Genomic DNA, 57,671 nt, shown 5'->3' with positions numbered 1-57,671 from the left:
TCTGTTTCTTTGGATTGATTTACAGCTATTATTTCATGCCAGAAACCAAAGGCCTCAGTTTGGAAACTATTGAAGATTATTTAATGAGCGGCAAACCGCTGAAAGCCCTGGGCCGAAGGGATTCGAGCGCTGAAGTCTATGACAAATACTGGGTTAAAGGTTGATTATTGGCTGCCCCACGCAGGGGCTGTTATAGGCCTTGGTAACATTTACTGGATCACCGTCAGATAGCAAAGCGGGGTTGTATTGCATCACCAAGATAAGGAGATTAGGAGGTCATGATGAGGAAACGCAGTATTTGCCTAATAATATTATCTTGTCTGCTATCAGATCCTTTGATAGCTCAAAATGCTGGGATCTGGGTAGTCTCTGTGGGTGGTGGAACTGTTTGGACAAAGGCTGGGAAAACACAGACTCTTTTTTTGGCGCCGGAAATTGAGAACACCTATGCAGCGAAAAAAAGCATCAGCTCAACGGGAGCTGGTGAATTATTTATTGGAATGGAGAAAGTATTAAGCAACATCTTGCGCGGTCAATTAGGTTTATCGGGAGCAGTGATGGGCACTGCGCGATTGGGTGGTGAAATTTGGGATGACGCAGACCCGCAGTTTAACAATCATAGATACCATTACCGTATTAACCACCAACATATTGCTGTTCAAGGTAAACTGCTGCTTAATAAAGAAACTGGGTTTATACCCTGGATAAGCAGCGGCATTGGGGTGAGTTTTAATCAGGCTCATGAGTTTAGCAATAAATCATTAAGCTGTGGTGTGTTCCCTGTTCCCGATTTCAACGCTAATCAACAAACCGCATTAGCGCTGACTCTTGGGGCTGGCCTACAGAAAATACTGAACAGGCATTGGCAAATCGGGGGAGGTTATACGCTGGCTGATTGGGGCAAAAGCCGTTTGGGTCGCGCTGAAGGGCAGAGCATGAATTCAGGGCTGAAGCTCAATCACCTTATCGCTCAGGGTATTTTATTTAATCTGACATACATTGGCTGAAGGAACGTTTATGGCTAACTTGTTTATTTCCAAAACTATTGCAACGCTGATTGGCACCTCGTTACTGACGGTAGCCTATGCAGGAATGCCTGTGTGGACATTTACACCATTAACTCAGACAAGCCTGACGGTAGCTGCGAATGACACAGCAACAGTCCAATATCAGATTACCAATCAATCTCTCAGGCCACATACTCTCATCATGAGGCCGATTCCAGGAGTTTCACAGGTTATTAGCAGTCCCTGGGATTGTCCAGGCACAATGTGGCTAGGATATCAGCAATCCTGCATTCTGAACTTAACGATTCATGGAGGCGCTTTGCAAGGGAGCATTAATAGTGGGCCTGTACTTTGCGACCTGGGTAACCCATTGCGTTGTAGTGAGCCCTGTGCAGGGGAGCAATTAAATATTTTACAGGGGCCTCCCTTGCCGACAACGAATTATTATACAGTGGGTGGGGTGACAAGCTGTCTAAAACAGGGGACCAGTGCAGTACTTCAAAATAATAATAGAAATTACCTGGCGATACCCTCAAATGGTCCTTTCGTTTTTTCAGAGGCCCTGGTGGTTGGTTCTCTGTATAATGTTACCGTATTAACTCAACCTGCAGGCCAACAATGTGAAGTTACAAACGGTTCGGGCATAATTGCATCCAATGTGACTAATATTGGACTTAGTTGTGAAGCAATATTGGCTCAGGATTCTTTCTCTAATGCATCGGCTGCTTTGTCATGGCAATCCTATGGTAATGCCTGTTTAACAGCAACAGGCGTGAATAATGGAAGTATACCGACTTGTCAGGCAGGTACTCCTGGTGGATTAAATGGGAATGTTCCTGATATAAATGGTCAAGGTACATTACGATTGACGCTAGCCAATTTCTTTGAAGAAGGCGGGGTTATAACAACCCAACCTGTTCTCACATCCCAGGGGATAGATGTAAAATTTACAACCTATTCCTTCGGTGGCGATGGTGCTGACGGATTTAGTTTTTTTCTATTGGATGCCTCTCAAGGACTTCCTGCCAATATCGGTGTTTTTGGCGGTGGGCTTGGATATGCAACTATTCCTGGAGGCTACGTAGGTATTGGATTAGATGAGTTTGGAAATTTTTCTAAACCTACCTGTGATCTTCTTATGCCTATCTGTACTGGAGGACCTGGAAAGCAGCCAAACTCTATTGCAATTAGAGGACCATCTCCTAATAATCCTTTCATCACAAGCGTTACTCCCGGGTTCAGTTTATGGCAGAATGTAGCATTACGGAATCAGTCAATCCCTCTGAATTATCACATCACCATCACTGGTTCCGGGATATTGAATTTGTATATTAATGGTACTCAATATATAACAAACTATAATTTATTTGCACAAGCAGGAGCAATTCCAGCAACATTATATTTTGGATTTTCAGCCAGTACTGGACTCTCCAGAAATATTCATGAAATCAGTAATTTCTCTGTTACCACTTTCACCGGAGGTGTTTGCTAGGACCTCTTTTCCCATTGAGGCAGCAGAGCTGCCTCATGTTATCGGTTCAATGCGCCTTTCGTGTTGTCAGATTAAGACGTTTTCTGGTATTGGTCGCTTAACGGAGCCAGGATTAAAAACTTGATGTGTGGTTGAGGCAAGTAACCTGTCCACTGACTCACTGGCTTCGATTGCTCTCAATACAGCGACATAACTCCAGGTTAGGGAATAGGCGCCTTGCTGTACTCCGGTTTCAAGATTGATTTGCTCACTCATTAATAAATCAGGGGCGTAGTCTTTGATTAGACGTAAATAAGCATCGCCAAGCTGGATGTATTGTTCGACAGTGCTCTTGTGATGCGTATTCTTAAGTTCGTTTGCTGCAAGGGTATAGTAGTATTCAGCGGCAGCGGCCGTTAGTATAAACCAGGGGTTTCCTTTACCGTCATTGCGATAGCCGTCATAGGTATCGCCGGGATAGCGTCCGAATAACAAGGCATTATTATAGGGTTCATTAATTGGATATAGGAATTTAAATTCGGCTTTAAGCGCGTCCACAGTATGTTTTACATAGCTTGCATCGGCTGAAAAAAAGCCGTCATGGGTGTTCCCCAGTAACACGCCGAGTATTATCGCACTGTCCAGTTCGAGAGTTTTTTGCGGGCCTGCGTGGGGGGGCAGGGTAGCCTGAATCAGGTTGTTTTTACAATCGATGTGTTTATAAAGGCGCTTTTCAATTAATCGGGCCTGTTGCAGGTAGAATTGGGCTGCAAGCCTGTCATTGAATTGTCTGGCGAAGACAGAACCCTCCAGTAAGGCTTTGCGCTGTACCATAGCAGTAAAGAAATGATCACCTAAAACTTCCTCCCAGAGATCAAAGTTTTTATCCTGCCAATGATGAGCGGTGTACTCGAGATCCATTTTGATGGCGCCCATCGTATCCGGATTTAAGCCTTCAAAGTATAAGTGCTCGCGTACATAATTGCTTTCACCGTCTGCCAGAAGGCTATTTGCAAATCGCATCAGGGTTATTGCTCTTATTGCTGGTCCATCATTCTGAGGACGACCCCAGGGACCTGTATACGGTTGACTGGCTAAGGGACTGTCGGGCATATAGAATTTGGGTTCCCCTAAAATATCCTGCCCTGGTAAAGGATCTTGCTGGTGTTGCAGACGTTCAACCCAACTGACATAATTAAATAATTTTTGTTTGCTATCCTGATCCCGGTATTGCTCATACCAGGACGCAATAAGATTCATCGATATTGCTGAGTCACGCGCCCAGTCGAAATAGTAGTCAGGATTACTCCGTGAGGGAGACGCCATAATCGCGCCTTCCGCGCTGATATTCGCTTTGAAATGTTCTTTAAGCGTATTCACATCTTCTGCAGTGAAGATTGATGCTATTGCGTTGCTGCAAATAGCACTTAGCCATAAGACAAATAAAATCCTTTTCATAATTTCCTCTATCAGAGCATTAATATAAAACGCTCACATACTACAGGAAACCGGTGCTGGTGGCTATAAACATGTTGCGGCCTTTGACACACCAAGATATTTTACCTATGTCCCTCGGCTTGTCCGAGGGATCCAGGAATCTCATGCCAGAATTAGATCTCTGGCTCCCTCGTACAGGCCAAGGGACGTAGGAGTAGGGGTTAAGGCCTTAAGATTAGCTAGGGACAGATTGCGATAATTTCGGCAAGTTCAACTGTTTCAATCACCGGAAGTTGTGATTCAATAGCAATATTACTCACTGCAGTATTGATTGTGGTGTTTTCAATAAGCGACGTGGTTAGGCCGATTGTCTCCGTAGCAATCTGGCTATTTTGCTCTATTGTACTGCTATTACTATCTCCTGTTGTTCCTGCGGAGCTATCTGTACTGGAGGTTTGTGTGCTGTCTGAATATTTCCAGGGAATAGGACCGGGCGTAAAATTTCCACTTCTATCGAATGAGCCGCTGGAAAACTGCTGACCAGGACCTACAAGCTGGTTTCCCCCTTGCACCAGTCCCTGTTTGACATCAAGATAGGTATTGCTGGGGGTTGCAATAGCTTGCAGCTGTGTGCCTAGAATGGCCAGTGCAACTACCGGTGTCTGAATACTTCCTTTTTTCTTTTTACTTGAAGTATATTCGATCGCACCTTTATTTAATTTGGTTTTGAACTCCACATTTTGCTGGCTGGAATAAGAGACAATCTGATAGCTTGTGTTTTCCTGTATACTGACCAGGGAACCATCCGTATATTTTATTTCGGCTTTCGCACCGGCGCCGGTGATAATGGTGTCGCCAGTAAACAGTTGCGATCCTCTACTTAATGCACGCTCTTTTCCTGCCTGCTGCGCGCTGACTTTATTGCTGACCAAAAGTACCAGAGCGGCAGGAGCGGTAAAAGCCGTTCCTGTAAATAATATAAAAATAACCAGTATTATTTTCTTCACTGTGATTCCCTCATCATTTGCTTACATGTGTGAATGTGCCATCCCAGTCCGAAGGAGGGGGTTGGCTGATAAATGCATCAATTCGCGCCAGATAGAGGCTATAGAGATAGCGTTCTGGATGAGAGGAGTTAAGGGTTTCAAATTGAGTTTTTGCAGCCTGCCAATTTTGCTTATAGTAGGCCTGCAAACCCGCTTCATAATCTCTGATCTCATCTTTTTTTTCCTGGGGAACCTCTGCATAATACCCTTGCGGCTCATAAATTGTTACTGCTTTATGGGAGCCTTTAACTATTACTTTATCTACGGGCATCCAAAGAATGTCGTCTTGATGATGACGGCTTGCTTCTGAAACTAAAATATCCACTCGATAATATTTGGTTAAATCCTGCAGACGAGAAGCCAGATTAACTGTCTCCCCAATCACTGTGTAGGAAAGCCGAAATTTGGAGCCCATATCGCCGACATTCATAATCCCGGTGCTTAGCCCCATTCCAATTTTCACAGAGGGGAGGTTAAGCTGGTTTAATTGCTGATTAATCTCGGGAAGTTTGCCTCTAATCGCCAAAGCAGCAGCTAAAGCATTATGACAGTGATTTGCGTCTTTTAGCGGCGCTCCCCAGAATGCCATGACCATATCGCCGACATATTTATCAATAGTGCCCTGATAATCAAAGATAATATTGGTCAAAGGAGTAAAAAAGCTATTGAGCAAATGTTTAAGTTCTGTTGCTTCAAGCGACTCACTTAAACTGGTGAAATCACGTATATCAGCGAAAAAAACGGTCATCTCACGGGATTCCCCTCCAAGATTCACCTGTTCCGGATGATCGGTAATTTCCTTCATATAGGAAGGAGGAATATATTGGCTGAACAATTGTTTAATACGATTTTTTTGCCGCCGTTCCTGAATAAATGAATAAGTAAAGTTAGCGAGAGCCTGTAAGCTAATTAAAGCCAGTAAAAGTCCTGGAGCTACGAAGATATTTTTAAAGTGAAAGAAGAAGTAGCTGGCTATTAAAATTACTGCGATGAAGAAAAGAAAAAGAATGGGAAGAAGAACAGGTCCCAGATAGGGAAATAAAAAGGTGAAGACAATACCTGATAACAATATTAAGATAATTCCTGTATTGGTATGCCAGTCAAATTGGCTGGTGATCTGTTTTTCCAGAATTCCGGTGATAATATTGGCATTCATTTCCACGCCGGGAAAGCTTTGAGATAAGGGGGCCTGGTGAAGATCACCCAGTAATACCATAGTAGAACCTAAAAGGGCTATACTGCCTGATAATTCCTGAGATGATACTTTATTGTGAAGGATATCAGTGGCGGAGTAGGTTGGAATAGTTGCAGGTCCGCCCCAGAAAGGAATCAGCAGCTGTCCTTTGGAATTAGTGGGTATGAAAAGACCGCCCACGTTAATCCCATACAACTCTTCTTTCCCCTGAATCCTGTGAGTCATCAACTCGACATTGTCTGTTAATAAATAGCGCATGACACTTGAGAGGGCGAGACTTGAATAGAGTTGGTTGTTATAAACTGCTAATAAAAGCCCATGACGAACCGAGCCATCGAGATCAGGAATATTGCTGACAAAGCCAGCATGACCTGACGCCTTTAGAAATAGGTTGAGTATACCGTTATATCCCGTGAAGCGCAGAAGATTGAGTGTTAGTGTATTGACTGATTGTGAGTTGTTAAACAGGAGCGGAGGGGGTAAAGAACCCTTTTTAATATCGGAATTGTCATGGAAAAGAAATCCCAGTACCACTTCATTCTCTGATAGAGTTTTCGCAAAGGCCTGGTCATTATCTATCAGTGGGGCAGCTTTTGTCAGTAAAGGCATTAGCTCTCGAGCAAGTGTCTGGTTATTTAGGCTCTGTAATTTGTTTTCCAGTCCTTGAGCATAATTAATTTCCGCCTCGGATAAAACAATATCAAAGGCAATTACCACAACTCCCGCTTTCTTTAGATTGTTTAGCAGGGTTACAAATTTGTCTCTTGGCCAGGGCCATCTTCCTTCAGCCTGAGTGGAATAATCATCAATATCGATAATCACCACACGAGGCGGCAGGTTTCGGCTGCCAACAGTCAGGTGAAGGATCTGGTCATAGATAAAGCTGTTGCTTCGGGTTATGAATTGATCGAGATAGGGAAAGGCATTTTTCTGCAGGGCAAAAATAAATGCCAGCAGCAAAAAACCAAAACTGAATTGAAGCAATTTTTTTTTAAATTGACCTATCAAACAGAACTCCATTTCAACAAGCGGTAACGAACACTTTTAAGCCATATTCATATGGAGTGAAAGCATTGTCAGATTACTATGGTACACACTGCCTCGCTGGCTATACTGATGTTCAATACGAAGGCTTAATTGCTTATATTTGAATGACAAACCGCCTCCTGCGCGATAACCATTCTGATCCAGATTAAATTCAGGCAAAGCACCCACAAATTCACCCGAAATGCCGGGACGATTATTGGAAAATTGCAACACCTGTATTAAGCCCACATTCACAAATGGCTGTACCCATTCTTTTAACTGGTATCCGATTTCTGCGTTTTCAAGCGAAAAGGCCGATTTATTTCGTAAAAATGGCACTCTGCTTACGAGCTGATTGGGAATAAATATATAATTAAAACTGTCCTGGTCGATCTGACTGTACAATAATCCAATGCTGCCGAGAAATTTCCAGTTAGAAAAGGAACGGCTGTAAATTCCGTTAATGCTGGTAAACCAGTTATTACTGTTACTGTGTGCACGCCCTAGCTGCTGGTTCTCAGTTTGGGCCCCAATGGTGGTTGAATAGGAGAGTGAGTTATAACCCAACCCCGCCGTGACATCTACAAGCACATTGGGTGTAATGGTTTGCAGCAGGTGGCCATAAATTGAATCATTTTTAACCTTTTGATCCGTTTCACTGGGTAAACCGGGATCAATTCGCATGGATGAATGTACATTGCTTTTGACTTCATAAATATAAAGACCTGCAGTTAATCCTTCGCGTAAACGAAAATTATTGCCTCCCGCCATATACAAATTCAAATGACCGCTAAAACGATTAAAGCTGGTCGGTTTTGTGGAATCAAATTTAAAGCTTTGATAGCCATAGAGTCCACTGAGATTATATCCCTGTTTTGGGGAGGAGGCCGGACTTTTCTCCACAGCAGCAGCCTCTGCCTGTGTATATAAAAAAGCCAGTAAACAAACCAATGAGCTGTTAATTCTTTTCTTATTCATTTTTTAATAATACTAATACTGATCACCATCAAGTATGGAATGAGATATCTCAAAATCCAACACATAACCTTACACATAGTCTTGTATTTCTAATTCATTAATCTGTCATTGAACTATCCTAATTAATTGCCAGGTAGAGGGGAGCAGTTATTAGTGTGGCCCCTGCATTAACACACGATCCCAGATTCCCGGTTAGCGAATCAATACTGCATTTGGTAATGGTGTCGTTTCCAGGATTGCTGATGTAAGCGAATTCATTGGCATCGTCCAGAACAATTCCAAATGCCGTACTAAGTGCGGTGGCTCCGGAGTTTGCACATGCCAGAAGCTGTCCGGTTACTCCATTGACAGTACACTGGCTGACACTAGGCGTATCCTGATTTGTTATGTAAGCAATTGTCTCAGTGGAATTGAAAGTCAGTGTTCTTACACCATTAAGCCCAGTTGCTCCGGAATTAACACAACCACTTAAAAGGCCTGTACCTGCGTTAATATTGCAGACACTAATAGTATCGGTACCTAAGCTGGTAATGTAGGCACGGGTACCCGCTGAATTGATAGCGATTCCACCGGGAGCAAACCCCACTACAGCTCCGGAGGGTACACATCCACTTAAATTGCCAGTAGGGGCATTAACAGTGCACTTAGTGGCTCCACCTGAGAAGTTAACAATATAAGCGAATGTTCCAGCAGGATTAAGCGTAATTTGCTGAGGAAGTGAAATTGCCGTGGCACCTGAATTTGCGCAATTGGTTAATACGCCCGTTACGGGTGTCACATCACATTGAGTTACCGAATTAGCAGGTTGACTGGCGATGTATGCGATGGTACCCACTGGATTAAATGCGATGCTGGTAAGTTGTGGCGGGAAGCCCAGGGTATTACTACAGCTTCCTAACTGACCTGTAACGGCATTGATAGTGCATTGGGTTATACCGCTTCCATCGGGTATATACGTATAAAATGACTGAATGCTAATATTGGCAGTGACAATAATGGTGTTATTTCCAAAAACAGGGAAATTGGTAGGAGCTACAGTAGTGGTTCCAGCAGTAAAACTGATTGTGCAACTTGCACCCGGATTAACTACTGCGCAGTTATTTGCCGTCTCGCTGACATTGCCCGCTAATGCAGTTCCTGTAAAATCCGAATGGATAGAAAACGCTGGGAAAAGAGCAGAATTATTGGTAATTGTTAGCGATTTTGTTTCACCGGCACGCATTACGACAGGAGAGCCTGTAACTGAAATATTCAGCTGTGTGGGTGCGACGACAGACATAGTAACCGCCGTCGTGGCAGCATTGACGCCAACAATTGAAACTGAGGCTGGCGGATGTACTGTGTTTCCAGGGAGAAAATAAAGGGTGCAGCTTGATTGAGGCGGTAAAACATTGCAACCTGAGGCATTTTGCACCACATCAGTCCAGTTTGAAGGTAAAATCGCATGAATCTGAGAAGCGGTTACTCGAGTTGAATTATTAAATAAGGTCAGTGTGGCAGGAACTCCGGAAGCGGCAGTCATTTGAATAGAGCAGGCGGTAAGATTTTTTTTACCATAGCAGTACTCCCCTTTGGGCGGTACTGATATTAAGGCTTTATCTTCTGAAACCACTTTCAGATTAAGCATCGTGTTTCTACTTAAAGGCTGGCTACAGTAACTTGGTTTTGTATTGTCCCTGGAATCAAATTCGCATAATACAGGACCTGAGTTAATCGATTCGGGCAATTGGGCGGCATCTATTTCCAGGCTTAAAACACAGGCCTCTCCTTCTGCGAGGGCAATTTGAGGATCGCAGCTTTTTTTTCCATGGATAAGTTGTGTTATGCCCTTAATGGGTATCATCCTTAGAAAACGCGGCGTATTGGAGTGATTCACAAGGCGATATTTGATTATAATCTGACTGTCTCTTGGTAACTCGCTGACAGTAGAATTAAGAGGGATAAATTCAATATAGTTTTTCGCATGGCCTGTGGCCATTCCCAGAGTAAGTAGTAAAAAACAAAAAAGACCCGAGAAGTTTTTTTTGAATAGGTTATTAATCATTAGTTGTAACGTCTTTCCTGAATGATCTTCATGATCTGCATAACCCATCTACTAAACCCTATCCGTTTTAAGCAATCTACTTATCTACCGCAATTCCAAAAGAGAGTCAATAAACGCTTGCTATGATTTGCTGAAAGAGATCAGTATTCATGCAGACTGCGTAAAAAGTCGATTGAAATCAATAGATATTATTTTTCAAGGGACTAGAAAAAATGATAGTCTTCGACTATATACTAATAAACCAGACTAAATTTAGTTAAGGTCATATCATGGACATAAAGCGATACGTATTATCCCTCTCATTACTAGCGGCTCTGAGTCATCCCGCTTTCGCTACTACCCAGGAAGGGGAAGAGGCCTACAATCAGCAACATTACGATAAAGCCTACATTCTTCTGTCAGAGGAAGCAGCAAAAGGCGATCCCAAGGCACAATACCTGCTGGGTAAGATGTATTACAATGCACAAGGTGTGACCTACAATCCACAAAAAACTGAAGAGCTCTTACTTGCTTCAGCGAATCAGGGAAATGTGGATGCACAAGTACTTCTGGCAGGATTTTACTGGTACCAGAAAACTCCGGAAGGTTACGCCAAAGCATTAACCTGGTATGAAAAAGCGGCATCACAGAATAACGCAGATGCTCAATACGCTTTAGGTTATATGTATAATTATGGCAATGGTGTTCCCCAAAATTATGAAACGGCGATGTACTGGTATAAAAAAGCCGCTGATCAGAATCATTCGGATGCTTTGTTATCGATTGGCTATATGTATGATACGGGCACAGGGGTCACAAAAGATTTGCCAGAGGCTATCAAGTGGTATGGCAAGGCCGCTGATCTCGGTAATGCCAGTGCACAATATAATTTAGGTTCGATCTATGAATATGGCGATGGCGTGCCTAAAGACGAGAAAAAGGCTTTTGAGTATTTTCAGAAAGCAGCTGATCAGGGACATGCCAAATCGCAGCTTGAACTAGGCAGTTTTTATGATACGGGCAAAACCGGCTCCGTGGATCTGCAAAAGGCAGCCTACTGGTATCAGAAAAGTGCTGATCAGGGGAATCCAACTGCCCAGTATAATATAGGGGATATGTATTTTTACGGAGATGGAGTCAGCAAAAACCTCGATACAGCTATGAGCTGGATCAGGAAGTCCGCAGAGCAGGGATTTGGCAAGGCTCAAAATCGTCTGGGTGTTTTTTATCGTGACGGTATTGGTATTACGGCAAACCCTGTGGAAGCCTATGCCTGGTTTAGCACGGCAGTAGCAAATAATTATGCGGATGCAAGCAAAAATCGTGATGATCTTGAGAAGAAATTAACTCCGGATCAATTGAAACAAGCCAAAGAGTTATCTGATAAGTACTCCGCTCAATATCAGGCACCTAAATAGCAGATCTTAAGAGGGTTTTACGGAGTGAGGGTTGATTTAAAACCCTCTCTCTAACTCTCTCCCTGGGGGAGAGAGAATTTAAGGAGCAAACTCCCTTGTATTTTTATCCCTCCGCAGTAAAGCGTTTCTCAACATGAATGGTGCTGGCGGCTGGTGCGATGGCATCTTCTGCTTCTATAAATCTTACAACATCACCAATTTCAAGTTTTTCAAAATCATAGGAAACGACGCTGGCACTGGTAAAGCGAATTCGGCGACCGTCAATGGTTTCGATGAATCCATAATCAGCAGGTGGATAGATTTCGGCAATTTTTCCCTGAGGTGCAGTCTGGTGATGCTTTACATGCCCTCGAACCTTTTTTATGTGGCTTTGAAGCTGCCGTTTCATCGCGTTAAAAGCATCGCGGATAGCCACATAGACATCTTCATGCGCATGTTCATCGCCCTGGCTTTTGCTTACCACCAATTCAGAGCCAGGTAGAGTCAGATCAATTCGTACATGATAGAGGTTGCCTTTATAATGATGCCGATGCTCAGATTCGATAACTACATCACAGCGGGTTATATTCTGATAAAATCGATTCAGCTTTTCTGCCAGGTGAATAGCTTTTTCTTCGGCGGTTAATGAGCGGTCCATATTTCTAAAAACAACATTGATAGGAAGTTTCATGGGGTCCTACCTCCATTGCAAGTTTATTATTAAGCGATATGAAAAATAGATTTTTTTCTCATCATTCATTATTAATTGTAGAGGAGTTTTTAAGATAGTAGTAATGTTTCTCTGTGATGGTGTTATTTTGAGGAGAGTAAAACTATGTCAGTATCCTGCTTGCACTGTTTTATATCAGGCAAAGTTCAAGGTGTATGGTTTCGTGCTTCTGCCAGAGAAGTGGCTGAACAATTAGGCATAAAGGGTTGGGCCCGTAATCTGGCCGATGGCCGGGTTGAAGTAATGGCCTGTGGCGACAATGAGAAACTCGAGTCTTTTTTTATTTGGTTAAAACAGGGCCCAAACCTTGCCCAGGTCACTGATTGTGTCAGGGAGGATTTACCCTGGAAAGAATATTCAGAATTTCGGTCTTTTTAGGCAGGGTCTATACTTAAAGTAAGGAAACAGCTTAAGGAGAATCTCATGGCCAACAAAAATCATGAAGAAAAAAAGAAAGTTATTCCAAAGTCTGATGATAACAAATCCGGACGGGCAGAAGATCCTATTCCTAAAACAGAAGAAGAACTGGATGAAACAATCGAAGATACATTTCCTGCCAGTGATGCAACAGCACAATACTAGAACAGAATAAAAAATAATAGCGGTTTATCACCGCTATTATTCAATTAGCTCTACTTATTTTGTAGTGAAATAAGTTTCATCATAGGCATAGCAGGTCCATTGGACTTGTTTTCCACCGACTTCAACATTGATCACTTCATTGTTAAGAGAAGCAAGAGTGGGTTGTTGTTGCAGGTAACAAACGCGATTCGTTCCGCCAATTGTCACATAGTTATAGTCAGTAGTAGCGCTGTAATTTTCAGGCACATAATACACATCACCTTTTTGCTCTAACACTACGGGGGAACCAGTAATAACCACTTTATCAGCAAAGGAAGCTGCACTGAATAACATAGCTAAAGCTGCAAAAGCTATAGTAATAATCTTCATTTGGTAAATCTCCTTATTTACATGAATTAAAGTTTAAACTGTAGAGAGATGAATGAGTACATGAAAGAGTAACTTACGTAATTTCCAAACAACTTACTCTACAGAAGATACATTTCGCAAACCTCTCCGGTTTACTTTTTAAGTATAGATTACAATTTATAAATTTAAACCCCCCACGATTTCAAATTGTTATCCTATATTGAACCTTACTGCGTCATGGTTAAATTAAATACATAAAGAATAAATTCAAATCTAAATTATACTTAAAATAGGAGAAAAGTTGAGAGGGAGCTGATTATGAAAATCATGGAAGTGTATGTAAGAAAAGATTGGATTAATACCAACACATCCCGCAGGCGCTATCGTCACTCAGATTTTCAGGACTCCTTCTCCATGCTGACTAAAAGCGCAAAGGCGGTACCCGCATTTTTACTGGCCGGTGCGGGAATGAGCAGAAATCTCCCCAATCAATCGATGTCTTTATCCAACTATGCTATGCACACACTAAAAGAAGTCCATAATGGCATTGGGAATGTCGGGAAAAATAAAGATTGTCGTTTTAATACCCTTGTCGAGGTATCCGGGCAAAATGAATTGCGAAAAGCAGTTGATTTGCATGGGGCTTTGCCTTATTCCAGGGTTTATATCGTAACAGATGACGATGTCACAGAGGATGATTTTGATAGAGGGGTGGTTTTTCATAGCAAAACAGAGGCAATTAAATTTAGTGAAATGTATAAGGATTTAGATGATTACATGCAGTCCAGTTTCTATAAAGAACCGCTTGGAATCTCGGTCACAATCAATAAAAAAGATATGGGTATTTTTTTAAAGGAAATGACTAACTTTATAGATAAAAGAAATAGAAGCTGGCGAGCCGATGTGACGGTTATCCCGGAGATCAATGTGGACAGCTTCGATTTATCCTCGGATGATGATAATTATACTATTGATTTTCCTGTTGATATTACTCAAAAAGAATTTAAAAAATATTTTAAAGGTACTTTCCAGGCCAGTACTCAATCAGAGCCAGAGCTTTCATCACAGAATATGGCAGGGGGGAGAAGAGGAAAATAGGACCGATTTTCGGAACAGGAAAAGGAAAAAGAATCCTATGATTCAAAAGAAAGCTCTTCTGAGGAAGAATTAGTATTAAAAAGAAAGCATTCGAGAAGTAATCCATTAGCCACTACAACTACCGCGACTACCTCAGTTCAGGTTCCTGCCAGTGGATTGTTAGCAAAGTCAATGAGTAAAGGGGTATTCCAATCCGCAGGCGAAAAAATTGTGGGTCCTCAAAGTAGCGATGAGGTTTCAGCTGAACTGCATAATAAAGGGGCAACGCCTTCTCAATGAGCGGATGAGACAGGCTCGGTGAAATAAAGAATAAGAATTGCAACCATAATAGGGATATTCTTTACAACGGAGCCAAAGGGCTCCAGCCAGTAATAAGGCAATTGAACGCTGATGATTAAGGTATAAATAACAATAATGAGCAGTTGGACCATACAATTGCTGCGCGTTCTGAAATTAAATAACAGGCCTATTCCAAGCATAAAATTAATAAAGGAAGCGCCAAACAGCAGTAGGGATTGCAATGTGTCCGGAACTCCGGCCTGCTTTAAAATTAGATAGGATGTTTCCTGGGCAAAGAATGCGCTGGTCAAGGCACTGGCGAACCACATAAAAGCCAAACTTAGACGAAGGAATGGTCTTAGCCATCCTAATAGTGCCTGCCACCGATCTCCATCGGTACTTGGTTTTTTTTCAAGCCCTTCTTTAAAGGATTCGGGGTTGACGCCTGTAAGCTGGTAAAAAACCGCAGTCTCTCCTGCACTCGCGGTTTTATTACTACTCAACATGTTGATAGCCGGAGAATTAATTTTTGAGGAGGAACTGAAATTACCGAACCAGGCCATTATCTTAATTAATATCATTGGAACTTGAACAAAAAAACTTTTTGGTAACTGAAGCCAGTGGCGTAAACTGCCTAGAACTGTTTTTAATGCTATTGCTGTAGGAGAAACTGCCGTTAAAACGTAAGAGGGGCCAGGAGGCAAAGAGGCCATGTTGGAAATGGCGGTGCATAATGTATCGATGTGAATAGGTTGTAGCAGCTGCTCGCCTTTTTCTGGCAGTGGGATAACCGGAAAAGAGGCCATTGTCATTAACAAGGCCATGCCTCCTTCTGAACCAGGCCCGTAAATGAATGAGGGTCTGAAAATCAGCGATTGAACAGGGAGTGTTAGTAAATAATTATCAAGCTCCAGTTTGCTTTTGGCATATTCTGACTCATAGTGTTCGACTGCCAGAGCAGAGAGCTGGATAATTTTTTTTACTCCGGCTTTTGAAGCCGCCTCGAAAATAACCCGGGGTGAATTAAAATGAATTTGCCAGACTATGGATGGGTTTCGATGATAAAATATGCCGATACAGTTAATGACTACATCCACATTTTTCATGCGTAACATCCACTCTTCGAGATTTTGTTGTGCTGTAAAGTCGCATTCTATCAGAGAGGCGGAGGGAAACAGCGCCTGACCTGTCTCAATCGTCCTGACAACTGCAAGGATCTCATGCCCTTGATCCAAGAGTTTTCTTGTCAAATGAGTTCCAACAAAACCGGTTGCGCCAAGGATCATGATTATCATTACTTAACCTGCTTTTGCTGTTTTTTCTGATTCCCCAGGTAGCCTCCGAGACCGCTGCTTAAGGCGCCGTAAAAAAAGGTCAGGAAGCTTGCTTTGGGTTCAAGCGTAACCATACTGATATAACCATGCGAGACTGAGAAACCATCATGTAATTCTAAAGAGCTATGGATTATTCGTATGCTGATTGCCCTGAAATGAGCATTTGAATATTGAATGCCATTATTGAGACTGATGATAAGTACTATCAATACTAAAGACCAGGCAAGAAAGCCAATCAAAAAACCGAAATACGGCTTTTGTATCCCTGAGGAGTAAAGCCGCCCGGTGATAAACCCGGTGAAAAACATGGCAACAGCATAGGAAAACGCCAAAAGAAAAAATAGAGAACTGGTATTGGTACTCGCCGGAGCTACCAGATGCATATTAATTAATATGGCAGCAAAGCCGAAAAGCGGAACAAGAAAGAGGCCGCTGCTTGCGCCGATAATCAAGGGAAACCATGATAAATAGAATTTATTCATACTAATGATTCAGCATTACTTATAAGCAAGTATATGCTGAATCGGTATTTTTGCGAATGACATTCAGGAAACTCAAGCAAAGTCATTCAAGATTATGAAAGAAATCGTATTCGGAATCGGAGCCTGCTTCATACTGGCTATCATCAACAGTGACAGGAGAGGTACACTCTCTATCAAAAAATCGCACACGGTAAAATTCCGAGCCTGATCGTGTCAGATTGACCGCAGGTTGTCCTGCCTCCTCTTTTTCCAGTTCTTCATTGAAGTTCATAGGTACCAGATCGTCCTCTGCCTGAAAAAAATCATCCATTCCTTCAGGAGACGGAGACTTTCTGACTTCTTCTTGTGCAAAAACAAAACCGGACAGACGTAGTGCATTCTCTTGCTTAACACGTAAACCAGTTGGGCTTATAAGCGATGGCAGGCTGCTGGTGCTGCCAGAATAGCTGGAGCTCGCAGAGGTTAATCCCTCTGAACCCATATCTGGGAATTGAATTTTTAATCTTGTTTGAAAGTCCTTTATGTCCGGAGCAAAATAGAAAACAATTTCTCCCACGGTGCAGGCCATTAGCTGGGTAAGAGGACTGAACATATTATAAAAAGAAGTGACGGAGCTCTCCACAAATGGGTCGGAATGCTCAAGCGCATTACGTAAAGAAATCAGATCTCCCAGTTTGTCATCTAGGGTCTGATTGATAAGCCTTAAATCACAAAGGCTGGATAATTTATTGATGCAAGAGATAATCTGACCAAGCAAATAGGCAATACTTTGTGAAAAGCGGATATCATCCTTAATCCTGGTATGTAATAATTCCTGAAATTCGCGAAGTGAATCATCATCAAGTTTTTCCTCTTCCAGCAAGGCAGCTAGCAGATCAAGACGATCGATCAATTTTTCCAGTATTTCAGAAACATCATTTGAATCAGCGGTCTGCGCTTTCCAGAATGTTTTCGCAACCTCAAGAATACCTGGATAAAGCTTGGTCATGGCTTCGGACTGTTTTTTTTCAATACGTTCATTATTAAGCGCATCTTCTTTCTTTCTATTACTTTCGTATTCCCTTTTATATTCCTTGTATTTTTTATCGGCTTTCGTTAATAGTTTCCTTATTTGTCGTATATCTGCATTCTGTTTTTTATCTTTAGAAGATAGATTGGCTGTAATCTCGTCAAGAAGATTAAGAGGTGTTTTTTTATTAATAAAGAAAAAACTCACGTCATTAGCAAGACAGTTCCCAAGCATTTCATGATGAGCAGGGAGTACCAGTCCCAATAGCGTATCGAGCACTTTTTCTTCCAAAAGCGGCTTGGTAAGAATGTGAGGGGAAGTTTTTTTATCCAGAGAGTAATGCTTTTTAATGGATTGCCAATACAAATCCATGGCATCTTTCCAATCATCATATCCTGAACTGGTATCCTTTACTTGCCAGTCCAACTCACTTTCGCGGGATACAATAAGTTCATAAACCGAGCCACTGAAAATCATTAATTCATCATGTAGCTGCTTAAGGAGTACAGGATCTTTTTCCAAATCCTTTATAACCGTCAAATACTGCCGTTCTTCAGGATGCGAAAGAGCGCTTCTGATTTTACCAACCATATCGATGTCGATAATATCCAGTGTTTTTTGCTTATTTCCCCAGTTTCTGGGCATAAAAAATTCACCGGTCATCTCCAGTACCCGCAAAAGCGATAAGCGATTTTTAATACTGTTAAAATTTTCAAAGCCAAGTATCTGGAAGCGCGTATGAGGAGCTAACTGATTACTATCTTTGATAGCGCATAATGTGAGTTGTTGTCCCCTGGTAACTTTTTGAGTCGATTCCAAAAGTGATTGGGACCAAATAGGATGCCCTTTTTCAGGTTCGGGTTCACTTTTTTTGTTATCAGCAGGGAAAAACTTATCGATGGGGGTAATCGGTTCTGATTTATTATCTAGCCATTCGAGTAATTTTTGCTTGTCAACCGACTCAATCGAATCAAGTGAGACGCCGGTTTCCTGGATAACTTCCAGGCTGTAAGTGGATTTAGCATAATTTCTCGGCAGCAAAGCGATAAGTTTAAGTAAAAGAAAACTATGCTTGCTAAATCGGAGCAGTGTTTCAAGATTCTCAGGTTTCGCCATTGGGGTAAGGGGAGTGCCGGATGAAAGATGATTTTTAACCTGCTCAAAAAAGACTGACAAGACTTCCAAATCTTTAGTAAGAATATCAGTGATGCTATGCTTAACCAGCGCACGAAATGTAAGCATTACAGAATGAAATTGAATCAACTGTTTTTGCTTTACAATGTCACCATCGAAATTAAAAGGTGCAATGGATAATCCATTTTCAAAACCGTCATTAATAAAGCAAAGATCAGTGGTTGCAAAAATGGCACTAAAAAAATCCAAGAGATACCAGGAGTGTTCCCCCCAGGGTAAATATTTTGTCAGAAGTCCGCGCTCATTGCGAGGAAAGCGATAAATCGTTTCAAAAAGCATACGTAATATATCGACTGAATCCTCGAGGTAATAATCGTTCGCTGCATTTCCAAACGCACGATCGCACATGCGTTGCATAAGGATTGACATCCCATTTCTATAACCCGAAAAATAAGGAAGTGTTATGTTACCCATAAATGAGAAGCGCTTTTGAGCCCCTGCTGCATTCTGCTGCAAGAACTCTTCCTTAATAAAGGGAAAATTTTCATTGACCTTCAGCATGTTTTCTTTAAGAAACTGAATCAGACGCAGGACCCAGGCAACACGTGCCGAAAAACTCTCTTTCATTTTGAGAGGATGCTGTGTAAATATTTCATTTTTTTCAGAAAGATAGCTGGCTTTACATAACACAGTTGAAGGTATTGTCTGATCAATTGTCTCTTTGGAGGTAAAAATGCCCTTGATTTTTAAATGCGCCTCAGCAATAGTTTCCTCCTGTAATTGCAGGATTTTTTGATAGCTATCAGGGCTTAAAACAGTGGTTTGGCTCAATTGTTCCAGGGATTGGATGGAATCAGCAAATCGTCCGATGTTGCGCATCACGATGGCTTTTTTAATTTCAAGGCTTATTGACTCTTCCTTGATCTTCGTTGCCGAAGTGGCTATTTTCGGAAAGGTTTTCAGCACTTTGGGATTGCTCAATATTGTGTCGCATAGCTGAGCTGCCTTGCTATATTGCATATCATTTTTCTGATTTTTTGCTTGTGTTAATAGTGACTTATAGTGCCGGCGAAGTTCTTGTTTGCTTTTCACAATATGTACCTGTTACAACAAAAGTGCAAAGTATACATTCTGTGAATAAATTAATCAAATGGATTTTTTGTTATCCATTAAAACTTTAAGCGCTCATTATCGTTGAGCATTACCTAATTAATTTGCCTATTTTTATTCAATACTGTATAAAGTGCGCCTTTTACTATGATTGGAGGTACGACATGTTTAAATTTAATTCTAAATCAATACAGTGCGAGGGAATAAACCCTAAGCTCAATAGAACAAATTGCAGAGATGATGCCAAGGCCTATGTTGAGTACAATGCTGGCACCAGAATGTTTCGTATAGTAGTTGAGGATGTTCAGTTCTTTACCTATGAAAGAAAACAGGATCATGGATTTACAGCTAAATTGGAAAATAAAGCAGTTCAAATTGAAATGAGTGTTTCAGAAGATTCCGCAAAAGCAGAAAATCAGTTCAAGGGTCTTAAGAATTTTATCGCCCGATTAGGCAATGACTCGCATAATAATAAATTTTATTTATCTCGCACAGATTTTTTTCAGAGACAATGTGATGCTTTTGAAAAATTACTTTTTAATCGCTCGCAGCTAAACGCTAACAGGGATACTCAAAGCAGCCATGCTCAGGATCCGGGAAGTTACTCTTGCTGAGCATGTGATATCTCAGGGTCAAAAAAGAAAAATTAAAAGCCCAGGCAGCTACAAGCCCATAGGGGCTTAATTATTAGCTAATGATTCTATGCCAGGGAGCTTGCTCATTAGCTAATTCATAGATAATATGGACTTATATTTTGAGCTTGGATAACAGGCTTATTTAGTTATAGGGATATTGTTGCTTCCATGTTCAAATATTGCTGTATATTTTTCTGCCTGGTACTTTGTTCATGCATGGTGGGTCCCGACTATAAAGAGCCGCCGAAGCCTGTAGCTGGCTATTGGATACAAAACAGCCCCGTAGTGAAAGCGACTCCTGCTCAAACTGCAAACTGGTGGAATATCTTCAAGGATCCTGTTTTAACGGAATTAATTCAGCGAGGCTATCAAAATAATCTCTCCGTACAAATTGCCGGCGTAAGGGTTCTGCAGGCAAGAGCGCAATTGGCGCAATCAGTTGGCGAATTGTATCCTCAACAGCAGGCCATGATTGGGGATTATACCTATTACCGTATTGGCGGCAGCCAACTACAGACCGTACTTCCTTCGAGTTTTGAAACCGCTTCGCTCGGCTTTACAGCCAGCTGGGAGCTTGATTTCTGGGGAAAATATCGCAGAGCAATTCAATCCAATGATGCCATTTTTCTGGCTTCACTGGCTGCCTACGACAATGCTTTAGTCACCTTAACTGCCGATATTGCGGACACCTATGTCAATATCCGCACTCTTGAAAGACAGGTTGCAGTTACAAAAGCCAATATTCAGCTGCAAGTAACCAGTTTGAAAATTGCAAAAGCCCGCTATAGAGGCGGCCAAACCAGTTTGCTTGATGTGGAACAGGCAGAAACTCAGCTGACTGAAACACAGGCCGGCTTGCCTAAACTACTGAGTGAATTACAGCATCAGAAAGATATCCTTGGATTACTTTTAGGTACTGTGCCGACCCAGGTGAATCCACTCATCAGCAAAAGCCGCGGCATTCCCCGGGCGCCATCGCAGGTATCTGTTGGGATCCCTCGAGAGGTGATTGTGAGAAGGCCCGATATTTATCAGTCTCGTATGGAGGCTATTGCCCAGTCAGAAGCAATTGGTGCAATTAAGGCGAATTTGTTTCCTGCCCTTACATTAACCGGAAATTTCGTGTTTTCATCAAATAGCATCGGCAGCAATTCTATAAGCGATCTGTTCAACTGGTCTAATCGCAGTATCACCGCAGGGCCTTCGCTGACCTGGCCTTTATTAAATTATGGTCAGATTACAAACGCTGTGCGTGTGCAAGATGCGGCTTTCCAACAAGCGCTTCTTAAGTATATTAATCTGGTCTTACAGGCTCAGCAGGAAGTACAGGATAATATTAGCCGTTATATCGAAAGCCGAAAATCAGTTTATTTTCTGCAGCAATCGGATCAGTCAGCAAGAACCTCTACCAAGTTAGCTTTGGTTCGCTACAAAGAAGGCGAAGCGATTTATACAACCGTTTTAGATGCTGAGCGTCAACAGCTAAGAGTTGAAACCTCGCTTACTAATGCTCAGGGCGAAGTTGCGAAATCATTAATTGCCCTCTATCGCTCTTTAGGCGGGGGCTGGCAAATCAGAGGATGCAATGACATTCTGCCCAATTATATCAAGCAACAAATGGCCGAAAGAACCGATTGGGGTAATTTGCTGAAACAGCCAAATCACGAAAGGCCAAATACGCAAATGGATGTTTTAAAACAACTTTATCTTCCAAATTGGTGATAACGATGAATTCTGAGAAGAGACAAAAGCTAAAGATAGCAGCCCTAATAATCGCTGTTCTACTAATTGTCTATTTATATAGTCATTTTAAGTCCAAAAATACCCCCCCGGCACTGCCCTCTCCGGTAGTTTATGTTGAACATCCAAAGCCTATGAAAATGGGGGATTACGTGTACCAGACAGGTAATACTGTCGCCTTTAACTCAGTAAACCTGGTAGCACGGGTTGAGGGATATCTCGATGCGATTAAATTCGTGGATGGCTCATTTGTTAAAAAAGGAACCGATTTATTTATTATTGAGCCCCAGCCTTATCTGGACAAGGTGGAAGAAGCCAAAGCAAGCCTTGCAGCACAGAAAGCCGCCTACGCATTTGCTGTAGCTGAGTATGAACGCCAACAGCAAATGTACAAAGAAAATGCCACCTCATTGAAAAATGTGGAAAAGTGGGGGGCCAGACGTGATGAAACCAAGGCAGAAGTTGCCAAAGCAGAGGCAAATCTTAATTCGGCAGAAATAAATTATAGCTACACGCATGTAACCGCCCCTTTTGATGGGCGAATTGGGCGACATCTGGTTGACGTAGGGAATCTGGTAGGGCATGGGCAGGCTACTCAACTCGCCACAATCGAGCAAATTGATCCAATTTACGTCTATATCAATTTGAACGAACTTGATTTAATCAAATTGAGAGAAGCAGGAAAAAGTAAAGGAGTCAATGCGAATAATCTTAATACGGTTCCGGTTTTTGTGCGAATGCAAAATGAAACAGGATTTCCACATGAGGGGAAGCTGGATTTCGTCAATACGGGTTTAAATGCCTCGACTGGAACAATGCAGTTCAGAGCATTGCTTCCGAATAAAAATTATCCTCTGGTTCCCGGCTTATTTGTACAAGTCAGAATTCCTGTTAAAAAACCATCCATGCAGCTGACAGTCCCCGATACAGCCATTCAATATGACCAGATCGGCGCTTACCTTCTTATTGTTGACAAAGAGAATCTGGTTCAAATGGCAAGAATTCAAATAGGCAGTATTGAAGAAGGGCAGCGAGCCATTCTTAAGGGAATAAGTCCTCAGGATAATATCATCGTTAACGGTACACAATTCGCAACTCCCGGAAGTAAAGTGGATCCCAGAACACAAAGTTCCACTGATAGTTCCTTTGTCGAAAGCGTTCATTAAACGTATATAATCTCAAATCAAGAAGTGAGAAAAAAACAGAAATGATTTCTAAATTTTTCATTGAACGTCCAGTACTGGCAAATGTTATTGCGCTTTTAATTGTTTTTATTGGGCTGGTTGCCATTGTTGTTTTACCAGTCGCTCAATATCCGGCGATTGTTCCGCCGACAATTCAGGTCACCACAACGTATCCTGGAGCCGATGCCAAGACACTGATTAACACCGTTGCTTTGCCGATTGAACAGCAGGTAAATGGCGTTGAAAATATGCTTTATATGCAATCTACAAGTACCAATAGCGGAAACTACAATCTGATTGTAACTTTCGCTATTGGAACGGATTTAAATTTCGCTCAGGTCCTTGTGCAAAACCGCGTACAGGCGGCAATGGCTCAATTACCTATCGATGTTCAAAAGCAGGGTGTTCTTGTTCAGCAAAAATCAACCGCTATTCTACAGTTTATTACGCTCACCTCTGAAAATAATGAATATGACGGCCTGTTTCTGGACAGTTATGCCACCATTAATATGCAAAATGAACTGGCTCGCCTGCCAGGAGTGGGTAATGTGATTATTTTCGGATCTGGTAGCTATGCGATGCGCGTCTGGCTGGATCCCCAGAAAATGATGGCCTATTCTTTAAACCCCAGTGACGTTTTAAATGCAATCAGCTATCAAAACAAGGATGTCTCGGCAGGTCAGGTCGCAGCGCCCCCGGTTGTTGGGAAAGAATCTTATCAGTTTACGGTGAATGTGCCTGGGCAACTTACTGATCCCGAAGAGTTTGCCAATATTATTATCAAAACTGTCGATACTAATCCCGATGAAGATGCCAACGCCAGTAGTTCGGCTCAGGTAGTAAGGATCCGTGATGTCGGCAGGGTCGAATTGGGTTCATCAACATACAGCCAGTTAGCTAAACTCAACGGAAAACCGGCTGCTGCCATTGGGATTTTTCAGCTACCTGGTGCGAATGCGCTCGATGTGGCTAAAGAAGTGCGTGCCACTGTAGCCAAAATGGCGAAGAAATTCCCGCCCGGTCTACAATACTCTATTCCTTTCGATACGACGGTGTTTGTTGAAGCCTCTATCGAAGAGGTGTACAAAACGCTTTTTGAAGCGGGTATTCTGGTATTGATAGTAATTGTGGTGTTCCTGCAGAATTTTCGCGCTTCCCTGGTTCCAGCGACGACTGTACCAGTAACGATAATCGGCACTTTTTTCGGCATGATGTTACTTGGTTACACTATTAATCTACTGACTTTGTTTGCAATTGTCCTGGCAATCGGTATTGTAGTGGACGATGCGATTGTTATTGTGGAGGGCGTATCACAGCATATTGAAAGAGGACTAAGCCCCAAAGAGGCCTCCATTATCGCCATGAAGGAATTATTTGGTCCCATTATTGGTATCACCCTCGTGCTGATGGCCGTTTTCGTTCCTGCTGGATTTATGCCTGGATTAACCGGGGCCATGTATGCACAGTTCGCCTTGGTTATTGCAGTAACCGCATTAATCAGTGCCATTAACGCCATGACTTTAAAGCCCACCCAGTGTGCTTTATGGCTAAGACCGATAGATCCCAACAAGAAGAAAAATGTTTTTTTCAGAGCCTTTGACCGCGTTTACAATCCCATCGAGGAACGCTATTGCCGTTTTATTGACCGGCTGGTCCATCATAGTAAAACTGTTTGCATGGTAGGCGCATTATTAGTGGCGGTTGCGATTTTTGGCTTGACGCGTATTCCTACCGGTTTTATCCCTATTGAAGATCAGGGCTATCTGGTGCTGAGTGTTTTACTACCGGATGGTGCGAGCCTGGGGCGAACGGATGAGGTATTAAACCGCTTAAGCAGTGAAATATCCAAAATTGGGGGCATCGACAATGTCATAGCTATTGACGGTATTTCTCTTCTGGATAACAACGCCAATCTTGCCAACGCTGGTGTGCTATATGTGATGTTTAAGGATTGGAGCCTCAGAGGAAAGGATGAGGATTTACTGGCTTTGTATACCAAGTTAAATGACATTGCAAAAAAGACTAAAGACGCAAAGCTCCTGGTAGTCGTACCTCCCCCTATTCAGGGTCTTGGTTTGTCTGGCGGCTTTCAAATGCAGGTAGAGTTACAGGACGGCAGCTTTGATTATCAGAAACTTCAAAGTGTGACCGATCATCTAATTGATAACGGCAATCATGATCCGGTATTGCAAAACCTGATGACCTCCTTCAGGGCGAATGTTCCCCAGGTAGCCGCTCCTATTAATCGAACGAAAGCGGAATCTTTAGGTGTTACAGTAGGAGATGCCTTTGGAACCTTGCAAACTTATCTGGGATCAAGTTACGTTAATTTATTCACTAAATTTGGACAAGTGTTCCCAGTTTATGTGCAGGCGGATGCGGGAGCAAGAGGGCAGATTGATGATTTGCGCAATTATTATGTCAGAAACAAGCAGGGGGATATGGTTCCTTTAGGCACTCTGACGGATATTGGCCGGGCTGTTGGGCCAGGCTTAATCTCGCTTTACAATTTATATCCTTCGAGCAGCATTAATGGCATGGCCTCACGTGGATTCAGCTCGGGGCAGGGTATTCAGGCAATGGAGGAAATGGCTAAAAACTTATTGCCCGCCGGGCTTTCCTACGAATGGACGAGTACTGCTTATCAGGAAAAAATTGCTGGTAATTTGAGCTATATTATTTTTGCCATGTCGCTGGTACTGGTTTATTTAATTCTTGCTGGTCAGTATGAAAACTGGCTGACGCCCTCTGCCATTATTTTCAGCGTTCCATTGACGCTGATTGGAACAGTCATTGCATTGACCGCTCTCGGATTGGCCAATAATATGTATACTCAAATTGGCCTTTTACTATTGATTGCGCTTGCAGCTAAAAATGCCATTCTGATTGTTGAAGTGGCGCATGAGCAGCGGCATATCCACGGAAAGTCCATTCTTGAATCGGCAGTTATCGGCGCAAGAGCACGATTCCGGCCTATTCTTATGACCTCATTTGCTTTCATCATGGGCGTTATGCCCTTAGTGTTCGCCAGTGGCGCAGGAGCCAATGCCAGACGTTCCATCGGTATTGCGGTTAGCAGCGGCATGCTGGCTTCTACTTGTCTTGCAGTGGTCTTTGTTCCCGTTTTTTATGTGCTGCTACAAACCTGGCAGGAAAAACGTTGGGCTAAGAAGCAGGAGAAGGCCAGGATTAAGGCCGAGCTGCCTTCGCATTAATGCCGCGCGGAAATGGCAGGGGAGAGTAAACCAAAAAGACTTCAGTGTTAAACAAGATCTCTGTATTATGGATGAGTTGACTGTATATCGGTTCAGCAACCTCATAAATTAAGACGGAGTTTTACATGAAAAAAGCACACGGGCACCAACAACCAGCACAGGGACATGGACATGTTACACCGCATGGGCAGGTACCTTCTTCAGGTCATGTCCACTCACAACACCATGTTCCCCCACATCATAGCCTTCCCCAGCCTCCCCATAGTCACAATCACCACCATGGACATGGGCATCCTTTACCCTTCGTCTATAGTACTGGTGGATATGGTCCTCGTAATACTTTTTTAGGGGGATGTGCGCATCAAATGCCTGCTGTTGATGAGCATTGTGATCATACCCATACACACGGTCATCCCTGATAAAGAGGAAGGTGCAGTCTCTCTCAAGCCGGGAGGGATTAAACTGTCATCCCCGTGAAACGCGGGGATCTATTTCTGAGTCAGGTATAATGCCAATTGAGGAATGGATTCCCGCCTTCGCGGGAAAGACAAAAATTTCGTGAAAATTAGTAAGCCATTAGCGGGTTGCAGCAATAACCAGCGATAAAATATAAGAGCAGTAAATCAGAATTAACAAGCCGCCATGCCAGCGAGTTATTTTTTTCTTATGACGCATGTTGAACCAGAATAATAATAAAGTGGTCAATAGCATGACGGGCATATCCCGCCAGATGATGGCATGGCTAATTGCAGATGGATGGATGATGCCGGGAAAAATCATCACTGCCAGCAGATTGAAAAGATTGGAACCAAGGATATTGCCAATGGCGATATCATCGGCCCCTTTGCTGGCTGCGACAATTGATGTTGCAAGCTCGGGAAGACTGCTGCCAATAGCAACTATACTTAGACCAACCAGCAATTCACTCATTCCCATGTCCCTGGCAAACTGGGCACAATTGGTGATAAGGAGATCAGCACTGAAAGGAAGGATGATTAAACCCACAATCAGCATAGCGACATGGTGTTTCAGGCTTTGTTGGCGCAGCTTGGCCCGCCAAAACTCATCGGTCAGATGACGTTGATGAGAGGATTCCCGGGCGGAAATTATCAGATAGGCGGTAAAAATCAGACAGACGATTAAGGCCAGACAACTGTCGAGGATCCCGAGATAACCGTCCAACATTAGTGAATATGCAAATAGCATTACAATAAATAATAATGGAAACTCTCTTTTGAGAAAGCTGGTTTGTGCGTTTAAAGGTCGCAGTAAAGCAATTAAACCCAACACTAATCCAATATTTGCAATATTGGAACCAACGGCATTTCCAACTGCCAGGTCTGTATAGCCATCAAGAGAGGCGGATACCGCAATCACTATTTCAGGTGCTGAGGTTCCCAGAGCGACTAAGGAAAAGCCAATCCAAAGCGGGGATAACTTGTAATAGTGGGCGATGCCTGAAGCGCCAACAACCAGATGATTAGCGGACCAAAGCAAAGCTATAAAACTAATGAGCAACAGAAAAAAATGATACATATTCCAGACTCAAAAAGATTAATGTGATGATAATACGTTAATTGACAAGCAAGACAATAGCTGTCTGCATATTTGTAGAATCTATGAGGATTTGGGCTGATGCCTGAAAGGGTTATTAATGGTCTAATTGTACACATAGTTTTCAAATAGTAGGTTTTATGTTAGAATAACCTGCTTAATAATTTTAATAACAAACCAGGGTAGGTGTTTGGCTCTGGGATTTCAATCCAGGTGTTACTATGTTTTCCAATCAATATCGCGTGTTGCGCGATGCAAAGTTCAGACGATTTACATTAAGCTGTATGCTGGCGATGTTCGGTAACGGCTTAACGTATATCATTATGGTCTGGGCCCTAATGCGGTTTGATACTTCTGTTGTTTCGACTTCAATATTAATGGCTTGTTTCTGGTTGCCCAATGTATTGCTTGGTCCATTCTTTGGCGTCCTGGCTGATCGCTGGAACCGAAAAACCTTACTGCTTATAGCCAATGGATCCCGTGCGATGGTCCTTTTTGGTTTTGCCTATCTGGCCAATGATCATATGACCTCGGTCTCAATCTACATACTTGCCGCACTGATTGGAACTTTATTGGCAGCTTATATTCCTGTTGCAATGAGTTTCGTAAGAGAACTCGTTAAAGAAGAAGAGTTGCTTGCTGGTAATGCGATGGTTGACATTGCCTATGAACTGGGAGCTGTCGCTGGTATGGGGGGAGCCGGATTTATATTGGCTAGCGCGTCCTTTGCGGGATGTTTCGCAATAAATGCGGTTTGCTATGTAATCGCAACTTTGTTGCTTTTGGGGATTCCTTTTGTAAAAAAATCCAATGAAGAGAAAAAAGAGATTTCTTTTTTCAGACAATTTATCGAGGGGGGACGCTATATTCTAGCGCGTCGAACCTTGTTATTACTGTATTTAACACAGGGATTATTTTTTGTTTCCTATATGACTGCACCGGTATTACTGGCACCTTATGCAAAGACTGTTTTAAACAGTAACGTAACCCAATTTGGATGGCTTGAAGCAATGCTTTCACTGGGTATCATACTGGGTGGTTTTTTCAATCCCTGGTTGGCTTCGATGTTTTCAATGTTTAAAGTCATTGTCGCTGAAATTCTGGCAGGAGTAGTTGGGTTTTATTTATTCAGCCATACTTCAAATATCCATTTAGCCATTTTCTATCATTTCCTAATCGGATTGTCCTTTTCCTCCTGGGCATTGCTCACCACTTTGGCGCAGGAAATGACGGCCTTGGATTTTCAGGGGCGCGTTCAGTCTTTGTTTAACAGCGTTTCAGGAGTTGTTATTGTACTGTTTTATTATCTGCTGGCAAAATGGAAAGATATTCCAGTTCAAAAACTGTACTCTGGTGAAATCGTTTTGCTGCTGATTGCCTTGATACTTTTGGGGATAGCGATACTGAGAAAAACCAGTAATGATAATGAGCTTGATTTGAACGAGGATGAGCTTTCGTTTGAATAAACAATTCAGGTGCTTTGGATAAAATATTTCAGAATATCGCTCACTGGTTTGGCTAGTCCGAGCTGGCTTAATTCATGTTCATTATACCAGGCGCCTTGTTTTTCACTGACAGAAAGCAGAGAGCCGCGTACTTCTAATGCTATGGCCTGGATGCTTAAGTGATAATGACTGAAACTATGTCTCATATGAAGAAGGGGAGAGAGCTTTAGACAATCCAGCGAATAGTTATCCTTGATGTAAACATGAGGGTTGGCATCCGCCTCGATAGCCGGCAGGCACCAGAGACCGCCCCAGATCCCCTGGGGAGGCCTTTTCTCGAGATAAATTTCCCCCTTTTCATTATGCAGCAAAAGAAACTGCTGCAGCTTTTCCGGCAGGCGTTTTCTGGGTTTCTTCTCAGGAAAGTTATTCACTGCACCAGCTTGATACGCTTTGCAGGTTTTCAACAAAGGACAGTTGCTGCATTGGGGATTTCTGGTGGTACAGCAGGTTGCCCCCAGATCCATAATTGCCTGCGTATAATCCGCGCAGCGCTCATCAGGCATACATAAATCGGCATAATACCAGAACTGTTTTTTGGCAGCGGCTTGTTCCGGCCAGCCTGAAAGCATGAAATAGCGGGCCAATACACGTTTGACGTTACCATCCAGTATAGCCTGCGGCAAGTTAAACGCCTGAGACAAAATGGCTGCGGCTGTTGATTGGCCTATCCCAGGTAATTCCATCATTTGAATTAAATCAGTTGGAAATTCGCCGGAAAATTCCTGAACAATAATCTGCGCACATCGGTGCAAATTCCTCGCTCGGCTGTAGTATCCAAGCCCTGTCCATAGCGACAATACCTCGTCATCTGGCGCATTAGCCAAACACTTGATAGTTGGAAAGCGCTCCATGAAACGCAGGAAATAGGGAATAACTGTTTTTACCTGAGTTTGCTGCAGCATGATTTCAGAAATCCACACACGATAGGCTGAGCGCGGATGCTGCCATGGCAAGTTTTTCCTTCCGTATTGGTCAAACCAATTTAAAAGAGGTTTTGCAAAATGATTTGCCAGTGTTTTTTTATCCATAATTATCGGGTAAACATCGATTCAAATTGGTTTTTCAATTTTTTTACAGGCTGAGCGACCGTGTTAATTAACCAGAATTTTCCAAGCTGTGCATTTATTTTTTTAATGTCAGGCGAAATCAGCGGTTTCACCAGGGTTCCTTTAACCTGTAAAGGAAAGTTGCCGCCCAGCATCTGCTGGATTTCTTCAAGCTTGCCAGTCGCGTTTAAGACGCTTGTTAAAAGTTCGGCCGATAAGCTGTAATCAGTGAGGCTAAGATTCCCATTGCCTTTAAGATGAAGCTTATCTGTTTGTAAAATGATCGAATCAGTCCGTAGCCGGTTTGCAGCTAACTTGTAATTCATCGAAAGGAGTTTAAAGGGGGTAAATCCTGTATTGTTTATCAGTCCGGTGAATTGTTCAAAGTCCAGCATATTTTTCAGACTATCCGTCTTCATTGACGATAACTGGTCAATCTTTTGACTTACTTGCTCAATCACCTGATGCAGGTTAACCGTGTCGATTCTTCCATCCTTTATCATTATAGTGCCGTCAGCCACATAAAGGTTTAAAGTAGATGGTTCATTAGTAATAGCCTCTGCATGTAATGAAAAGTCGAGCTTTCCTCTGACAATTTTTTCACCAAGAAGATCATTGAATAATTTTTGTGAGTCAAGACCGGCGGCAGTCTGGTTAAATTTCAATTGATGATTTTCAAAATTAAAATTCAAATCGCCAACCGACTCGCCTTTATAAAGGCTAAGAGTCAGGGGTGTTATCTTTAGCGTTTTTCTTTTTAAAGAAGCACTGCCTTGAATGCGGTTTATTGATAGCTTGTTGAGCAAAACATCCTGCAATAGCAATTGCCCGTTAAGAGAAAGAGATTGCCAATTAGCCAGGGGGTTGCTTAAAAAGGTGGAAGAAAAACGAGTACTTCCCTTAAACTGAACTTGTGCACGGCCCTTGAGATTCCCTTTATTAGAAAGATTAAGTACGGCTTTAAATTGCATAGGGAAGGATGAATCGTTCAAATTTAAATTCTCTGTACCCATTTGGATATTGGAGAAGATTAGTTCATTATCTGAACTGTGGAATTTAACAAGTCCCTTGCTCAGCATAAAATGATTGATAGCGAAATGTTTTGTCAGGAATGTGTCCCGACTGTTATTTGTTTTGGAGTGTTCAGCGGGAACAGGCAGGTGGTCTGCATTGACATCAGCAGTAAATCCATCCACCCTGAATTCGCTAAACACCAGAGTACCTCTTAACAGTGGGGTTATTCTCAGGTTTAGAATAAGATTATCCAGCATTGCATGAAAATCAGTCTGACTGTCATTGCCGATTTCTACCTTGCTTATCTTAATGCCTGGCTGTGGAAATAATTGCCAGCTTATGTTCCCTTTGATGGCGGTTGGCTTATGACTTAAAAGTGATAATTGACTACTCACATACTCACGGATGCTCTCAGCGCTGATGGCTTTTGTAAGAAGCCAGAGAGATAGAAGAATAACTATTACCGTACTGAGAAGGCCTATCGCCAGCTTCTTGAAAAAATTCATAAGAGGATCATACTGTAAAAATGTGAAGCATAACGATTCATTGATTGCTGTCAAGGATTATTAAAGAAAAAAAACTGAAACGAAGCTTTGAAATATGCTTGATATTAAATTTTTACGAAGGTAATCTGATAGTCTTCTCCATCAAAAATGGAAGAAATTAGACGTTGATTTTGCTTTAAAGAAGTACTCAGGATGAGTTCGGAATAAATCAAGGAGAGCGTCATGCGCCCAAGCCAATGGGAAATAGTCATATTAAAACCCACAAAACTATTTTTGTCTTTTTTAGCGTCACAATTACCAGAAGTAGACTTACCTTCTTTGAAAATGTTGCAAACTGATAATACAGCCTATGTTATTAGAAAGCAGAAAGATGACGAAGCGACTCTGGATGAGATCGAACGCCATTTTACTTTCATGTTTCGCCATGAAATCAGCCGCTGGTTAGGGGAAGATGCGCGTAATGAAATTGAGGGCAGTTTTCTCGATTTTTTATGCTGTTTTAAATTTGAATTGCATTCGCAAATTGTTCTGATGGAGCCGGCTATGGAAAATGGCCAGTCATTGCTTCGTGTTAAACCTCGCTCTGTCTTGCTCAAATGGATGCGCTCCACTGTGGATGAACAAAGTGATCTGATAGAAGTTCTTGATCATATTAACCTTGCTCAATTAGCGGAAAATGCGACTGTGATCGTTAAAAATTTCGCAAATCTCACAGATATTAAACCCTTCTTAAAACAATATTATCGCCCTGTTTTCGAGGCCGAGATGTTGAGAATGTGTGATAGCTCTGAGCAATGGCCAGAAGTTGACAGTTTTGAAGATTTCAGCCGCTATTTTATGGTAAATGTTCACACGCAATTGATCCATTTGCATTAAGGAGAGCTGTTATGGAACCAATAACTATCGCCATAATATGCGCAACCGTATTTGGGGTTATTTCGGGTTTGGCCGCTTTTATCAGACAACTTATTCTTAGCCGCGATAAGGAAATGAATGACAAAGCGCAAAAGAGGGCTCTGAATCAGGAAGCCAGGGAACTCGAAAAGCTCAGAAACCAGATGGTTGATTTCAAGCGCTTTGACTCGCATTATCAGATGTTAGGAAACAATAAAGATGCCATCCAATACCTTGATCAGAAGATTGAAGAAATATTAAAAAGAAAATATGAGTTAATTGAACGTTATGCCCAAGCGACTATGAAAGAAACTTCGGCGATCATGGCAGGAAACGGATCAGAGGAAAGAAAGGAACTTTGCAATAAATTAAAAGCTGAAATGGATAGCGAATTGTCATTTTATGACAGCGAATTACAACAGCTGCAGAAAAGACGCGCTACGCTATGGGATTCACATGCAGAATTACAACATTATCTGGTTGATCAGGAGAAGCTAAAAAATGAGCATCTCGACAATCTATACCAGCAACACACTAATGTTTTGGAAAAAGTGTATATCAGGCATATTGAAGATAGTGAAGCGATTGCAAAAGATAGTATCGATGCCAGTACTCAAACATTTAAATCTCTATTCGCCTCGCCAATTCAGTACATTCTGGGATTATTCAAGCCTTCTTCCGGATTAGCCGCAACACAGGCGCCGAAAGAAACTGCTGATCGAGGAAATGTTTCTGACATCGAGAGTAATATCAATGGGCCAGAGCCTGACATTAATACCCCGTTTAAACCTCAATTTAAATCTGCTGCAAGAAAGCTGGAATCGTTAATTTAACATCCCTCCAAATCATCAGCCTGGTTATATTTAACCAGGCGAACTCGATAATGCTCATAATACTAATAGATCTCCATAATGGATTTTTATTTGTCAATTGCGAGAAAATTATGCATAATCCGTACATTACATAAAAAGGAATCAGTAAATGATATATGTCAAAAGGAATGAAAAGGGAGAGATCTGGGCTCTATTTGATAAATCAATGCCTGGATTAGAGGCTGTTGATTTGGATCACCCGGGTATAGTCGAGTTTCTTAACCGCTGCGACGGAGAGCATAAATTCAAATTGATTCAGTCAGACCTGCAGTTAATTCGTGTATTGGAAGATTTAATCGAACTGTTAATTAGTAAAAATATTATTTCGATTACCGATTTTCCAGAGCCAGTTATCAGGAAGTTATTGGCAAGACAAGGTATTCGTAAAAAAATTTCAGGTGCAATTGGTATGGAGTTTGATGATGAAAGTTAAAATTTTACTTGCAGCAGCTTTACTCAGCTTAAGTTTCACGCAGGCAAATGCGGCTAACGTTGAGGAATTATTACCTAATGAACGAAACACCGTGGAAATTTTCCAGAAATTTTCACCGAAAGTCGTGTATGTTCACCGTTTGACAACTGTTGTGAATCATTCCTTTGAGCGAAGCAGCGTACCGGCAGGAGCTGGCTCAGGAATTATCTGGGATAACCAGGGGCATATCGTAACCAATTTTCATGTGGTCAATGGTGCAGATGGCTTAAGAGTCAGTCTGGGTAAAATGACAGTTCCTGCCAAAGTGGTAGGTGTTGAACCCCGCAAGGATATTGCCGTTTTAAAAATATCCTCTCCTCAGGCTCTGGAATATCTTAAAACCTTTGAAGCGTTTCAGTTAGCTCATAGCAATGATTTATTGGTAGGTCAGAAAGTCATGGCTATTGGCAATCCATTTGGCCTTGATCACAGTCTTACTGTGGGGGTTATATCTGCACTGGGAAGACAAGTCCCTGGTGCCGGCGGAGTCAATATCCGCAACATGATTCAGACTGATGCCTCAATTAATCCAGGAAATTCAGGAGGTCCTCTTTTAGACAGTAAAGGGCGATTATTGGGAATGAATACTGCTATTTATTCCAATTCAGGCTCTTCAGCTGGTATTGGTTTCGCCGTACCTGCTGACGATATTGAGCGCATAGTTCCTCAATTAATTAAAAACGGACGCGTAATGCTCTCTGGGATAGGGATTCAGCGTGTTGAACCCAATGTGGCTTCGCGTTTGGGAATTACCAATGGAATATTAATTGGCGACATTTTGCCCCACACTCCTGCTGACACTGCAGGTTTAAAAGCAACTTACCGTGATCATCTTGGTCGGATAGTACTTGGTGATGTAATTGTTGCACTAAATGGACATCCTGTAAAAGATTATGACGCTTTATATCAATTATTGATTGACATCAAAGTAGGGGAGCCCATTACTTTAACCGTGAATCGTCATGGAAAAAATCTGAATTTCAAGATGAAAACGATTGATATCGCCGCTTATTAATCTTGAAAATGCCATTAAATTAAGGGGGCCTGCAATTTTCAGGCAGGTTGGGCCCTTGGCCTAATGGCGTTGCCTTAACATATTTATCTACCTTCCTCGGCTTGCCCCTGAGAGATGGTCACAAAATTTAACCACCCTATTAAAGCCTACGTACCCCGCTTTATGCGGGGTACGTAGGCTCTTACGAGGGACGTAGGTAAAGCCTTAAGGCAGCGCCATTAGGCCAAGGCCCAACCCACAATGATTTCTTTAATGGCAGCGAGAGTTATAGAGACGGGGTTAAAATCAGGCTCTTACTTCCAAATGGTCTTAAGCTCCATACTCTCTACGATACTCTTCAAGACTCTTCAACTCGGCATCCATTTGTTTTTTCTTAAGATAATTTATCAGATCATGAAAATTGATTACTGAGAGTACCTTAACTCCCTGTCTTTCAATTTCCTGGAGAGTGGATATTTCTCCCTTTCCTCTTTCACAGCGGTCGAGTGCAATAATCACAGTCTCCAGTCTGCCGCCATGTGCGTTAATGAGTGCCTGGGATTCTCGAAACGCGGTACCGGCAGTGATGACATCATCAACCATGATTACCGGACCATTTAATGGGGCGCCAATTAATTGACCGCCTTCCCCGTGATCTTTAACCTCCTTTCGGTTAAAGGTTACGGTTGCATTCACATTCTTTTCAGACAGGGCGATAGCGGTGGATGTCGCAAGAGGGAGGCCTTTATAGGCGGGTCCAAATAGCTGGCGGCAGTCAATGGTTTCCTGAATCAGTCTGTTAGCATAGAACTGGCCTAAAGTCCGAAGAGTAGCTCCATGGTAAAATAGCCCGGCGTTAAAAAAATAGGGGCTAAGCCGGCCGGATTTTAATGTAAAGTTGCCAAACTTCAATACTCCGCAGCTCAAGGCAAACTCAATAAAGTGGTCTTTGGAAAAATTATCTATTGTGTTCAAAAAAAAATCTCCGCCAATGTTTTTAAAAAAAATCCTTAACAATCAATAAAAAACTGTTATGCTAAGACAAGCCAAATTGCTTTTATATCAAGTAGTATTCTAGCTTAAATGGCTCACACAAGATATTTATTCTAAGCTATAAATGTGGTATGTCTATTATAGAAATAGACAGATATGACAGAAAGGGGATTGTGATGTCGCAAAGAGAAAGTGGAACTGTAAAATGGTTCAATGAGAAAAAAGGATTTGGCTTTATTGTTAATCAAAATGGTGACGACATATTTGTTCATTATAAAGATATACAAGGCGCAGGATTCAAAACACTTCATGAAAATGATTCAGTGACCTTCGTTCTTGATAAAGGGCCAAAAGGATTAAAAGCTCAGGACGTTATGGTTACTTCTGAATAATATCCCTGGCAACAAGGATTGTTCAGCAAACTAATCAAAGTTCATTACCTGGCGAGGGAGTACTGTTCCCTCGCAAGAAGCTTGGTATTTTCTTAACTATTGTACCCAAAATATAATTCTCTGCGCCCAGGCTTTTATTTATTTCTTGACCAATATCTTGGGTAGTCGTTATCATCTTATCATAATAATTTCGAGACTTTCATCTATCCCCATTTGCGGATTGTGACGCTTGCATTATCAACAGTCTCCTGAATACCCCTAATTAACCAGAGGAGAAATTGAATGGACTCCGAAAAGCGAGTAGCAGTGATCACTGGTGCTGCCAGCGGAATTGGATTGGCATTAACAGAAAAATGTCTGGCCGAAGGAATGAATGTGGTAATGGCGGACATTTCAGTGGCGACTTTATGTGATAAAGTTGAACAATTAACTGCAAAGTTTGATTCAGATATCCTTGGAGTTGTTTGTGATGTCAGCCGCCCGGAAAGTCTTCGACATCTTGCCAAACAGACGATCGAGAAATTTAATCGGGTTGATTGGTTATTTAATAATGCCGGGATTAGCGGCCATCTGGCCCCTTTATGGGAGTTGACCAATGAACATATCCGTAAGGTGATGGATATCAATCTCTTTGGAATTATTCATGGTGTTCAGGCTTTCCTGCCTTTTATGTTCAAGCAGACTCATCGAGCGCATATTATCAATATGGCCAGTCTTTATGGTTTATGCAGCGGTTCCCAGATGACAGCTTATGCCATGTCGAAACATGCTATCGTGGCTTTATCGGAGTCTCTCCACTTCGATTTGCAAAGACTTTCCAAACCAGTAGATGTTTCCGTAGTATGTCCTTCATTTGCAAACACTCAGTTACTAAGCAACTCATCTCCATTGCATAATGATGTATTTCATGACATGTTAAGTGAGTTAATCGCACGAAGCCGGCCTGCAGAGGATGTTGCTGAGCATATTGTGAAAGAAGTAAAAAATAATGTCTTCTATGTATTGCCAGATCGAGAAGTGAAGGACTATTGCGAGCAGCGTACTCAGGCAATATTAGAACAAACACCTCCGCACCAGCATAGCCTGGAAAAGATACTGGCCTCTCTCAGTCGAAGAGCAATGACGATAGAATAGGAAGCGATTATGAAACGTATATTTGTATTTATCGTTGTCTTGTTGTCAGGCATTACACATGCCCAGCAGTTTAAGATTTTCTGGCGCTGTGCGGATACACATCTGGAGGCCATTGAGTCGCAAGCCAGCCTGAATGGTAAACTTAGCGATCTCTATATCAATTACGCTCCACCGGGAAATAAAGGTTTTAATTTTTCACCGGTTAGCAAAAAAAGTCTTGTTGAGCTGCCGAAAGAGGTTGTTCATGGTAACTATCTGATGCTGGGTATAAAAGGGGAATGGTTGATGAATTGCGTCGGCCAGGTTGTTGTAAGTCCCAATTATCATTATCCAAAAGTAGTTTTTGATGCGGGCAAAAATGCCTATGGTTGTCCGCTTATTCCCAAAAATTGTGCGGGAGAGGGGAGCGTGGTTCTTCTCGACTATTAATTTTGGCTCGCACCTGCTTCCTGTTTGGGAACTGAGGCAGGTGCATTCATCTACGAGCTTTTAGGTGTGCCACCACGGTGTTGCGATAGTATGTTAGTCTGTGCCTGTGCTTCAGCGGGTCTGGCACTGGGTTTGAAAAACTGTGGTCTGGCTCCCGGGTTTGCTTCTGACTGATCTGAATGTGTGGGAGTAGCAGTTTGCGGAGGCATCAAAGGATCAGATTGGGTCACATCGTAGTCGGGATCACTCATTACCGTTGGCAAGCTATTTGTTTTTCCCAACAGGTTACCAGCTGATTCGGAAGGCGGAGTGGGGAATGACTTGGCCTTATACTTTGATCCTTTTTCAGGTTCTTTCTCCTTATTTTTACTACGTACTATACTTGGCAGATTAAGCAGGCTGCTGCCCATTCGATCCAGAAAGCTTTTTTTGCTCTGCGCTGATGACTCAGCAGCCGCTGGTGCTACTGATGCAGCGGGTTCTATAAAAGGCGTCTCATCGACAACCGCCTGGTCGCCAGGCAGATAATGTTTTACACATTCAAGATGCCCCATCTGAAACCCTGCCTGATAGGCAGACAGATAGTCCCGAATGGGCTTGCCCTGCGTTGGCTCTGACAGCTCTCCGGGTGTTCGCCCTAATTTGGTAATAGTAACCGCCACGATATTTTTCACATGAGCGATATGATCAATATCCAAACTACCTTCGCCGGCTATGGGGGTATATCGATTAAATAATTCAGGATTTTGGGTACCATCCGGCTTTAGCGGGCCCTCATAACCGATTACATGAAGGTTGATGTTTTGGGGTATCATTTGCGGATATTTCGACAAATAATTATGTAAGTCATTCAGTATTTCCGGATTATCATCCAGGATATAAAAATCATGTTTTTCAGAATCGTTGCGGTACTTTAATGCAAATTCATACATCTCCCAAATGGCAATTATTAATTTGCTTTTATCATGAGCCCATTCGAGATGCTTATATTGTTGCTTTCGTGCTTCACTAATTTTTTTAGGATCGTATTCATTCGCAAGATTAACAAACTGTTTTATTGCCTCCATTGCAGTTCCATAAGGCTGCTTATTAAAAACATCTGCCATCAGCATGTTATTCGGAGTGGCATCAATTGCTTTACAGATTAAATTAAAATAATAGAAACCCGAGCCGCTTTTATTAGTGAAAGCGTTGATTGAATCATCTAAATAACATTGTCTGTTGCTAAACACATAAGCATCTGAGGATGCGTATTCTGATGCTTCGGCATTAAAAAGCTGAATCAGGTCTCGATTCACTTTATAAAAAATTGCCGTCAATTTGCCCAGATGCTCTTGATATATTGAGCCTAACTCTTCCGTGTTATTTGAGTTAATTGCTTTCTCTTCAAGCGCGCTTAGCTTTTTCTGCAGGTTTTCATAACCTTCTTCTGCTCCCTGGGTATAACGATAAAAAGCAGCGTTTAGCAGGCAATTATCGATATCAAATGCAAAGCCGCGTCTTTTGGGCATAATTTGTTTCTCAAGAAAACGAATGTTGTGTTTAGATTAAAGCACAGATTGGGCAAAATGTCATCATATTGCGTGGTTTGTGTGTCTGGTCGAATTGCTTAATACCGCCTGGGTTTGACATCACAGCGCTTTGTGATTAACTTAGCGGGTTTATATCATAAAATCGAATAAATAGAATGAGATGGTACGAATTATTAGCTAAAAGACACTTTCTTCCCCTGTTTATCACTCAGTTCTGTGGCGCATTGAATGATAATGTGTTTAAGCTGTCCATGCTTACATTAATCAGTTACCATCTTAGTACCTCTCAAAGTCAATCCGAACATTTCCAGGCCTTGGCCGGTGCCTTATTCACGCTTCCTTTTTTTCTCATTTCAGCGACCGCAGGACAACTGGCTGACCGCTATGACAAGGCAACAATTTCAAGGGTTGTTAAATTATTGGAAATTATTCTAATGATTATTGGGAGTATTGCGCTGTATCGAGGGAGTATAGTTCTTCTGATGTTAACGCTTACCGGAATGGGAATTCACTCAACTTTTTTTGGTCCTATCAAATACGCCATACTTCCCGATCACTTACCCAAAAGCCAATTACTTAATGCAACCGCATTAATTGAAGCCAGCACATTTCTGGCTATTTTACTGGGTACCACCCTGGGTGCTTTGTCGATCGGTAATACAGGCTCCAAGGTTCATCTGGCGGTATTTATTATTAATTTTACTGCGGTTACTGGTTTGATTTTTAGCCTGTTTATTCCTAAAGCTCCTGCCTCTGCAAGCCAGTTCACTGTGGATTGGAACGTTTGGAGAGCCACAAAAACCATGCTTCGGGAAGTCGTGCATAATCCGAAAGTATTACCGGCAATACTGGCAATATCCTGGTTTTGGCTTATCGGGGCAGTTGTATTAACCAAACTACCGGATTATACGCATTATATTTTGCGTGCGGATACAACCGTTTTCGCATTGTTTCTGACATTATTTTCAATTGGAATAGCACTTGGTTCAATGGCTATCAGCCGATTCCTGGCTGGACGGATTACGATACAGTTCGTGCCTTCAACCATGCTGCTTATGACCTTGTTCGCCGCTGATCTATATTGGGCTACTCCAGCGCTCAATAGCCAATTGCCTTTGCAAAGCTTAATTCAGTTTATGTTAAAGATTCAAAACTGGCGGATTATTTGTGATTTCTTCTTCTTCTCTGTATGTGGCGGATTGTTTGTTGTTCCTCTGTATACCTATTTGCAAATTTGTAGTGAAGAAGGACAAAGGGCGCGCACCATCGCTGCCAATAATATTTTCGGAGCGCTATCGATGGTTCTTGGTAGTCTGCTGATCATGGTGTTGCTGCAATTTAATATTAATATTGCATCAATATTTATCATTCTTGCCGTGCTTAATGCTGTGGTGGCCGCCGCTTTCTGGGGCACATTAATTTATAGTAACCGAAAAATTACAATGGGAGCGTGATTAAACCAGGCCATGCCCGTTTGCCTGGTTTTGCAATAAACAACGCCGCTATTTCATTTTTTTAACCAATCTTTGGCAGGTAGAAAGTCACTATACAATAAAGCTTCCGGGGTACCTGATTGTGGATGCCAATCATACCGCCAGGAAACCTCCGGAGGCATGGACATCAGAATAGATTCCGTACGCCCGCCTGATTGAAGTCCAAACAGGGTGCCTCGATCATATACCAGATTAAATTCCACATACCGCCCACGGCGATAGAGCTGGAATTCTTTTTCCTGCTGTGTGAAATGACAGTTTTTTCTGGCTTCCACTATCGGAAGATACGCTTTTAAAAAATGATTGCCTATGCTTTTCATGAGTCCAAAACTCTCTGTAAAACCCAGTTCATTGAAATCATCAAAAAACAGGCCGCCGATCCCGCGTGCTTCCTGACGATGCTTAAGAAAAAAGTAGTCATCACACCATTTCTTAAAACGGGGATAAATATCTGTTCCAAAAGGGTCGCAGGCCGCTTTGGCAGTTTGATGCCAATGGATACAGTCTTCTTCAAAAGGATAATAAGGTGTTAGATCAAAACCGCCCCCAAACCACCAGGCTGCTTCATTCTTTTGATTTCTGGCAAGGAAAAATCGGACATTGGCATGAGTAGTGGGAATATAGGGATTATGGGGATGTATAACTAAGGAAACGCCCAGCGCATCAAAGTGGCATCCAGCCAATTCAGGACGTTGCGCGGTAGCAGAAGGAGGTAACTGATCTCCATTGACCTGGGAATAATTGACGCCGGCTTTCTCAAAAATCCCGCCGTTAGCCAGTGCACGTGTTATACCGCCGCCGCCCTGAGGCCTTTGCCACTCATCGGTGATAAAAAATGCCTTTTCATCGATTTGTTCCAATCTTTCACAAATTTCATTCTGCAGATTAAGAAGATAATTTTTTACCAGTTCAATACCATTGGATGGAAGCTCATGCTGGTTCATTGTTCGGACCCCCTGATGGACAACTCAAATTGGCACATTAATTGCTTGGGCATTAGCAGTTAATGAAGGAGTTGCTATGGTTGATTTGGATACTTATTTTGGCACGCATTCCAAAGCCTTGTTACTAAGAGAGCAGCGCGCTGCTCAACTGGCTACCAACATCACAAATGCTGATACCCCTAACTACAAGGCAAAAGACCTTGATTTTAAGAGCGCCCTGGAGAATGCAATGGGATCTTCGCCCGGTCAAATGGTAACTGACCAGCCAACTCATATCAATGCTTCCATTGATTTTTCGGCGCAATTAAAATTTCGCCAGCCTAATCAGATTTCATTGGATGGAAATACTGTAGATAAGGATTTGGAAACGACCGAATTCGCAAAAAACGCTTTGTCCTATCAGGCATCCCTGTCCTTTCTTAGCAGTAAAATTAAAAGCATGCTCATGGCATTAAGAGGGGAATAATGTCTTTAGGTAAAATATTTGACATAGCCGGCACAGGACTTGCAGCCGAAACAACGCGTATGACCGCCAGTGCAAGCAATATGAATAATGCCAATGTGGCAACTGGCAACCCGGATGAAACGTATCGGGCTCAGTATCCTGTCTTTAGTACAGTTCAGGAGCAAATGAGTGGTCTGGCTGGACTGGAATCCAGACCCGGGGTTAAAGTGACAGGAATCTATGAAAGCGAAACCCCGCCGATACAGCGTTATGAACCTAATAATCCCCTTGCTGATGCGGATGGATTTGTTTATGCACCCAATATCAGTTATGTGGAGGAGATGGCCAATCTGATTTCTGCCTCACGTTCCTATCAGATGAATCTGGAGATGATTAACACCACCAAGCAGTTAATGCAGCGGACACTGCAATTAGGTGAATAGTGTAAGGACAAAATTATGTCAATGGATCAAATTAATGGCATCAATTCAGTAGGCAGTAACATGACCACGCCGGGTAATAATCTGGGGCAGAAGGATTTCCTCAGGCTGATGATTGCTCAGTTTAAAAACCAGGATCCCACCAGTCCCAAAACAAATGGCGACTTCCTGGCTCAACTTGCTCAATTCAGCACCAATGACGGGATAGGAAAAATGCAAGAATCAATACAACAGCTGGCCAATTCTCTACAATCGAATCAGGCACTCCAGGCTTCATCTCTGGTAGGTCGAAAGGTATTGGTGAATAGCAATACTGTCAAATTAGCGGCAGACGGGGAGTCAAAAATATCTGTCGATCTTCCTGCCCCAGTTAATAAAATAACAGCTTCAATTTACTCGGAAACAGGTGAGCTGATCAGGCAAATTCCTCTGGGTCAACATGGAATGGGCTTATTTGATTTTAGCTGGGATGGTATGAATCAGCAGGGTGAGCGTGTTCCTGCGGGTAACTATGCGATTAAGGTAAATGGAATTTTTGACGGCAAGGAAGTCGCTTTAAGAACAATGACTGCCGCTAATGTGGATAGTGTAAGCCTTGGACAAAATGGAGAAGGTGTCAAACTGAATGTAGCCGGTATAGGCTCATTAACACTGGATCAGGTCAGGCAAATTACTGCTTAAATCAGCAATATGAATTTTGAAATGGTCAGTGATGACCTGTTAAATAATGCAGGAGGCAATTATGGTTTTTGGAACAGCGATCAGTGGAATCCAGGCCGCTTCAAAAGACTTGGAGGTTACCGGTAATAATATAGCCAATGCCTCTACTTATGGATTTAAAAGTTCGCGCGCAGAGTTCGCGGATGTTTATTCTACAGGAAGTTTTGGCGGCGGGCGTTACGCAATCGGTAATGGCGCACGCCTGGCTCGCGTGCAGCAAATGTTCGGGCAGGGCCAATTCGTTTTCAGTAATAACAGTCTTGATTTGGCAATCAGCGGCTCTGGTTTTTTTGTTTTGAATGATCAGGGTTCAAGAGTTTATTCGAGAGCAGGAGCATTCGGTGTTAATAAGGACGGATACATTGTGAACAGTTCTAATCAGCGTCTTGTTGGATACACCGCTGATGATAATGGACAAATTACTACCTTAAGCGGCGATTTAAAGGTTCAAACTGCTAATATTAATCCTCAGGCTACTTCCAGAGTGACTGCAGGCTTTAATCTGTATGCCAATGCGACGCCACCGACCGTGGACTGGGCTGGCGGCAGCAATCCTGCAACGGATACCTACAATAATGTCGCTTCGTCAACGATTTACGACAGTTTGGGCAATTCACATGTTCTGTCAATGTATTTCATCCGTGCCAATGCGGATGCTGCTGTTGGTGATCCCAATGCGGCTTCACCTGCAGGAACAGCTAATCAATGGTATATCGCTTTCCAGATCGATAATCAGAATGTTCCAGCCAATGTAGGGAGTCAGAATATTGACAACCTATATCGTGTCAATTTTAATTCTGACGGATCCTTTGCCGGGGTTAGCGATACCTCCAATACTCCTTTAGCCAATAACGTAATTCCTTTGGGCATGGCCTTAAGTAATGGCGCAAATGCATTGAGTTTTGATGTCGATTTGTCCGATACAACACAATTTGGCAGTCCTTTCGCTGTACAGGAGAATGTACAGGATGGCTATACAACCGGTCGACTGGATGGTCTTGATATTAACGATGAAGGGATTGTTTTTGGCACGTATACCAATGGACAGTCACGTGCAATGGGACAGGTTCAACTCGCTAATTTTGCCAATCCGGATGGTTTGCAAAATCTTGGCGATACCAACTGGGCTGAGACATCGGCCTCTGGACAGGCACTGATCGGAGCGCCGGGAACCGCGAGCCTTGGACTTATTCAGTCCGGTGCACTTGAAAATTCCAATGTGGATTTAACGAGTGAGCTTGTCAATCTCATCACGGCACAGCGAAATTTTCAGGCCAATGCGCAAACCATACGTACAGCGGATGCTTTAGCGCAAACCATTATTAATATTCGATAAACGGAGTTGAGATGGATCCTCTTTTGTACAATGCAATGAATGGCGCTCTACACAACATGGATCGCCAGTCATTAATTGGGAATAATCTTGCTAATTCCAACACGCCGGGATTTAAGGCTGATATGGCTCAAGCCTCGAGTATGTATTTTAATAAAGAGAATCTGAACGGCGGAGCTCTGGTTGTTGCAGACGTGAATGCCAGCGATTTCACCCCAGGCCCACTTTTGACAACCGGGAGAGATTTGGATGTCGCGGTGCAGGGAGAAGGCTGGTTTGCTGTGCAGGATGGTTCCGGAAAAGAAGCTTATACGCGTGCGGGAAGTTTTCAGATTAATGAAAATGGCATGCTGATAACGTCTAATGGGAGACCTGTTCTAGGTGATGGCGGCCCAATATCAATTCCACCGGCGCAAAAGATAGAGATCGGCAGTGACGGCACTATTTCAATCGTTCCGCTGGATGGGAATCCTGATGAACTCGCTGTTCTCGATCGTTTAAAACTGGTAAGAGTCAAAAACAATGAACTGATTAAAGGCGGCGATGGCTTAATGCGGCTTCAAAAAGGTGGCGTGGCCCCGGCAGATGCTGATATTATGATTACTCCCGGTGCATTGGAAGGCAGTAACATCAATGCAGTGAACGAAATGGTTCATATGATTGAAGTGGGAAGAGAGTTTGATGCAGAAATGCAGATAATTCAAACAGTTAATGAGAATTCACAGAAGCTCGCGCAGATTTTGCAACTCTAGGCGGCCATGTGAACAGGATTTGAGGAATAGCAATGGAACCTGCACTGTGGGTCAGTAAAACAGGGTTGGAAGCCCAGGATAAAACAATTGCCAATATTGCCAATAATCTGGCGAACGTCAATACGACCGGCTTTAAGAAGGGACGGGCAGTATTTGAAGATCTGATATATCAAAACCTGCGTCAGGCAGGTGCTCAGGCTACACAAAGTACCGAAATTCCTACGGGCATTAATATGGGAACCGGCGTTCGTATGGCAGCCACGCAGAAAGTGTTCACCCAGGGAAGCATACAAAACACTCAAAACTCTCTCGACGTTGCGATACAGGGACGAGGCTTTATGCAGGTTCTACTGCCTGATGGCACACAGGCGTATACGCGGGATGGCACCTTGCAGATTGATTCACAAGGCCAAATCGTTACAGCGGATGGCTATGTCATACAGCCGCCGATTACCATACCCGAGCAAATGATAAGCCTTACCATTGGAACAGATGGTACCGTTAGTGCCCTGACTGCCGGAAATAATATACCGACACAGATAGGTCAGATTCAGTTGAGTGATTTTATTAATGCCACCGGCTTACAACCCATTGGACAAAACCTTTTTTTAGAAACCCAGGCCAGCGGTCCGGCGCAGACCGATAATCCGGGAAATAATGGATTGGGAACTCTGCTTCAGGGATCGCTTGAAGCTTCCAATGTGAACGTTGTTGAAGAACTGGTCAACATGATTCAGGCTCAGCGTGCCTATGAAATTACCGCCAAAGGCATTCAGACTGTGGATAATATGTTGCAATATTTGACGCAAACGGTCTAATGGAACAGTAATGGGTTTATTACGCATTGTATCAACAGGTGTTTTAATCAGTCTCCTGACAGGCTGCGAATTATTTCATCCACCAATTGCCGGCACTGATCCTGAGTATGCCCCCACTTATCCGGTGACCCCCGATGTCAAAAAAAGCAAATATATGAGCGGGGCGATTTACAGCGCTGAAAGTGCTTTACCCTTATTTGAAACCCCCAGAGCCAGACACGCAGGGGATATCGTTACTGTACTGCTTATTGAAAAAACGGATGCGAAAAAACAAGCGACCACCCGACAACGAAAAAATGACAAAATGCAGATTCTGACCGCCAAATTCATGGGGCGGCCTATCGATTTCGGTTCTGGCTATAGTGCCGATTTTGACATTAATGCCAAGCGTCAATTTGACGGCGATGGACAATCAGTCCAAAACAATAAACTGGCAGGCAGCATTTCTGTAACGGTAGCCAAGGTACTTGCTAATGGAAACATGGTCGTGCAGGGTGAAAAATGGATCCAGATTAATCAGGGTAAAGAGTTTGTGCGTCTTTCTGGAATTATCAGACCGCAGGATATCTCTCCGAATAATGTAATCACATCAGATCGTATTGCCAATGCGCGTATCTATTATGGTGGAACAGGACAGGTGAATAATACCAATGCTCAGGGCTGGTTCTCCCGTTTTCTCTGGGGTCCCTGGTTTCCTGTATAGCGTCCTTCCTGTATAGATTGATGGATTTGAATATGGATAGTACATGCTAAAAATTTACACCTTATTTCTTTTACTTTGCTTTGGCTGCGTCCATGCTGAACGTATTAAGGATGTCGCAACATTGGCGGGGGTACGTACCAACCAGTTGGTAGGCTATGGTTTGATGGTAGGACTTGATGGCACCGGTGATCGAGCCGGCACCAAGTTTACAGAGCAAAGTTTCGGTAACATGCTGACGCAACTGGGAATTAATATTCCACCAGGCACAAAACTCAATTCAAAAAACATAGCCGCGGTAATGGTGACTGCCAACCTGACCTCGTTTATGAAAAAAGGGCAGACTATTGATGTGAATGTATCGTCTATCGGTGACTCAAAAAGTTTACGAGGCGGCACTTTGCTGCTTACTCCCTTGAAAGGGGCGGACGGTCGGGTTTATGCGATGGCACAGGGTAACGTGGTGGTTGTGGGGCTTAGTGTTACCGGAGAGGATGGCTCCAGTGTCACAGTGAATGTTCCAAGCGGCGGGCGAATTCCCAATGGAGCAACCGTTGAGGTGGATATTCCAAACCCATTCTATTTTTCGAGAACGCTTACCTATAATCTGCGGGTTCCTGATTTTACAACAGCCAAACGAATGAGTGACGCAATCAATGAAATGATGGGTCCCGAAACGGCCCATCCTCTTGATGCAGCCTCTATTGAAATTACCGCGCCTCGCTTGATGTCACAGCGTGTCGATTATGTGTCGGTACTGGAGAATATTGAGTTTCTCCCGGGTGAAGCTGAGGCTAAGGTTATTATCAATGCGCGAACTGGCACAGTGGTGATTAATCAATTAGTAAAGGTCAAGCCGGCAGCTGTTTCTCATGGAAATCTGATTGTCACTATCAGTGAGAACCCTCTGGTAAGCCAACCCAATCCATTTGCAAACGGGCGGACAGTCGTTACACCGGAAACTCAAATCAATGTGCAGCAAAAGAATAACCGTGCCTTTGTATTCGCTCCTGGCGCCAATTTACAGGATATTGTGAAAACATTAAATTCAGTTGGAGCAGCTCCCGGCGACATCATCGCGATACTGGAAGCTTTAAAACAGGCAGGCGCTCTGAATGCCACCTTAATTGTGATATAAGAAATTAAAGCAGGAAAAACAATGACGATAGAAGGGATTGCAGTTAGTGATTTTAAGCAGTTGAACGATTTGAGACATAAAGCTCAAACAGATTCAAGGCAAGCTCTGCCCGAAGTGGCCAGACAATTTGAAGCAATATTTTTGCAGTCAATGTTGAAAAGCATGCGAATGAGCCAGCATTTCCTCGATGACAGCAATCCACTAAGGGGAAAGCACCAGGAAACATTCCAGGAAATGCTGGATGGTCAATATGTGAATAATATTACAAGCAGACAAAGTATAGGTCTTGCGAGCATGCTCGCTCAACAACTGGAAAAAACCTTAGGCGGTGCTCAGGTGACGAGTGCTGCCGACCCCATGCCAGGGATTTCCGCAGATCGCTATCTTAAGAACCTCCATCCAACAACTTCTTCCCTCAAGCCTGAAAACGCAAGCAGTATTGATGATTTTGTAAAATCCGTTTGGCCTTATGCCCGTCAGGCTGCCAGTGCGATTGGGCTTGATCCTAAAATTTTAATGGCGCAAGCCGCCCTTGAAACAGGATGGGGAAAACACATTATTAAAGATGAGAATGGTTTAAGCAGTAATAATTTGTTTAATATAAAGGGAGTGCAGGGGGATAAGGAAAATTCGGTGGAGATCAAAACCACAGAATACATCGCAGATACGCCGATTAGGATGAATGCCTCTTTTAAACGTTATGCAACTCCTGGCCATAGTTTCAGTGACTACATTGATTTAATCAAAGGCGACAGCCGCTATGAGGCAGCTCTTGCGAATACCGCAGATCCACAACGCTACATTAATGAACTGCACCAGGCGGGTTATGCAACGGATCCTTCCTATGCATCTAAAATTTTGTCAATATATAATGGAGGCGAATTGCAACAGGCTTTAGAGCGCAATGGTTTTTTATAAAATTGAATTGTGCCTGGACAGCATTCACCTTGTAAACTGTCGGATAGGAGAAAGACAGCATGGCAAATATTCTGAATATAGCGACTTCCGGACTCCTGGCCTTTCAGCGGGGTCTGGATCTCACCGCCAATAATATTTCAAATTCAAAAACACCTGGCTATACCAGACAAATGCTGTTGTTAAAAAGCCTGCCCTCACAGCGGTTTGCCGGATCGTTTATTGGGGCGGGCGTAAATCCGGCCGAAGTGAAGCGCAATAGTGATCGTTTTGCAACGCAGCAAGTTCGGGAAACTTTAACTACCAAGTCACAATACGATATTTTTTTCGAGCAGGCGTCTCAGATTGACAAATTGCTTTCGCAGGATGGCACCAGCATTTCCACCACGCTGCAAAACTTTTTTAATGCATTGGGCCAGCTTAATGAATCGCCTGATAATACGGCTTCTCGAGGCGTTGCCTTAAACCAAAGCCGTTTGTTAGTTGAACAATTCAGAACAATGCAGCTTCGTTTGGATGAGTATCAGCATAACAATAGCCAGCAACTTGATGAAGCGGCCAATCAGATTAACCGTTTAACTGCGGATATAGCGAAGTTAAATGAAAAAATAAGCGTTGTCGGAAACTCCCCTGAGTTACTGGACACACGCGATGAGTTATTACGTCAGCTTTCCCAATATACAGACGTTATTGTGGTTGACGATGGGAACGCGGGCATTAGTGTTGCTATTGGGAGCGGGGAAGTTTTAGTCAACGGAACCAATCATCGAAACCTTGCAGTGCTACCCGGATTTAATGGACAAAGCGGGTCTCGACTGGCAATTCAAAATGGAACTGCTTTCATTGATGTGACTGATAATCTTCATTCCGGGATGATTGGAGGATTGCTGGATTTTGAAGATACAGTGTTAAAGCAAGCCAGTGAGCTTTTGGGGCAAATGGCTATAGGTTTGGCAAGCCAGTTTAACCAGCAGCAACGGCTGGGTATGGATATGAATAATGCAATTGGCAAAAATGTATTTACCGATTTCAATGATGTCATGAGCCAGATAGCCCGCGCCATCCCCTCATCGCTTAACACTGGTACCGGCGTCATGTCAGTAAATCTGTCGGATCTTGGCCAGGTTAAACTAAGTGATTACGAGTTATTTGTCACCAATACAGGAAGCAATGAGGTACGCATTTTAAGAAAATCGGATAATCAATCCTTTGTAATGAATTTAACAAGCTCACCCCCTGCACCTCCGGCAGGTCAATTGCAGATAGATGGAATGACCATCTCGATTGATAATCTCTCCAATATGGCGAATGGTGATCGTTATTATTTTAATCCCACCAAAGGAGCCGCTGGCAAACTGGAGTTAACCATCAGTGATTCCAAGGATTTCGCCCTGGCTTCTCCAGTCCGTGTTCTGGCGGCACTGGGCAATTCAGGACAGGGAAGGGTTCAGTTGGGCGATATACTTGATACCAGCAGTGTAAACAAGGATTTTAGAATTGAATTTATTTCAGATACCCAGTATAACCTGGTCAACCTAACTGATGCAGTGACTAGTGGTCCCTTTAGCTTTACTCCTGATTCCGATAATCTGGTGCAAATACCGGATACGTTAAATCCTTCCTATTCGATTGTTCTTTCAGGCAGGCCTGCTGCAGGAGATCAATTTAATGCCTCCTATAATACCAATGGTTTTGGAGACAATCGTAATGGCCTTAAGCTTGCAGCCATACAGAAAGCTAACTTGTTTGAAGGTGGAACTGAAAATCTCTCCGATCGCTATGCTAATTTATTGGCGCAAGTCGGTAGTAAAACCAATCAGGCTAAACTGCGCAGTGAGGCTGCCGATATATTGCATAAGCAGGCCCTGGATTTCAGAGACAGCAAGAGTGCGGTGAACCTGGATGAGGAAGCTGCCAATCTCATTCAATTTGAACAGGCTTACCAGGCGGCCAGTAAATTACTTACTGTAGCCAGTGAAATGATGGATGTCCTATTTGCGGCAATGAGGTAGATCATGCGCATATCAACAAATCAGATTTACAGACGCGGTCTGGATAATATCCTTGAGCAGCAACTACAAGTCTCCAAATATCAGGGCCAGCTCTCTTCTGGTAAAAAAGTTCAGTCGCCTTCGGACGATCCAATTGCCGCTGCCAAAATCAGTTTAATGAAACGGCGAATTGCTGCGACTGAACAACTCCAGAAAAATAAAGAGGGCGCTCAGGCGGCTGTCAGCCTTGAGGAACAGGTTCTGGGGAATACAGTAAATGTGGTTCAGCGCATCAGAGAACTGCAGGTACAAGCCGGCAATTCTGCACTTTCAGAAGCAGATCGTCTTTCTATTGCTGGCGAAGCCCAAACATTGCTTAATCAACTGCTTGATTTATCCAACAGTCAGGATAGTAATGGCTATTATATGTTCAGCGGCGGCTTAACAGGAATACAGTCATTTAGTAAAGACAGCAGTGGCCAGTATGTTTACAATGGCGATGACTCCCAACGGTTTCAGAATGTGACGGACAGTATGGGCGTGGCACTGAATGACGCGGGTTCCGATGTGTTTATGCGTATTCGTAATGGAAATGGCTATTTTGCAATCAATCAAACCGGGACAACAAATACGGGAACAGGGGTCGTGAGTTCAGGGGGTATTGTTAACTCAACACCTTATGTACCTGATAATTATACATTGCAATTCAGTTTAAACAGTTCAAATCAATTGGTGTATATGGTAAGCGGTGCGACTGTGGGTAATGTCATCCCGCCTAGCGGAAATCCCGACGATGCGCCTTTATATTCGGACGGTGAGTCGATAAGTTTTAATGGAATCCAGTTTAAGGTGAGTGGAATGCCCAATTCTGGAGATGATTTTTTAATTACTCCCGCCAGAAACGAATCTATCTTCTCTACTGTGGAACGGATGATTAATAATTTAAAACAGCCAGTCACCACTCCTGCCAATAAGGCGGCTATAGAAACTGAAAATAATCAGATTTTAGAACAGTTAGATAGTAGTCTGGATAACTTGCTTGCTTTCCAGGCTCAAACGGGAACCAGGCTCAATCAGTTAGGTATTGTCGAAAAATTAAATGACGATTTATTGTTAGTTAGCCATACCACATTGGACGGGCTGGAGAATGCAGATTTAAATGAAACTGCTGTTAATTTAAATCTCCAGCTGATATTTCTCCAAGCTGCCCAGCAAAGCTTTGCCCGCATTCAGGGATTGACGGTATTTAATTATCTTTGAAGTATTTTATGTTACCAGATTTTAATTTCTGGCGGCATTTCTTCCCAGAGAAAGATTTTTAAGTCAACTTTGCCATTTTCAACAATAACTCCTTCTGCCTCAAGCTTACTTTTCTGAGTCTCGAAAATGGAGGAAGACGGCGGAAAAGAGAGTTGTCCGTTTGACTTAATAATTCGATGCCAGGGAAGCTCATGTTTATCGGTACAGGAATGAAGCAGCCAGCCCACTCCACGAGCTCCTTGCGGACTACCGGCGAGCCTGGCAATAAGTCCATAAGTGGCAACACTGCCTTCAGGTACCGAACGAATGAGTCTGATTACATGTTTAGAAAATTCAGTGCGCTGGTCTTTCATGATACTTACCGGAGCAGGGTGGATGGTCAATAGCTATTGTTATTCATTCTTCATGGATTTTGAAGTATTTACAGGGGCTTTTATGTTTCCAGATCATCAAAGTGAGAATAAACTTAAAATGGCTGCAGATGGTTCAAGTTCTTTCAACTGAGACGGCAAGTTACTAAATATCAACTATACCCATCTAGTCTTCTTTTTTTGTGGCAATGGTCGCTTTTCTTAACAGTTGCTCCATTGTATCGGCGTTTAAAGGCCTGCTAAGCAAGAAACCCTGCATTTCATCGCATTCCTGATCCTTAAGGAAATTGATTTGGTGTTCACTTTCAACTCCTTCAGCCAATACCCGAAAATTCAAGCTTCTCGCCATCGCGATAATTGCTTCGATAATGACTTCATCGCTTCTGGATTTTGAAATATTCTGTACAAATGACTGATCGATTTTTAAGCGATCAATGTGAATTTGTTTTAGATAATTGAGGCTGGAGTTGCCGGTACCAAAATCATCCAAGACAATCTTAACGCCTATTTTATTCAATTCATGAATCATTCGTTGTACTTCGATATGGGTAATGATCACATTTTCAGTGATTTCAATTTCCAGATATTCGGGAGGTATCTGATATTCATTGAGAATCGACAGGACTGTTTCTGCGAAATTCCATTGCTTTAGCTGCTGAGTCGCTACATTCACAGCGACGCGTACCAGAGGAAGTCCTCGGTCGCGCCACTCAATTATTTGCCGGCATACCTCTCGAATCACCCATTCCCCTATCGGTATGATGAGTCCGGAATCTTCAGCTACCGGGATAAAATCGAGGGGTAAAATAATACCCTTCTCGGGATGCTGCCAGCGGATTAAGGCTTCTAATGCCAATAAATGGGTTTGATCTATGTCAAACTGGGGTTGATAAACGAGAAAGAACTCTTGATGGTTAATTGCCCGGCGCAGTTCATTTTCCTGTTTAAGGCGCTTCAAACTCTGATGATTTAACTGATTGATATAAAACTTAAGCTGGTTTCCGCCTTGTTCTTTAGCCAGGTACATTGCCAGATCAGCGTGTTTTAGCAGGGTATTGGCTGTTTTGCCATCAGTCGGATAAATACTGATACCGATACTCGCACTCGTGTTAATTTCCTTGCCCATAATCATAAATGGTTGGGTAAACAGCATTAAAATTTTATGAGCCACATTAAGACTTGCTTCCGATTTATTTAATTCAGGAATCAGCATGACAAATTCATCACCACCCAGGCGTGCCAGAGTATCCTCTTCCCTGACTAAAGAAGAGAGGCGCTTGGCAACAGCGCAGAGCAATTCATCTCCAAACTGATGACTGTAACTGTCATTGACTAGTTTAAACCGATCTAAATCGAAAAAAATTATAGCGAAATAACGGTCATGCCTGGCAGATGACGCGATGGCCTGTTGAATGCGGTCATGAAGTAATACCCGATTGGGTAATCCGGTTAAGGGGTCATGGGTCGCCTGATACTCAAGTTTTTGTTCCAGCAAGGCCTGGTCCGTTATATCACGAAAACTCCATACACGGCCAACTATACCATCATTAATTCTGTGGGGCTGAGAACGGCACTCCAGAATTCTGCCTGTTTTAAATTTAACTATTATTTGACTGTTTTCATTGATCTCATGAGCCAGGTAATCAATTTGTTGTAAAAGTTCCTCAGCATCCTGCAATTGTTCAGCCATGTATTCCAGCATTAATGTTGCATTGCCCAGCTCCATGATGGATTCAGGAATTTCCCACATGGCAACAAATTTCGTGTTGTAGTCGATGATTTTATTATCGAGATTAACAACCAGAATACCATCAGCAGAGGATTCAATGGTGGCTCTTAGCAGTGAAAGCGATTGCTGTAATGATTCGGTTCTTTCCTTGACGATGCGATTTAATGATTCCGTATGGCTTCTGGACTCACGCGACAGCAGCCATTTCTTAGTCAATGCGCAAGCCAGTTGGCGCACCGCCACTTTGTCAAAAGGCTTTTTAAGCACCAGGAGGTTATCTGTCATTCCGAGGTTAGTAACAGTTTCTTCCCAGGAGTAATCCGAGTAGGCAGAGCAAATAACGACCTGAATATCTCTGTCAATCTCCCACATACGCTTTATGGTTTCAATACCGTCCCAGCCTGGGGGCATACGGATATCTACGAAAGCCAGTGCATAGGGTTTTCCTGCATAATAGGCTGATTTTATTTTTTCAACCCCTTCCATTCCCTGAGAGGCTGTATCAATTTGAAATTCAGGCAGAAAATTAGGATTTTCTTTAGGCTGACTGTCGCCAAACAGCTCCATATCGAGCTTATCAAACAATGGAGATCGTTTTTCAGTAGTCAACACTTTAATGAAATCCTGATGGATGGCAGGATTATCATCAATTATAATAATACGTAATTCGATGTCATTCATTGAAAATCCGTTTCGGTTGAAGATTATCTTTCTGAGAGGGTAGTGTTAGCTTAAATACTGCTCCTTTACCCAATCCCTCACTGTGAGCGGTTAAAGAGCCTCCCATTTCCTGAGTGGATAAACCCGCGCTATGTAACCCAAACCCATGCCCATCTGCTTTGGTGGTAAAACCAAAAGAAAATACTTTATCCAAGTTTTCAGGATCAATTCCTATTCCATTATCTTTTACAGTAATATGAATGCTGTCATCATATTTCTGAGCAACTAATTCGATCTCCTTGTGCTTATCGCTATTAGGCATAACTGCGTCTTTTGCATTATGAATCAGGTTAATCAGAATCTGCAGCAGTTTGGATTTATCAGCGGTAATAAAAACGGGCTCGAGCTCTTTATTAATCTTAATATCACCTGCTAAATTAATGGCTAATTTTAAAGCAGTGTTAATGATATCGGGAATGAAGACTTTTTCTTGCACTCCTGGTACGCCGCTGAAACATTGCTGCATGGATACTATTTCTTTAATATGATGTAAATTTTTATGAATATTAGAAATTTCTGTTTCACATTTTTGATTGTTTTCTATAATGATTTCGCTTAATTTTAAAAGATACTGGGGAACCAATTTACCTTTGGGATCTTCATTAAAATATTTGGCTAAATCAGTTTCATTACTCTGAATCATGTTGATAATCTGGCTTAGCTTCTGATAATAGGGCTGTTTAAATTCATCTCTTAAAATATTGATGGAAAGATTAGAGCTGTTTAAAATATTGCCGATGTTATGCAATATGGAAGTAGCCACTTCTGACATGCCTGCTCGTCTGGCTGATTGCACGAACTGATTGTTTAATTCCCGAATTTTCTCCTCGGCCTCTTTTTCCTTGTGAATATCCCTGATTATTCCTGCCAGTTGGCCTGGTTCTTCAAGACAGTGGGCGACAATATGATACCATTTGTACTGGCCTTCAGAGTGTTCTATCTGAATTTCGCAATCATAATTGATTCCCTTTTCTATGGCGTTAGCGACCAGATGTTTGAGTAAATCGCGATGGTCAGGGTGTACCAACTTGAAAAACTCGTTATAGCCTGGGGCTCCATGCAAGGGTTCCATATCAATAATTCGATATAACTCTTTTGACCAGATTGCATTGCCGGTGTTGTGGTCATAAAACCAATAACCCATTTTTGCGATGTGCTGAGCCTGCTCCAGTTTTTCATTGAGCTTTTGCATTTCGCGAGAAGAGATATCCATGGAGCGTTCAATCAGGTACCTGTCCTGATCAGCTTCCTGATATGTTTTATTAATACGCGAAAGCAGCTCTTGCCATTTATTTAAATCAGGCGGCAATTGATCAATCCTTAATTGCAGGCGGTTTAATTGTCTGGCCAGGAGCTTGTGAACGTCCATCGCATTTCTCTCTCATGTATCTTCATTACGTTCAAAATAGGTTGTCAGGGTCATTGTTTGATTATGCAATTCACAACTGCCCAGATTAAAAGGAGATAATTCTCCATAAGAATAAAAACCAATCTGGGTGGTCAGTGGAGGCAGAGCTTCCAAAGTAGATTCTGTTTCTTCTTCTGTACGCTCTCCCAACAACAAGCGTCTCCCTACACAGCTCACGGCAATTGCCAATACGGGACTGTTTATGGCTTCATCATCGCCATAAAGCCTGTTTCTTGCCAACTCACCTGCTTCATTGGCACTGGTTATCAATCGGTCGAAATTAGCACGCATTAATTGAGCCTGATAGCCCATCGGCATGTCACCGGCAAATATCAGCGATTGCGTTTTTTCGTCAACGCCAAGAATCGTTCTAACGAGCTGCACAGGGTTTTTTGTGTTTCCGTCTTTAATGGCTAAGGGATAAAGCAATCCGGAAGCTGGCAGCTCGGCCGCACGGTCCCCAAGATATTCTTTATAGAGATGTAATGCTGGTTGGTTGTCCAGTTCGTATAAAATATTGCCTTCAGAGCGGGTTATGCGTCGAGCCGGTCCAAATATATCCCAGCCCCCCTTAGAGGCGTGGCCTACCTGGATATAATTGCCATAAAAGCCTACAGCGACTACATAGTTGTCAATGATTTCACCATTACATAATGTCCAGGTATTATTAAAATGGCTGCCGTCAGCTGCCAGT

The 57,671-nt window shown here is 42.7% G+C and carries 52 protein-coding genes (2 of these 52 only partly in view); 32 read left to right on the top strand and 20 right to left on the bottom strand.

Annotated features, from left to right (window positions below):
- From DYH61_RS08650 to DYH61_RS08640, 3 genes are all read left to right on the top strand, one after another.
- Nucleotides 1-164, top strand: partial view of a sugar porter family MFS transporter gene (locus DYH61_RS08650; RefSeq protein ID WP_058507406.1) — the end only. The gene continues 1,237 nt to the left of window position 1, outside the view; 164 of the gene's 1,401 nt are visible here — the last part of the coding sequence; its start codon lies beyond the left edge, outside the window; the stop codon is at nt 162-164.
- Between the two features lie 114 nt (nt 165-278).
- On the top strand, nt 279-1,007 hold the full coding sequence (locus tag DYH61_RS08645; RefSeq protein WP_234999824.1) for a porin family protein: 729 nt from the start codon (nt 279-281) through the stop codon (nt 1,005-1,007).
- 10 nt (nt 1,008-1,017) lie between these two features.
- On the top strand, nt 1,018-2,499 hold the full coding sequence (locus DYH61_RS08640; protein WP_058507408.1) for an L-type lectin family protein: 1,482 nt from the start codon (nt 1,018-1,020) through the stop codon (nt 2,497-2,499).
- Between the two features lie 66 nt (nt 2,500-2,565).
- Here DYH61_RS08640 and DYH61_RS08635 read toward each other — a convergent pair whose 3' ends face one another.
- From DYH61_RS08635 to DYH61_RS08615, 5 genes are all read right to left on the bottom strand, one after another.
- On the bottom strand, nt 2,566-3,936 hold the full coding sequence (locus DYH61_RS08635) for a glycoside hydrolase family 15 protein (protein WP_065236149.1): 1,371 nt from the start codon (nt 3,934-3,936) through the stop codon (nt 2,566-2,568).
- A 218-nt stretch (nt 3,937-4,154) separates the two neighbouring features.
- Nucleotides 4,155-4,922, bottom strand: a complete 768-nt coding sequence (locus tag DYH61_RS08630; protein ID WP_058507409.1) for a FecR family protein — start codon at nt 4,920-4,922, stop codon at nt 4,155-4,157.
- Between the two features lie 13 nt (nt 4,923-4,935).
- Entirely contained in the window at nt 4,936-7,164 is a 2,229-nt protein-coding gene (locus DYH61_RS08625; RefSeq protein WP_058507410.1) for a CHASE2 domain-containing protein, read from the bottom strand.
- 36 nt (nt 7,165-7,200) lie between these two features.
- On the bottom strand, nt 7,201-8,160 hold the full coding sequence (locus tag DYH61_RS08620) for an autotransporter outer membrane beta-barrel domain-containing protein (RefSeq protein ID WP_058507411.1): 960 nt from the start codon (nt 8,158-8,160) through the stop codon (nt 7,201-7,203).
- Nucleotides 8,161-8,278: 118 nt separating this feature from the next.
- A complete protein-coding gene (locus DYH61_RS08615; protein ID WP_058507412.1) occupies nt 8,279-10,252 on the bottom strand; it encodes a beta-propeller fold lactonase family protein in 1,974 nt (657 codons plus the stop codon).
- Between the two features lie 221 nt (nt 10,253-10,473).
- Between DYH61_RS08615 and DYH61_RS08610 the strand changes: the two genes are divergently transcribed.
- On the top strand, nt 10,474-11,601 hold the full coding sequence (locus DYH61_RS08610; protein ID WP_058507413.1) for a tetratricopeptide repeat protein: 1,128 nt from the start codon (nt 10,474-10,476) through the stop codon (nt 11,599-11,601).
- Between the two features lie 103 nt (nt 11,602-11,704).
- Here the strand turns inward: DYH61_RS08610 and DYH61_RS08605 are convergent, their stop codons facing one another.
- The gene (locus tag DYH61_RS08605) at nt 11,705-12,271 is read right to left on the bottom strand and encodes an HPF/RaiA family ribosome-associated protein (RefSeq protein WP_058507414.1); all 567 of its coding nucleotides are present in this window, start codon (nt 12,269-12,271) and stop codon (nt 11,705-11,707) included.
- Nucleotides 12,272-12,415: 144 nt separating this feature from the next.
- On the opposite strand from DYH61_RS08605, the gene DYH61_RS08600 reads away from it, so the two are divergent.
- Both DYH61_RS08600 and DYH61_RS15635 read left to right on the top strand, forming a co-directional pair.
- A complete protein-coding gene (locus DYH61_RS08600; protein WP_058507415.1) occupies nt 12,416-12,688 on the top strand; it encodes an acylphosphatase in 273 nt (90 codons plus the stop codon).
- 45 nt (nt 12,689-12,733) lie between these two features.
- Nucleotides 12,734-12,892, top strand: coding sequence for a hypothetical protein (locus tag DYH61_RS15635; RefSeq protein ID WP_157072292.1), 159 nt, complete (start codon nt 12,734-12,736; stop codon nt 12,890-12,892).
- A gap of 54 nt (nt 12,893-12,946) precedes the next feature.
- Here the strand turns inward: DYH61_RS15635 and DYH61_RS08595 are convergent, their stop codons facing one another.
- The gene (locus DYH61_RS08595; RefSeq protein ID WP_058507416.1) at nt 12,947-13,261 is read right to left on the bottom strand and encodes a hypothetical protein; all 315 of its coding nucleotides are present in this window, start codon (nt 13,259-13,261) and stop codon (nt 12,947-12,949) included.
- A 297-nt stretch (nt 13,262-13,558) separates the two neighbouring features.
- Here DYH61_RS08595 and DYH61_RS08590 point away from each other — a divergent pair, with 297 nt between their 5' ends.
- Entirely contained in the window at nt 13,559-14,338 is a 780-nt protein-coding gene (locus DYH61_RS08590) for a hypothetical protein (protein ID WP_058507417.1), read from the top strand.
- 272 nt (nt 14,339-14,610) lie between these two features.
- Here the strand turns inward: DYH61_RS08590 and DYH61_RS08585 are convergent, their stop codons facing one another.
- The 3 genes from DYH61_RS08585 to DYH61_RS08575 all read right to left on the bottom strand — a co-directional run bounded on the left by DYH61_RS08585 (nt 14,611) and on the right by DYH61_RS08575 (nt 19,668).
- On the bottom strand, nt 14,611-15,912 hold the full coding sequence (locus DYH61_RS08585; protein WP_058507418.1) for an SDR family oxidoreductase: 1,302 nt from the start codon (nt 15,910-15,912) through the stop codon (nt 14,611-14,613).
- Complete coding sequence (locus tag DYH61_RS08580) at nt 15,912-16,433, bottom strand: hypothetical protein (RefSeq protein ID WP_058507419.1); 522 nt, start codon at nt 16,431-16,433, stop codon at nt 15,912-15,914. The genes DYH61_RS08585 and DYH61_RS08580 overlap by 1 nt, the downstream gene beginning before the upstream one ends.
- A gap of 82 nt (nt 16,434-16,515) precedes the next feature.
- Nucleotides 16,516-19,668 (bottom strand): hypothetical protein, encoded by a 3,153-nt coding sequence (locus tag DYH61_RS08575; RefSeq protein WP_058507420.1) that lies wholly within the window; start codon nt 19,666-19,668, stop codon nt 16,516-16,518.
- 182 nt (nt 19,669-19,850) lie between these two features.
- On the opposite strand from DYH61_RS08575, the gene DYH61_RS08570 reads away from it, so the two are divergent.
- From DYH61_RS08570 to DYH61_RS15550, 5 genes are all read left to right on the top strand, one after another.
- A complete protein-coding gene (locus DYH61_RS08570) occupies nt 19,851-20,300 on the top strand; it encodes a hypothetical protein (protein ID WP_058507421.1) in 450 nt (149 codons plus the stop codon).
- Between the two features lie 189 nt (nt 20,301-20,489).
- Nucleotides 20,490-22,043 carry an efflux transporter outer membrane subunit gene (locus tag DYH61_RS08565; protein ID WP_058507422.1) on the top strand — a complete coding sequence of 518 codons (1,554 nt, stop codon included), beginning with the start codon at nt 20,490-20,492 and terminating at the stop codon, nt 22,041-22,043.
- Nucleotides 22,044-22,048: 5 nt separating this feature from the next.
- The gene (locus DYH61_RS08560) at nt 22,049-23,227 is read left to right on the top strand and encodes an efflux RND transporter periplasmic adaptor subunit (RefSeq protein WP_058507423.1); all 1,179 of its coding nucleotides are present in this window, start codon (nt 22,049-22,051) and stop codon (nt 23,225-23,227) included.
- 41 nt (nt 23,228-23,268) lie between these two features.
- Nucleotides 23,269-26,460, top strand: a complete 3,192-nt coding sequence (locus DYH61_RS08555; protein ID WP_058507424.1) for an efflux RND transporter permease subunit — start codon at nt 23,269-23,271, stop codon at nt 26,458-26,460.
- Between the two features lie 125 nt (nt 26,461-26,585).
- Entirely contained in the window at nt 26,586-26,879 is a 294-nt protein-coding gene (locus DYH61_RS15550; RefSeq protein ID WP_133129086.1) for a hypothetical protein, read from the top strand.
- A gap of 157 nt (nt 26,880-27,036) precedes the next feature.
- On the opposite strand, the gene DYH61_RS08545 is transcribed toward DYH61_RS15550, so the two are convergent.
- Complete coding sequence (locus DYH61_RS08545) at nt 27,037-27,996, bottom strand: calcium/sodium antiporter (protein ID WP_058507426.1); 960 nt, start codon at nt 27,994-27,996, stop codon at nt 27,037-27,039.
- A gap of 239 nt (nt 27,997-28,235) precedes the next feature.
- Here DYH61_RS08545 and DYH61_RS08540 point away from each other — a divergent pair, with 239 nt between their 5' ends.
- Complete coding sequence (locus DYH61_RS08540; protein WP_058507427.1) at nt 28,236-29,480, top strand: MFS transporter; 1,245 nt, start codon at nt 28,236-28,238, stop codon at nt 29,478-29,480.
- Between the two features lie 5 nt (nt 29,481-29,485).
- On the opposite strand, the gene mutY is transcribed toward DYH61_RS08540, so the two are convergent.
- Nucleotides 29,486-30,550: an A/G-specific adenine glycosylase gene (gene mutY / locus DYH61_RS08535; protein ID WP_058507428.1), complete on the bottom strand. Its 1,065-nt coding sequence runs from the start codon at nt 30,548-30,550 to the stop codon at nt 29,486-29,488.
- A 2-nt stretch (nt 30,551-30,552) separates the two neighbouring features.
- Complete coding sequence (locus DYH61_RS08530) at nt 30,553-32,088, bottom strand: AsmA family protein (RefSeq protein ID WP_058507429.1); 1,536 nt, start codon at nt 32,086-32,088, stop codon at nt 30,553-30,555.
- Nucleotides 32,089-32,310: 222 nt separating this feature from the next.
- Between DYH61_RS08530 and DYH61_RS08525 the strand changes: the two genes are divergently transcribed.
- The 4 genes from DYH61_RS08525 (at nt 32,311) to DYH61_RS08510 (ending at nt 35,341) form a co-directional block, all read left to right on the top strand.
- Entirely contained in the window at nt 32,311-32,964 is a 654-nt protein-coding gene (locus DYH61_RS08525) for a hypothetical protein (protein ID WP_058507430.1), read from the top strand.
- A gap of 11 nt (nt 32,965-32,975) precedes the next feature.
- Nucleotides 32,976-33,815 (top strand): hypothetical protein, encoded by an 840-nt coding sequence (locus DYH61_RS08520; protein WP_058507431.1) that lies wholly within the window; start codon nt 32,976-32,978, stop codon nt 33,813-33,815.
- 148 nt (nt 33,816-33,963) lie between these two features.
- Nucleotides 33,964-34,287: a hypothetical protein gene (locus tag DYH61_RS08515; RefSeq protein WP_058507432.1), complete on the top strand. Its 324-nt coding sequence runs from the start codon at nt 33,964-33,966 to the stop codon at nt 34,285-34,287.
- Complete coding sequence (locus tag DYH61_RS08510) at nt 34,274-35,341, top strand: S1C family serine protease (RefSeq protein WP_058507433.1); 1,068 nt, start codon at nt 34,274-34,276, stop codon at nt 35,339-35,341. The genes DYH61_RS08515 and DYH61_RS08510 overlap by 14 nt, the downstream gene beginning before the upstream one ends.
- A gap of 309 nt (nt 35,342-35,650) precedes the next feature.
- On the opposite strand, the gene pyrE is transcribed toward DYH61_RS08510, so the two are convergent.
- A complete protein-coding gene (pyrE, locus tag DYH61_RS08505; RefSeq protein ID WP_058507898.1) occupies nt 35,651-36,286 on the bottom strand; it encodes an orotate phosphoribosyltransferase in 636 nt (211 codons plus the stop codon).
- Between the two features lie 203 nt (nt 36,287-36,489).
- Between pyrE and DYH61_RS08500 the strand changes: the two genes are divergently transcribed.
- The 3 genes from DYH61_RS08500 to DYH61_RS08490 all read left to right on the top strand — a co-directional run bounded on the left by DYH61_RS08500 (nt 36,490) and on the right by DYH61_RS08490 (nt 38,268).
- Nucleotides 36,490-36,705 carry a cold-shock protein gene (locus DYH61_RS08500; protein ID WP_058507434.1) on the top strand — a complete coding sequence of 72 codons (216 nt, stop codon included), beginning with the start codon at nt 36,490-36,492 and terminating at the stop codon, nt 36,703-36,705.
- Nucleotides 36,706-36,987: 282 nt separating this feature from the next.
- Nucleotides 36,988-37,839 (top strand): SDR family NAD(P)-dependent oxidoreductase, encoded by an 852-nt coding sequence (locus tag DYH61_RS08495; RefSeq protein ID WP_058507435.1) that lies wholly within the window; start codon nt 36,988-36,990, stop codon nt 37,837-37,839.
- A 9-nt stretch (nt 37,840-37,848) separates the two neighbouring features.
- A complete protein-coding gene (locus DYH61_RS08490) occupies nt 37,849-38,268 on the top strand; it encodes a hypothetical protein (protein WP_058507436.1) in 420 nt (139 codons plus the stop codon).
- A 50-nt stretch (nt 38,269-38,318) separates the two neighbouring features.
- Here DYH61_RS08490 and DYH61_RS08485 read toward each other — a convergent pair whose 3' ends face one another.
- Nucleotides 38,319-39,779: a hypothetical protein gene (locus DYH61_RS08485; RefSeq protein WP_058507437.1), complete on the bottom strand. Its 1,461-nt coding sequence runs from the start codon at nt 39,777-39,779 to the stop codon at nt 38,319-38,321.
- Nucleotides 39,780-39,955: 176 nt separating this feature from the next.
- On the opposite strand from DYH61_RS08485, the gene DYH61_RS08480 reads away from it, so the two are divergent.
- Nucleotides 39,956-41,254, top strand: coding sequence for an MFS transporter (locus tag DYH61_RS08480; RefSeq protein WP_058507438.1), 1,299 nt, complete (start codon nt 39,956-39,958; stop codon nt 41,252-41,254).
- A 53-nt stretch (nt 41,255-41,307) separates the two neighbouring features.
- On the opposite strand, the gene hemF is transcribed toward DYH61_RS08480, so the two are convergent.
- Nucleotides 41,308-42,237, bottom strand: coding sequence for an oxygen-dependent coproporphyrinogen oxidase (gene hemF, locus DYH61_RS08475; RefSeq protein WP_058507439.1), 930 nt, complete (start codon nt 42,235-42,237; stop codon nt 41,308-41,310).
- A 76-nt stretch (nt 42,238-42,313) separates the two neighbouring features.
- On the opposite strand from hemF, the gene flgB reads away from it, so the two are divergent.
- From flgB to flgL, 11 genes are all read left to right on the top strand, one after another.
- On the top strand, nt 42,314-42,703 hold the full coding sequence (gene flgB, locus DYH61_RS08470; RefSeq protein WP_058507440.1) for a flagellar basal body rod protein FlgB: 390 nt from the start codon (nt 42,314-42,316) through the stop codon (nt 42,701-42,703).
- Nucleotides 42,703-43,125, top strand: a complete 423-nt coding sequence (gene flgC, locus DYH61_RS08465) for a flagellar basal body rod protein FlgC (RefSeq protein ID WP_058507441.1) — start codon at nt 42,703-42,705, stop codon at nt 43,123-43,125. Before flgB ends, flgC begins: the two co-directional genes overlap by 1 nt.
- Nucleotides 43,126-43,140: 15 nt before the next feature.
- Nucleotides 43,141-43,803, top strand: coding sequence for a flagellar hook assembly protein FlgD (locus tag DYH61_RS08460; RefSeq protein ID WP_058507442.1), 663 nt, complete (start codon nt 43,141-43,143; stop codon nt 43,801-43,803).
- 61 nt (nt 43,804-43,864) lie between these two features.
- Nucleotides 43,865-45,178: a flagellar hook protein FlgE gene (flgE, locus tag DYH61_RS08455; RefSeq protein ID WP_058507443.1), complete on the top strand. Its 1,314-nt coding sequence runs from the start codon at nt 43,865-43,867 to the stop codon at nt 45,176-45,178.
- Between the two features lie 11 nt (nt 45,179-45,189).
- The gene (flgF, locus tag DYH61_RS08450) at nt 45,190-45,927 is read left to right on the top strand and encodes a flagellar basal-body rod protein FlgF (protein WP_058507444.1); all 738 of its coding nucleotides are present in this window, start codon (nt 45,190-45,192) and stop codon (nt 45,925-45,927) included.
- Between the two features lie 32 nt (nt 45,928-45,959).
- Complete coding sequence (flgG, locus tag DYH61_RS08445; RefSeq protein WP_058507445.1) at nt 45,960-46,745, top strand: flagellar basal-body rod protein FlgG; 786 nt, start codon at nt 45,960-45,962, stop codon at nt 46,743-46,745.
- A gap of 10 nt (nt 46,746-46,755) precedes the next feature.
- A complete protein-coding gene (locus tag DYH61_RS08440) occupies nt 46,756-47,448 on the top strand; it encodes a flagellar basal body L-ring protein FlgH (RefSeq protein ID WP_058507446.1) in 693 nt (230 codons plus the stop codon).
- Nucleotides 47,449-47,491: 43 nt separating this feature from the next.
- Nucleotides 47,492-48,583, top strand: coding sequence for a flagellar basal body P-ring protein FlgI (locus DYH61_RS08435; RefSeq protein WP_058507447.1), 1,092 nt, complete (start codon nt 47,492-47,494; stop codon nt 48,581-48,583).
- 21 nt (nt 48,584-48,604) lie between these two features.
- Nucleotides 48,605-49,501, top strand: coding sequence for a flagellar assembly peptidoglycan hydrolase FlgJ (gene flgJ / locus DYH61_RS08430; protein WP_058507448.1), 897 nt, complete (start codon nt 48,605-48,607; stop codon nt 49,499-49,501).
- A 59-nt stretch (nt 49,502-49,560) separates the two neighbouring features.
- Nucleotides 49,561-51,510 carry a flagellar hook-associated protein FlgK gene (flgK, locus tag DYH61_RS08425; RefSeq protein ID WP_058507449.1) on the top strand — a complete coding sequence of 650 codons (1,950 nt, stop codon included), beginning with the start codon at nt 49,561-49,563 and terminating at the stop codon, nt 51,508-51,510.
- 3 nt (nt 51,511-51,513) lie between these two features.
- Nucleotides 51,514-52,749 carry a flagellar hook-associated protein FlgL gene (flgL, locus tag DYH61_RS08420; protein WP_058507450.1) on the top strand — a complete coding sequence of 412 codons (1,236 nt, stop codon included), beginning with the start codon at nt 51,514-51,516 and terminating at the stop codon, nt 52,747-52,749.
- Between the two features lie 11 nt (nt 52,750-52,760).
- On the opposite strand, the gene DYH61_RS08415 is transcribed toward flgL, so the two are convergent.
- The 4 genes from DYH61_RS08415 to DYH61_RS08400 form a co-directional block, all read right to left on the bottom strand.
- Nucleotides 52,761-53,102 (bottom strand): MGMT family protein, encoded by a 342-nt coding sequence (locus tag DYH61_RS08415; protein ID WP_058507451.1) that lies wholly within the window; start codon nt 53,100-53,102, stop codon nt 52,761-52,763.
- A gap of 184 nt (nt 53,103-53,286) precedes the next feature.
- Nucleotides 53,287-55,530 (bottom strand): EAL domain-containing protein, encoded by a 2,244-nt coding sequence (locus DYH61_RS08410; protein WP_058507452.1) that lies wholly within the window; start codon nt 55,528-55,530, stop codon nt 53,287-53,289.
- Entirely contained in the window at nt 55,523-56,938 is a 1,416-nt protein-coding gene (locus DYH61_RS08405; RefSeq protein ID WP_058507453.1) for a PAS domain-containing sensor histidine kinase, read from the bottom strand. Before DYH61_RS08405 ends, DYH61_RS08410 begins: the two co-directional genes overlap by 8 nt.
- A 12-nt stretch (nt 56,939-56,950) precedes the next feature.
- On the bottom strand, nt 56,951-57,671 hold the 3' portion of the coding sequence (locus tag DYH61_RS08400) for an FIST signal transduction protein (RefSeq protein WP_058507454.1). The gene runs 449 nt beyond the window's last position; only the last 721 of its 1,170 coding nucleotides appear in the window; the start codon falls outside the window, past its right edge — the gene reads right to left on this strand; its stop codon occupies nt 56,951-56,953.

The organism is Legionella quinlivanii (assembly GCF_900461555.1).
GTDB lineage: Bacteria > Pseudomonadota > Gammaproteobacteria > Legionellales > Legionellaceae > Legionella_C > Legionella_C quinlivanii.
Note: the sequence above shows the minus strand (reverse complement) of the source record. Positions and strands in the feature narration are given on the sequence as shown.

Bases quoted from the DNA above. Each gene is read 5' to 3' on its own strand.
- DYH61_RS08490 (WP_058507436.1), top strand. From the start codon at position 37,849: ATGAAACGTATATTTGTATTTATCGTTGTCTTGTTGTCAGGCATTACA.
- flgL (WP_058507450.1), top strand. From the start codon at position 51,514: ATGCGCATATCAACAAATCAGATTTACAGACGCGGTCTGGATAATATC.
- DYH61_RS15550 (WP_133129086.1), top strand. From the start codon at position 26,586: ATGAAAAAAGCACACGGGCACCAACAACCAGCACAGGGACATGGACAT.
- DYH61_RS08435 (WP_058507447.1), top strand. From the start codon at position 47,492: ATGCTAAAAATTTACACCTTATTTCTTTTACTTTGCTTTGGCTGCGTC.
- flgG (WP_058507445.1), top strand. From the start codon at position 45,960: ATGGAACCTGCACTGTGGGTCAGTAAAACAGGGTTGGAAGCCCAGGAT.
- DYH61_RS08495 (WP_058507435.1), top strand. From the start codon at position 36,988: ATGGACTCCGAAAAGCGAGTAGCAGTGATCACTGGTGCTGCCAGCGGA.
- DYH61_RS08600 (WP_058507415.1), top strand. From the start codon at position 12,416: ATGTCAGTATCCTGCTTGCACTGTTTTATATCAGGCAAAGTTCAAGGT.
- flgE (WP_058507443.1), top strand. From the start codon at position 43,865: ATGGTTTTTGGAACAGCGATCAGTGGAATCCAGGCCGCTTCAAAAGAC.
- flgK (WP_058507449.1), top strand. From the start codon at position 49,561: ATGGCAAATATTCTGAATATAGCGACTTCCGGACTCCTGGCCTTTCAG.
- DYH61_RS15635 (WP_157072292.1), top strand. From the start codon at position 12,734: ATGGCCAACAAAAATCATGAAGAAAAAAAGAAAGTTATTCCAAAGTCT.
- DYH61_RS08615 (WP_058507412.1), bottom strand. From the start codon at position 10,252: ATGGGTTATGCAGATCATGAAGATCATTCAGGAAAGACGTTACAACTA.
- DYH61_RS08605 (WP_058507414.1), bottom strand. From the start codon at position 12,271: ATGAAACTTCCTATCAATGTTGTTTTTAGAAATATGGACCGCTCATTA.
- DYH61_RS08405 (WP_058507453.1), bottom strand. From the start codon at position 56,938: ATGGACGTTCACAAGCTCCTGGCCAGACAATTAAACCGCCTGCAATTA.
- DYH61_RS08510 (WP_058507433.1), top strand. From the start codon at position 34,274: ATGATGAAAGTTAAAATTTTACTTGCAGCAGCTTTACTCAGCTTAAGT.
- DYH61_RS08590 (WP_058507417.1), top strand. From the start codon at position 13,559: ATGAAAATCATGGAAGTGTATGTAAGAAAAGATTGGATTAATACCAAC.
- DYH61_RS08595 (WP_058507416.1), bottom strand. From the start codon at position 13,261: ATGAAGATTATTACTATAGCTTTTGCAGCTTTAGCTATGTTATTCAGT.
- flgC (WP_058507441.1), top strand. From the start codon at position 42,703: ATGTCTTTAGGTAAAATATTTGACATAGCCGGCACAGGACTTGCAGCC.
- DYH61_RS08540 (WP_058507427.1), top strand. From the start codon at position 28,236: ATGTTTTCCAATCAATATCGCGTGTTGCGCGATGCAAAGTTCAGACGA.
- DYH61_RS08545 (WP_058507426.1), bottom strand. From the start codon at position 27,996: ATGTATCATTTTTTTCTGTTGCTCATTAGTTTTATAGCTTTGCTTTGG.
- DYH61_RS08485 (WP_058507437.1), bottom strand. From the start codon at position 39,779: ATGCCCAAAAGACGCGGCTTTGCATTTGATATCGATAATTGCCTGCTA.
- DYH61_RS08570 (WP_058507421.1), top strand. From the start codon at position 19,851: ATGTTTAAATTTAATTCTAAATCAATACAGTGCGAGGGAATAAACCCT.
- DYH61_RS08610 (WP_058507413.1), top strand. From the start codon at position 10,474: ATGGACATAAAGCGATACGTATTATCCCTCTCATTACTAGCGGCTCTG.
- DYH61_RS08440 (WP_058507446.1), top strand. From the start codon at position 46,756: ATGGGTTTATTACGCATTGTATCAACAGGTGTTTTAATCAGTCTCCTG.
- hemF (WP_058507439.1), bottom strand. From the start codon at position 42,237: ATGAACCAGCATGAGCTTCCATCCAATGGTATTGAACTGGTAAAAAAT.
- DYH61_RS08415 (WP_058507451.1), bottom strand. From the start codon at position 53,102: ATGAAAGACCAGCGCACTGAATTTTCTAAACATGTAATCAGACTCATT.
- DYH61_RS08555 (WP_058507424.1), top strand. From the start codon at position 23,269: ATGATTTCTAAATTTTTCATTGAACGTCCAGTACTGGCAAATGTTATT.
- flgJ (WP_058507448.1), top strand. From the start codon at position 48,605: ATGACGATAGAAGGGATTGCAGTTAGTGATTTTAAGCAGTTGAACGAT.
- DYH61_RS08645 (WP_234999824.1), top strand. From the start codon at position 279: ATGATGAGGAAACGCAGTATTTGCCTAATAATATTATCTTGTCTGCTA.
- DYH61_RS08410 (WP_058507452.1), bottom strand. From the start codon at position 55,530: ATGAATGACATCGAATTACGTATTATTATAATTGATGATAATCCTGCC.
- DYH61_RS08460 (WP_058507442.1), top strand. From the start codon at position 43,141: ATGTCAATGGATCAAATTAATGGCATCAATTCAGTAGGCAGTAACATG.
- DYH61_RS08515 (WP_058507432.1), top strand. From the start codon at position 33,964: ATGATATATGTCAAAAGGAATGAAAAGGGAGAGATCTGGGCTCTATTT.
- DYH61_RS08585 (WP_058507418.1), bottom strand. From the start codon at position 15,912: ATGATAATCATGATCCTTGGCGCAACCGGTTTTGTTGGAACTCATTTG.
- DYH61_RS08640 (WP_058507408.1), top strand. From the start codon at position 1,018: ATGGCTAACTTGTTTATTTCCAAAACTATTGCAACGCTGATTGGCACC.
- DYH61_RS08500 (WP_058507434.1), top strand. From the start codon at position 36,490: ATGTCGCAAAGAGAAAGTGGAACTGTAAAATGGTTCAATGAGAAAAAA.
- flgF (WP_058507444.1), top strand. From the start codon at position 45,190: ATGGATCCTCTTTTGTACAATGCAATGAATGGCGCTCTACACAACATG.
- DYH61_RS08635 (WP_065236149.1), bottom strand. From the start codon at position 3,936: ATGAAAAGGATTTTATTTGTCTTATGGCTAAGTGCTATTTGCAGCAAC.
- DYH61_RS08480 (WP_058507438.1), top strand. From the start codon at position 39,956: ATGAGATGGTACGAATTATTAGCTAAAAGACACTTTCTTCCCCTGTTT.
- DYH61_RS08565 (WP_058507422.1), top strand. From the start codon at position 20,490: ATGTTCAAATATTGCTGTATATTTTTCTGCCTGGTACTTTGTTCATGC.
- DYH61_RS08525 (WP_058507430.1), top strand. From the start codon at position 32,311: ATGCGCCCAAGCCAATGGGAAATAGTCATATTAAAACCCACAAAACTA.
- DYH61_RS08580 (WP_058507419.1), bottom strand. From the start codon at position 16,433: ATGAATAAATTCTATTTATCATGGTTTCCCTTGATTATCGGCGCAAGC.
- DYH61_RS08560 (WP_058507423.1), top strand. From the start codon at position 22,049: ATGAATTCTGAGAAGAGACAAAAGCTAAAGATAGCAGCCCTAATAATC.
- DYH61_RS08620 (WP_058507411.1), bottom strand. From the start codon at position 8,160: ATGAATAAGAAAAGAATTAACAGCTCATTGGTTTGTTTACTGGCTTTT.
- DYH61_RS08520 (WP_058507431.1), top strand. From the start codon at position 32,976: ATGGAACCAATAACTATCGCCATAATATGCGCAACCGTATTTGGGGTT.
- flgB (WP_058507440.1), top strand. From the start codon at position 42,314: ATGGTTGATTTGGATACTTATTTTGGCACGCATTCCAAAGCCTTGTTA.
- mutY (WP_058507428.1), bottom strand. From the start codon at position 30,550: ATGGATAAAAAAACACTGGCAAATCATTTTGCAAAACCTCTTTTAAAT.
- DYH61_RS08530 (WP_058507429.1), bottom strand. From the start codon at position 32,088: ATGAATTTTTTCAAGAAGCTGGCGATAGGCCTTCTCAGTACGGTAATA.